The following is a 57,671-nucleotide window of genomic DNA, read 5'->3' on the forward strand; positions in this document are numbered from 1 at the left end:
TCGAACTCAAGAACACCATCAACACGATGGTCGACCAGCTCTCCGCCTTCGCCGACGAGGTCACCCGCGTCGCCCGCGAGGTCGGCACCGAGGGCCGCCTCGGCGGACAGGCGGACGTCAAGGGCGTCAAGGGCACCTGGCGCGACCTCACCGACTCCGTCAACTTCATGGCGGGCAACCTCACCGCACAGGTCCGCAACGTCGCCCAGGTGGCCACCGCGGTCGCCCAGGGAGACCTCTCCCAGAAGATCACCGTCGACGCCCGCGGCGAGATCCTCGAACTCAAGAACACCATCAACACGATGGTCGACCAGCTCTCCGCCTTCGCCGACGAGGTCACCCGCGTCGCCCGCGAGGTCGGCACCGAGGGCAACCTGGGCGGACAGGCCATCGTCCGGGGAGTGTCGGGGACCTGGAAGGACCTGACGGACAACGTCAACGTGATGGCGTCCAACCTGACCGGGCAGGTCCGCTCGATCGCCCAGGTCGCCACGGCCGTCGCCCGCGGCGACCTGTCGCAGAAGATCACGGTCGAGGCCAAGGGCGAGGTCGCGGCCCTGGCGGACGTCATCAACACGATGGTCGACACGCTGTCCGCGTTCGCCGACGAGGTCACCCGCGTCGCCCGCGAAGTCGGCACCGAGGGCCGCCTCGGCGGCCAGGCGCACGTGCCGAACGTGGCGGGAACGTGGAAGGACCTCACGGACAACGTCAACTCGATGGCCAACAACCTCACCGGCCAGGTGCGCAACATCGCGCTGGTGACGACCGCGGTGGCGGGCGGCGACCTGTCGAAGAAGATCGACGTCGACGCCCGCGGCGAGATCCTCGAACTGAAGACCACCATCAACACGATGGTCGACCAGCTCTCGTCGTTCGCCGCCGAGGTCACCCGCGTGGCCCGCGAGGTCGGCAGCGAGGGCCGGCTCGGCGGGCAGGCCGAGGTCGAGGGTGTCGAGGGCACCTGGAAGCGGCTGACGGAGAACGTCAACGAACTGGCCGGGAACCTGACCCGGCAGGTCCGCGCGATCGCCGAGGTGGCGAGCGCCGTGGCCGAGGGCGACCTGACCCGCTCGATCACCGTGGAGGCGTCGGGCGAGGTCGCCGAGCTCAAGGACAACATCAACTCCATGGTCGAGTCCCTGCGGGAGACCACGCGGGCCAACCAGGAGCAGGACTGGCTGAAGACCAACCTGGCCCGGATCTCCGGCCTGATGCAGGGCCATCGCGAACTGCCCGTCGTCGCCGAACTGATCATGGACGAGCTGACACCGCTGGTGTCGGCCCAGTACGGCGCCTTCTACCTCGCGGAGGACACCGAGCGCGGTCCCGAGCTGCGGCTGGTGGGCTCGTACGGCTATCCCGACGACGCGGAGCGGCCCTCCCGGATCCCCTTCGGCCGTTCGCTGGTCGGTCAGGCCGCCCGCAACCGACGCCCGATCACCGTGGAGGAGCTGCCGCCGGGCTATGTGACGATCTCCTCCGGGCTGGGGCAGACGGTGCCCGGCGCCCTGGTGGTGCTGCCCATCGTGGTCGAGGACCAGGTCCTCGGGGTCATGGAGCTGGCCTCCGTCAGCCGGTTCACCCAGATCCACCAGGACTTCCTGGCCCAGCTCATGCCGACCATCGGCGTCAACCTCAACACCATCGTGGCCAACGCCCGCACCGACGAACTCCTGGAGGAGTCCCAGCGGCTGACCGCCGAACTCCAGGCGCGCTCGGAGGAGTTGCAGGTCCAGCAGGAGGAACTGCAGCGCTCCAACGCGGAACTGGAGGAGAAGGCGTCCCTGCTCGCCTCGCAGAACCGCGACATCGAGGCGAAGAACCTCCAGATCGAGCAGGCGCGGCAGGAGCTGGAGACCCGCGCCCAGGAGCTGGCGCTGGCCTCCAAGTACAAGTCGGAGTTCCTGGCGAACATGAGCCACGAGCTGCGCACCCCGCTGAACAGCCTGCTGATCCTCGCCCAGTTGCTGGCGCAGAACCCCTCCCGCAACCTCACCCCGAAGCAGGTCGAGTACGCGGGCATCATCCACTCGGCGGGCTCGGACCTGCTCCAGCTCATCAACGACATCCTCGATCTGTCGAAGGTCGAGGCCGGCAAGATGGACGTCACCCCCGAGCGCGTCCCGCTGCGCAAGCTCCTGGAGTACGTCGAGGCGACGTTCCGGCCGATGACAACGCAGAAGAGCCTGGACTTCACGGTGACCACCGCGCCGGGCACCCCCGCCGACCTGCTCACCGACGACTCCCGGCTGCGTCAGATCCTGCGCAACCTGCTGTCGAACGCGGTCAAGTTCACCGAGCAGGGCAGCGTCGAGCTCCGCATCGAGCCCGCGACCGACCGGGAGGTCCCCGCGGGCGTCCACCGCGGCGGCCCCGTCGTGGCCTTCCGGGTGAAGGACACCGGCATCGGCATCCCCCAGCAGCAACTGGAGTCGATCTTCGGGGCGTTCCAGCAGGCGGACGGGACGACGAGCCGCAAGTACGGCGGCACCGGCCTCGGCCTGTCGATCACACGGGAGATCGCCCATCTGCTCGGCGGCGCCGTCACGGTCGACAGCACGCCCGGCCAGGGCAGCACCTTCACGCTCTACCTGCCCGTCGCACGTGCCGACTTCGAGGAACTGGCGGACGGCGGCGGCCGGCCGGCCGGACAGCCGCAGGACACGGTCGGAGAGGTGGTGCCGGCGCCGCGTGCGGAGGCCGGGCCGGCGGAGACGCCCGGGCGGCGCAGGCGCCGCCTGCTGGTGGTCGAGGAGCGCCCGCGCGGTCTGCTCACCCTGGTCGCGGAGAGCGCGGTCGCGGACATCGCGCAGGACGGCGGCGATCCGCGTGGGGCGGTCGACATCATCACCGCCGTCGGAGCACAGGAGGCGGCGGGCGCGCTGGCGACCGAACCCTGCCACTGCGTCGTCCTCGAACTCGGCATGCCGGACGACGAGGGCGCACGGTTCCTCCGGGCCATGCAGGGCGACTCCGCGCTGGCCAGTGTGCCGGTGCTCGTCCACACCGGTCACCGCGTGGACCTGGCCCAGGAGCAGGCGCTGCGGGCCCGTGCGGGGGGCCGGCCGCTGGACTTCCTGTCCAGCCTGGACGAACTGCGCGAACGCATCACGCTGCACCTGTCCGCCGAGGAGCCCGGGGACGTGCTGTCGCTGGTGCGCGCCGAGGAGCCCCAGTACCCGGCCGCGCAGCCGGTGGACGACACCTTCGTCGGCCGCAAGGTGCTGGTGGTCGACGACGACGCGCGCAACCTCTTCGCGCTCAGCGGCATCCTCGAACTCCACGGCTTCCAGGTCCTGCACGCGGACAACGGCCGCAAGGGCATCGAGATGCTGATGGCCCACCCGGACGTCGCGCTGGTCCTGATGGACGTGATGATGCCGGAGATGGACGGGTACGCCGCCACCGCCGAGATCCGCACCATGCCGCAGTACGCGGACCTGCCCATCATCGCCGTCACCGCGAAGGCGATGCCGGGCGACCAGGAGAAGAGCCTCGCGTCCGGCGCGAACGACTACGTCACCAAACCGGTCGACACCAACGATCTCATCGCCCGCGTCCGACGCTGGCTGCCCGCCTGAGGAGGGGACACACCCGCCGTGCGCACCAGCCGACCGGGCGCCGACCGGCGCCGTCCCAGCCGAGGAACAGGCCCATCGTGAGCAATTCCCAGCAACCGCCCGAGCCGGAGGGCGTACCGGCTCCGGCCGGTGGACACGCCGCCGCCCAGGTCCCGGGCCGGAGCCCGGCAGCCACCGAGCCGCCCGGCCCGACGCCGGCGGGTACCGGCCCCGTGGCCGGCGCCTCGGCCGCCCCGGATCCGGTCGCCCACGGCCCGTCCGTCCCCGGGGCCGCCGCCATGGACTTCACCGGCACCGGGGGCGGCACCGTCCGCGAGGCCGGTCCGGAGCCGGCCGACCAGGACATCGCCGGCATCGACCCCGTCGACCACGACCCCTCGGGCACCGCCTCGCTCGCCGGCGACCCCACCGGTCCCGGACCCGTCGGCGACGGCCTCTCCCCCGCCCGCATCGTGGACGCCGAGCGCACGGCGGACGACGGCGAGCAGGGGAAGGCATCCCGCGTCGGCCGGCTCGCGGCGACCGTGGAGCGGCTGCGTCGCGAGGTGCGGGCGGCGCAGGCGGAGGCGGACGGGCGGGCCCTGATCGAACTGGCCAAGGGCATCCTGGTCGAGCGGCTGGGGTGCGGGCCGGCGCAGGCAGCCAGGCAACTGGCCGAGCTGGCCAGGCAGGCGGGCGCGACCCCGCTCGAGTTCGCCGTCGAGGTCATCAACCAGGCGTCGCGCGACCGGCTCTCCGAGGTGGCCGCCGCGTTCCTCGCGGTCGCGGCGGAGTCCGCCGACGCCGCCGCCTCCGCCGGTTCGCGGGGGCACCGGTCCTCCCTCGTACGGCTGCGGGCCGCCGAGAGCGGTGTGCTGGCCGCCGACGACACACAGGCCGTCGCCGACTCCCTGCTGGAGCACGCCCTGACCCCGCTCGGCGCGGTGGCCGTGGCCATCTGGGCCGTGGGCTCCGACGGCTCCCTCACCCTCGCGGGCAGTGCCGGGTTCTCGTCCGCGGAGGCGGGCCGCTGGCGGTACGTGCCCCCGGGCGTGGCGACGGTGGCGCGTCGCGGTCTCGCCGAGCGCGCGGGGCAGTGGATCGGCTCCCTGTCGGAGACCGGACTGCCCTCCATCGGCCAGCACCTTTATCCGGACGGCGGCCGGGCCGCCGTCCCCGCCGGCACCGGCGGGCGGATCCACGGAGTGCTGGAGATCGCCTGGCCCGCGCCGCTCGGACCGCAGCCGCCGCAGATCATCCGTCAGGTCGAGGCCCTGGCCGAGCTGTGCGCCCACACCCTGGAGACCTACGCCCTGCACTACCCCGACGGCGTCCCGAGGCCCCGGGTCCTGCCGCACGTCGCCGAGCTGATGGACCTGGCCGACGGACTGCACGACCCCGCCCTGGTGCTCGTGCCGCACCTGGACGACAACGGGGAGCTGGTCGACTTCCGCATCCAGCATGTGAACAGCCGCTTCCTCGACCCGGCCGGCCGGCCGCGCGGCGTCGTCAACGGCGCCCTGCTGCTGGAGGCGTACCCGATGGCCGCCGGGGAGAGCGAGCTGTTCGACCGGATCGAGCGCGTCTACGCCACCGGGGAGCCGTTCCGCGCGCACCGGATGAGGCTCACCGCCCTGGTGGACGACGTCCCCCTGGCGGCGGTGGCCGACATCAACATCACCCGGCACGCCGGCAGCGTCCTGCTCATCTGGCGCATCGAGGACGAGACGGCACGCCTGGCGAGCCTGCTCCAGCACGCCCAGCGCCTCGGCCGGATCGGCGGCTTCGAGGAGAACCTGCTCACCGGCGAGATCACCTGGAACGGCCAGCTCTACAGCCTCTACGGCAAGCCCACCTCGAGCGCCCCGGTGCCGCTGGAGGACCTGCCCGCCCACGCCCACCCCGACGACGGGGTCGCCATCCGCAGGTTCCTGCGCACCCTGCTCCACCACCGGCGTCCGGCGTCCACGGCCTTCCGGTTGCAGCGCCCCGACGGGGTGACGCGCCACATCCGCGTGGTGGCCGAGCCGGTGCTCGACTCCGACGGCCGGCTGTTCGTCGTGCGCGGCGCCTACCAGGACATCTCCGCCCACCACTGGACGGAGGTCGCGCTCGCCGCCACCCGTGACCAGCTCGCCCACACCGAGCAGCAGGCGAGCGAACGCAACCGGCTCACCCTCCAGCTCCAGCACGCGATCATGCCCCCGGCGCAGGCCCCGCTGGAGGCCCCCGGCCTGCAGGTGGCCGTACGCTACCGGCCCGCGGAGACGGAGCAGTTGGTCGGCGGCGACTGGTACGACGCGGTCGTGCTGCCGTCCGAACTGGTCCTGCTGTGCGTGGGCGACGTCGCCGGACACGGCATAGAGGCGGCCACCAGCATGGTCGTACTGCGCAACGCGCTGCGCGGGCTCGCCGTGACGGGCGCGGGGCCCGGCCAGTTGCTGTCCTGGCTCAACATGGTGGCCCACCACCTGACCGGCGCCGTCACCGCCACGGCGGTCTGCGGCCTGTACGACCCCGCCCGCCACACCCTGCGGTGGGCCAGGGCGGGCCATCTGCCGCCGGTCCTGGTGCGGGGCGCCGAGGCCGCACCGCTGCCCCTGGTCAAGGGGTTGCTGCTGGGTGCCGTGCCCGAGGCGACGTACGAGGAGCACGAGGTGCAGTTGGCCGTCGACGACACCCTGCTGATGTACACGGACGGGCTGATCGAACGCCGGGACCGCTCCGTGGAGGAGTCGCTGGCGCAACTGCTGACGGCCGCGCGCACGGTGCCTCCCACCCTGGACCAGCAGCTCGACCGCCTGCTCACCTACAGCAGGTCGGACACGGACGACGACACCTGCATCGTCGGAATCCGCGTGGCCTGAGAGGCCCGAACAAGATGGGCGCCCGGGATGCCCACGTACTGGACGACCCCGGGCGCCGGCCCGCCCGTCGACTAGCGTCGTGGCATGACCAGCGACACCACTCCCACCCTCGCCGAGGCGCTCGCCGCCGGAACACTCGTCCTGGACGGCGGCATGTCGAACCAGCTCGAGTCGGCCGGGCACGACCTGAGCGACGAGCTGTGGTCGGCGCGGCTGCTCGCGGAGCGGCCGCAGGCCATCACCGAGGCGCATCTCGCGTACTACGAGGCGGGCGCGGACGTGGCGATCACGTCCAGCTACCAGGCGACGTTCGAGGGCTTCGCCAAGCGCGGCATCAACCGCGACCGCGCGGCCGGGCTCGTCGGCCTGAGCGTCGAACTGGCCCGCGAGGCGGCGGCACAGGCACGGGAGAAGGGCGTCACGCGTCCGCTGTGGGTGGCGGCGTCCGTCGGCCCGTACGGGGCGATGCTCGCGGACGGCTCCGAGTACCGGGGCCGCTACGGCCTCACGGTCGCCGAACTGGAGGCCTTCCACCGCCCGCGGCTGGAGGTGCTGGCGGCGGCCGGCCCGGACGTCCTGGCGCTGGAGACGGTCCCGGACACGGACGAGGCCACCGCGCTGCTGCGGGCGGTGCGCGGCCTGGGCGTCCCCGCCTGGCTGTCGTACACCGTCTCCGGCGACCGCACGCGCGCGGGCCAGCCCCTCGAGGAGGCGTTCGCCCTGGCCGCCGAGGCGGAGGAGGTGATCGCGGTGGGCGTGAACTGCTGCGCCCCCGGGGACGTGGACGCCGCGGTCGAAACGGCCGCACGGGTCACCGGAAAGCCGGTGGTGGTCTACCCCAACAGCGGCGAGTCCTGGGACGCCGAGTCCCGTGCCTGGGACGGCCGCTCGACGTTCACGACGTCGGAGGTGACCGGCTGGCGCGCCGCGGGTGCACGGCTGATCGGGGGGTGCTGCCGGGTGGGGCCGCAGGCGATCGGGGACATCGCGGGAGCGCTCGGCCGTCGAGGCGCGCGGTGAGGAGGCCGGGTCCTCGCCGGTGAGGCGGGCGGCACGGGGAACGCACGGCATCGACTGCCGCGTCGCCCCACGTCACTGCCGCCCCGGCCCACCCGAGCGCCGCAGCCGCCGTACCAGCGGCAGCGGCACCGTGCCCCGCCGCACCGCTCCGTTCCCGTGCACGGGGGCCGGCTCGGGGCGGGTGCGGGCCGCCTCCCACAACGCCATCTCCGTGTCGCGGGGGCCGTACGCCAGCGGCTCCCCGGTCCCGCCGAAGACCCGTACCGGGTGCCCGGCGTCCCACGCGGGCCAGCCCGGGTCGCCGTCCGTCGCGAACCGCACCCACGCCCCGTGCATCTCGCGGGCCAGTGCGCGCGGGGCGTTCGGGCCCGCCAGTTTCGCCGACTCGGGGACCTCCGCGCTGTCGAAGACGAAACCCAGCTCCAGGGCGTGGCAGGCGCCCAGCTCGGGGAGGTTGGAGCGCCAGGCGAACTCGTAGACGTACGCGGGCGCGTGGCCGGCCCGTGCGTCGGCCAGGCGGTGCAGGGGGTGGCGGAGCAGGTGGTCCGTGACCATCTGGCCCACCAGCTCCGAGACGGTGGCCTGCGGGTGGGCGGTCCGGTAGCCGCGCGGGACCTCGGGGCCGCAGCGGCAGCGGGCCATCGCGCCGGCCACGGCCACCGGGCCGAGCTTGTCGATGCGCTCGGCCAGGCCGGTGGGGGCCAGCCAGAGGCGGTACTCCTCGCTGGTCCAGCCCATCAGCAGGGGTACGTCACCGGCCGCGCCGTCGAGCAGGGCTTCCAGCGGGTCGCGCGGCACCAGGTCGCCGTCCACCACGATCCCGAACGCGGGGCCGCCGAGGATCGGGCTCGCCCGGCGGCCCACCTCCGCCTGCGCCTCGGCCAGCGCCGTGCGGTCCACCGCGGCGAACGCGGCCGCGGTGGCCGGTACCTTCAGCCTCGCCGCCATGCGCCGCACCAGGCGCCGTACCTTCTCCCGTTCGGTGGCCTCCGGCGGTCCGCTCTGCAGCACCGCCCGCCCGAACAGTCCCCGGGCGCGCGGGCTCGCGAGCAGCGCGCCGATGCTGATCGCGCCCGCCGACTCGCCGAAGACGGTCACCCGGTCCGGATCGCCGCCGAACTCCGCGACGGCCTGCTGCACCCACTCCAGGGCGGCGAGCTGGTCGCGCAGCCCGGGGTTGGGCGGGGCGTCCGGGAAGAGGCCGTAACCCTCCACGCCGAGGCGGTAGTTGAAGGAGACGAGGACCACGCCGTCGCGGGCGAAGGCGCCGCCGTCGTACACGGGCACGGCCGACGAGCCCCGGGTCAGGGCGCCGCCGTGGATCCACACCATCACCGGGAGCCGGGCGCCGGCGACGGGGGCCGGTGTCCACACGTTGAGGTTGAGGCAGTCGTCCCCGGCGACCACCGGGTCGGACAGATAGCGGGCGAAGGCCTCCGAGTAGGGCGGCTTGGGCGGCGTCGGCCCGAACGCGCCCGCGTCCCGCACCCCGTCCCAGGGGTCGGGCGGCACCGGCGGACGGAAGCGGCGGGGGCCGAAGGGCGGGGCGGCGTACGGGATGCCGCGGAAGACGGCGACCCCGTTCTCGTACCGGCCGCGTACGGCACCGTAGGGGGTGCGGACCACGGGGTCCGGGTGCTGCGCCGGTTTCACGGTCACATCGTCCGTAGGGTCCATCCGGCCTCTCCTCACCGCGGGGGCTGCCCGCATCGGATGACTTCCCGGTTCGGCAGCCCGCGCATCCCGTGTCTTCCACGGCAACTCACGAGGGCCTTAATGTAGAAAGCGCTTGCCATAAGGTGCTTGTCACCCGTGCTTGCCGTCAACGGTGTTCTAGGGCCCTCGGGACGGGGCCGGAGAGGTGGGCCCATGGTGCGTACCGCAGGCGCGGCCGGACCGACCCTCGCGGTCGTCGCACGCGAGGCCGGTGTCTCCGTGCCGACGGCGTCCAAGGTGGTCAACGGCCGCGAGGACGTGGCACCCGAGACCCGCCGCCGGGTCACCGAGGCCCTGGACCGGCTCGGTTACGTCAGAAGACCCCGCTTCGAGCCGAACAAGCCGCCCGCCCTCATCGACCTGGTCGTGCACTCGCTGGCGAGCTCGTGGTCGGGCGCCGTCCTGCACGGCGTGGAGGAGGCCGCGCACGACGCGGGCCTGGAGGTCGTGGTCTCGGCGGGCCTGAGCCGCGCCAGGGACGGGCGCCCCGAACGCGGCTGGCTGGACAAGCTGTCCGCGCGCGGCTCCGCGGGCGTCCTGTTCAACCTGCCGGAGCTGACGCCGTCCCAGTACGCGTGGCTGGACCAGCACCGCATCCCGTACGTCCTCATCGACCCCCTGGTGGAGCCGCCACCGGGCGTGGTGTCGGTGGGCGCCGCGAACTGGCAGGGCGGGGTCGCCGCCACCGAGCACCTGCTGGACCTCGGCCACGAGCGGATCGCGGTCATCGGCGGCTACCGGCGCAAACTGTGCAGCGGCGCGCGGATCGCCGGGTACCGCTCGGCGCTGTCCGCCGCGGGCATCGCCCACCGGCCCGAGTACGTGCGCCACGGCGACTTCGACGAGACCACCGCCCACCGGCGCACCCTGCAACTGCTCGACCTGCCCGAGCCGCCGACGGCCGTCTTCGCCTGCTCGGACCGGATGGCGCTCGGGGTGTGCGCGGCGCTCGCGGAGCGGGGGCTGCGGGTGCCGGACGACGTCAGCGTCGTCGGCTTCGACGACCTGCCGGAGGCCCGCTGGGCGACACCGCCGCTGACGACCGTACGGCAGCCGCTCGGGGAGATGGCCGCGACGGCGCTCCGGCTGCTGGTGCGCATGATGGGCGGCGCACGGCCGGAGGGCACCCGCACCGAACTGTCGACGCGCCTGGTGGAACGGGCGAGCACGGCGCCGCCGCCGCGCTGAGCGCCGACGGCGCGTCACCTCTCACCGGCGCCGCGGTGCGAGTCCGCGCGGGCGAGCCCGGCGGCCTGCGCCTCCCACCCGGCCGCCCAGCGGACGCCGCCCAGGAGGTGGGCACGGAAATCGGGGTCCTGGTACGCCTCCGGTGCGTGTCCGAGCGCCGTGTAGAAGACCCGGCCCGCGCCCTGCCGACGGCACCAGGCGAGCGGATGGTCCGCGCCCATCCCGCCGCCCTCGTACGAGGACTCGTCCGCGCAGAGCAGCACGCGTACCGAACCGCGAGGGCTGGTGCGGAAGTCGTACCACTCGTCGGTGAACTCCCAGACGGCGGGCAGGTGCCGCGTCGCCGGATGCGTCCGGTCCTCGACGACGGCCCTGCCCGGCTGGTAGGCGGGGTGCCGGTCGAACCGGGCGCCCAGCAGCTCGCCGTAGTACGGCCAGTCGTACTCGGTGCAGGCGGCCGCGTGCACCCCGGCGAAACCGCCGCCGTCCCGCAGGTGGGCGGCCAGTTGTTCGCGTCCCTTCGGTGTCAGCACCTCGCCGCTCGTGGAGAGGAAGACGACCGCCCCGTACGCGCCGAGGGACGACTCCAGGGCGCCGGGGTCCTCCGTGGCGTCGACCTCGAAGCCGTGCGCGGCGCCGAGGTCGCGCAGGGCGGCGACGGCGTCCGGGATCGAGTCGTGGCGGTAGCCGGTGGTGCGGGAGTAGACGAGCACACGGAAGGGCATGGCAGGAGCGTAGGGCGGGGGCGGGGCCGGGCCCAACGGGGCGGAGGGGCCGGGACGTTCGCCCTCCGAGGACCGTGTCCGATTCCTTCAAGACGGCGCCCCGGCCACCCGCCTAGCGTGGCCCCATGACTGCACCGACTCCTCAGACCCCACGCTTCGACCTGATCGGCCTCGTCGTCTCCGACCTGGCCGCCTCCCTCGCCTTCTACCGCCGCCTCGGGCTCGTCTTCCCCGAAGGGGCCGAGAAGCTGCCGCACGTGGAGGCCGAGTTGCCCGGCGGGCTGCGGTTCGCTCTGGACACCGAGGACACCGTGCGGTCCTTCCACCCCGGGTGGCGGCCGCCCGTCGGCGGCGGACGGGTCTCGCTCGCCTTCCGGTGCGGCTCCCCCGCCGAGGTGGACGGCCTGTACGCGGACCTGGTGGGCGCCGGGTACCACGGCGAGCTGAAGCCGTGGGACGCGGTGTGGGGGATGCGGTACGCGGTCGTGCACGACCCGGACGGCAACGGGGTGGACCTGTTCGCTGATCTCACCGCCCCGCCGCGGCCCGCGTGAGGCCGCCGGAGTCGCCGTCCTCGTCCGGGCCCTGCGCTGGAGAACGGGCACAGCCCCGGCACTGCCGGGGCTGTCGTCGGTCGGCACGGGGGCGGCGTGCTCACCCGGGAAGGCTCGGAGTGGGCACCGGGCGCGCCAGGAGGTCCGTCAGCGGCATCCCCGCCAGCTCCCTGACGTCCCGGGCCAGATGCGCCTGGTCGGCGAAGCCCGCGCGGGCCGCGGTCTCCGCGAACGGCGTCCCCGAGCGGGCCAGCGCGAGGGCGCGTTGCAGCCGCAGGACGCGGGCCAGCGTCTTCGGGCCGTAGCCGAACGCGGTGAGCGAACGGCGGTGCAACTGGCGGGCGCTCAGTCCCAGTGCGTCGGCGGTGGCGGCGACCGGCCGGCCCGCGCCGAGCGCCGCGACGACCGCGCCGAGGAGCGGGTCGGGGGCCGGGGAGCGGGCGGCCCGCTCCAGCGCGATCTCCTCCAGCGCGGTCACGGGGTCCGCGGCGCCGTCCACCCGGCCGGACAGCCGGCGTACCTCGGCGGCGGGCCACAGATCGGCCAGCGCGACCCGCCGGTCGCGCAGTTCGTGGGCGGGGACGCCCAGGTACACGGGTGCGGTGCCGGGGTGGAAGCGGACCCCCGCCCAGCGCGCGGGCGGCCCCTCGGGGCGGTACGCACGGGTGTCGGGACCGGCGACGAGCAGCCGCCCCTCGGTCCACAGCAGGTCCATGCAGCCGTCGGGCAGCACCGGGGGCGAGGCGCCGGAGGGCACGTTGGTCCACACGACGGCACCCGGGAGGCGGGAGGGCCGCTCGGCGTAGCCGGGGCCGGTGGGGCCTTGGTCGACAGCCACGGACGCCAGGCTATGCCACGCCCGGCCGGTGTTCCCTCGGCCCGATGCCGGGGAGCGGGTCGCTCAGGTCCCCGGGCCCTCCTCCTTCTGCCCCTGCTGCTGCCCGCTGCGCACCTGCGCGCGCAGCCGGGACGTCACGTCCTCCGGGGGCAGGAAGCGGGACCAGCGCTCGGGGAACTCCGACGGCATGTCCGGGTCGTCCGGGTCGGCCGCGCGGGCCGCGGCGACGCGGGCCATGTACTCCGCGGCCTGCTCCTCGCGCAGCCGCTCGTTCGCCTCGCGGGCCGCCGCCGTCGCCGCGGCGGGCCACACCCGGTCGATCGCGGCGTTGACGGCCGCGCCCACCAGCACCGCGAAGGCGGACACGCCGATCCACAGCAGCACGGCCACCGGGGCGGCCAGCGAGCCGTAGATCGTCGGGCCCTCGACCGTGTGCGTCAGGTAGATGCGCAGCAGGAAGCTGCCCAGCACCCACATCGCCAGGGCGACCAGAGCTCCCGGCACGTCCTCCACCCATGGTGAGCGCACGGGTACGGACACGTGGTACAGGGTGGTCAGGAACACGATCGACAGGACGATGACCACCGGCCAGTACAGGACCTGCACCACGGTCGTCGACCAGGGCACGACGTTCACCACCGCGTCCGGACCCGCCACCATCAGCGGCAGCGCGACCGAGCCGATCAGCAGCGCCACGATGAACAGCACGAACGCCAGCAGCCGGGTCTTCACGATGCCCCGGGTGCCGTCGAGCCCGTACATCACCGTGATCGTGTCGATGAAGACGTTCACCGCGCGGGAGCCGGACCACAGGGCGAAGAGGAAACCGATGGAGACCACGTCGGGCCGGCCGGCCTTGAGCACGTCGTGCAGGATCGGCTGGGCGATCTCCTTGACGCCCCGGTCGGACAGCACCGTGCGGGACGCCTCCAGGATGTTGTTCTGCAGGCTCTGGATGGTGTCGGTCCCGGTCCAGTTGTCCACGTAGCCGAGCAGTCCGACCAGGCACAGCAGCAGCGGCGGCACGGAGAGCAGGGTGAAGAACGCGGCCTCCGCGGCCAGGCCGAGGACCCGGTACTCCATGCACGAGTTGACGATGTCCTTCAGCAACAGCCAGGCGGTCCTGCGCTTGGAGACGTTCCGGTAGAGGGCACGCGCCCGGTGGAGACGGCCGGACGGCCGGACGGGGGTATCGCTTGCTGCTGGCTGCACGCCTTAACGGTATCCGCCGCCCGGGCCGCTACTCACACCGCGCAGTGGGGCGGCCCGCGGGTGTGGCGCGTACCCTCGGCGATACGGGTGACCGATTGCGTACCGAGGGGTAGGTTCGCCCCATGGCAGCCAGCACGCACACCGTGACCAATCAGGCTCCCCCGCTGGTCGGACATGACGTCTTCACCGCCGACCGTGCCCTGGTGGAGGCCGTCGAGCGGCATCTGGATCCCGCGCTCCTCGATGAGGTGCGCGCCGAGTTGTCGGGGCTCGGGCTCAGCGCGGGCTCCGCGCAGGTGCAGGAGTGGGGGGTGCAGGCCAACGAGAACCCACCGAAGCTGCGCACCCACGACCGCTACGGCAACCGCATCGACGAGGTGGAGTTCCACCCGGCCTGGCACCGGTTGCTCGGCAAGGGGGTCTCCGCGGGGCTGACCGCGGCCTGGTCGCGGCCGGGCGGGCATGTGCGCCGGGCGGCGGCGTTCGTGGTCTGGAGCCAGGTGGAGTCGGGCAACGGCTGCCCGCTGTCGATGACGCACGCCGCCGTGCCGGCGCTGCGCACGGACCCCGTCCTCGCCGCCGAGTGGGAGCCCCGGCTGACCTCGCTGGTCTACGACCGGGACCTGCGCCCGGCCGCCGAGAAGGCCGGCGTGCTCTTCGGGATGGGCATGACGGAGAAGCAGGGCGGCAGCGACGTACGCGCCAACACGACCGCCGCCCGGCCGCTCGCCGAGGACGGGACGTACGAGCTGACGGGCCACAAGTGGTTCTGCTCCGCTCCCATGTCGGACGGGTTCCTGGTGCTGGCGCAGGCCCCGGGAGGGCTGACCTGCTTCCTGGTGCCGCGGGTGCTTCAGGACGGCACGCGGAACGTCTTCATGATCCAGCGGCTGAAGGACAAGCTGGGCAACCGGTCCAACGCCTCCAGCGAGGTCGAGTTCGACGGCACCTGGGCGCGCCGGGTCGGCGAGGAGGGGCGCGGGGTGCGCACCATCATCGAGATGGTGGCGGCGACGCGGCTGGACTGTGTGCTGGGGTCGGCGGCGCTGATGCGGCAGGCGGTGGTGCAGGCGATCCACCACTGCACCTATCGGGAGGCGTTCGGCGGGCGGCTCCTCGACAAGCCGCTGATGCGCAACGTGCTCGCCGATCTGGCCCTGGAGTCGGAGGCGGCGACGGCGCTGGGGCTGCGGCTCGCGGCGGCGTACGACGACGGGAGCGAGCCGGAGCGGGCGTTGCTCAGGCTCGCGGTGCCGGCCGCCAAGTACTGGGTGACCAAGCGGTGCACGCCGGTGGTGACGGAGGCCTCCGAGTGCCTCGGGGGCAACGGCTACGTCGAGGAGTCGGGCATGCCCCGGCTGCTGCGCGAGTCGCCGCTGAACTCCATCTGGGAGGGCGCGGGCAACGTGCAGGCGCTCGATGTGCTGCGCGCGCTGCAGCGTGAGCCCCAGGCCCTCGACGCCTACCTGCGGGAGGTCGGCCGGGCGCGGGGCGCGGACCACCGTCTGGACGGTGCGATCAAGAACCTGCTCACCGAACTCGCCGATCTGGAGGGCATCGAGGCCCGGGCGCGCCGCCTGGTGGAGCGGATCGCGTTGGTGCTCCAGGGGGCGCTCCTCGTGCAGTACGCGCCTCCGGAGGTCGCGGACGCCTTCTGTGCCTCCCGCCTGGGCGGCGACTGGGGTGCGGCGTTCGGCACCCTTCCGCACACCCTGGACCTGGCCACGGTGGTGGAGCGGGCGCGGCCGGTCTCCTGAGGCCGTCCGGCCCTGCGGACGGGTGTGCGGCGGGGGTGGTGCTGCGCCGACTCGGCACCACCCCCGCCTGCTGGCCCCGTTCAAGGAGCGCGACGCCGACTGAGCGGCGTTGCACAAGTTTCAACCATCGCCTGACCCTTCGCCAGGGTTGCAAGGGGTTGCAACCCGCGCCCGACTCTGGCCGGACTCCGTCCCTCCGTCGGCCGCAGACGGCAGTATGGGGACCACCGTCGACACGGGCCGGACGCCTCCGGCAGGAATCCGTCGACGGCGCGAACCGCCTTGGGGGAGGTTTCCAGTGGCGTATTCGGCCAGAGAGGTCACGCGGCTCGCCACCCTGGACGCGGGGCAGGCGGCGCGCCTGCTCAGCGAGGTGCGCAGCGCCACGCTCGCGGGGCAGCGCGCTCCCGTCCGGCCGCGTCCGGTGATCGAGGCGTCCTGGGGACGGATGCTGCGCCGCGGGGTCGACCCCGACCACGACGTGCGCGCCGACCCGCTGGGCCGTGACGAGATCGAGCGCCGCCGCCAGGACTCCCCGCTGCGGCATGTGCTGCCGGTGCTGCGCGAGGGGCTGCTGTCGGTGGCGGACGTCGCGCACCACATCATGGTCGTCGCCGACGCGGACGGGCGGATCCTGTGGCGGGAGGGCAGTGCGCCCGTGCTGCGCAGGGCGGACGGACTGGGCTTCGAGCCGGGCGCGGACTGGGGCGAGGGCGTCGTCGGCACCAACGGCGTCGGCACTCCGGCGGTGACCCGCCGGCCTGTGCAGGTCTTCGCCTCCGAGCACTTCGTGCGCTCCCACACCTCCTGGACGTGCACCGGCGCCCCGATCACGGATCCGCGTGACGGCCGGCTGATCGGGGTGGTGGACGTCAGCGGTCCGCTGGAGACGATGCATCCGACGACGCTCGCGTGGGTGGAGTCGGTGGCCCGGCTCGCGGAGGCCCGGCTGCGCGAGATGCATCTGACCGCGCTGGAGCGGCTGCGCGCGGTCGCGGCGCCGCTGCTCGCGCGGCTCGGCGGCCGGGCGGTGGCCGTGGACCGGGACGGCTGGACGGCGGCGGTGACCGGGATGCCGTACACCGGCCGGGTGGCGCTGCCCACGTCGCTCGCGCCCGGCCGCTGTCTGCTGCCGGTGCTGGGCCCCTGCACGGTGGAGCCGCTGCCGGGCGGCTGGTTGATCCGCGCCGCGGACGCGCCCGCGCCCGCGCAGGTGGCCGGGGTCGTCCTGGACGTCTCCCAGCCGCGCCGCTGGGCGGTGACGGTCCGTGGCGACGCGGGCTCCTGGACCCATGACCTCAGCCCCCGGCACGCGGAACTGCTGTACCTGCTGGCCCTGCACCGCGAGGGCCGCACGGCCGCGGCCCTCGCGGCCGACCTGTTCGGCGACCCGGCCCGCACGGTCACGGTCCGCGCCGAGATGTCCCGGGTACGGCGGTACCTGGGGGCGTTCCTGGAACACCGGCCGTATCGTTTCCGCGAGTCGGCGGAGGTGGACCTGCTGCTCCCGGACGACCCGGCCGACCTGCTGCCGCACTCGACGGCGCCGGGAGTGGTCGCGGCGCGGCGCACCCGAACGTGGGGATAACCCTGCTTTTCCAGGGTCCTCGACCGGTTCCCCGTCCGACTGCCGTAGCATCCCTCCTTACAGGCCACCCCACCCGCTTCTGAAGTCAACGTACGGACCACGAGGAGCAGTTGGCCTACGCCGGGAGGTTGTATGAAGCACCGTGGCAGGCACCGCCGCAGGCGCCGGGGACGTGCGCTGCGGGCGACGCTGGCCGGGACCGCGCTGGCCCTGACCGCCGCCGCCACGCTCATCAGCACCTCGCAGGCCGCGGGCGGCGACAACCCCGGGGGCCTGACCCAGGTCACCGCGGCGGCCGAGACCGCGAAGCTCCGCCTCCACGAAGACCTCACCGATCGGCGCGCCCTGGACACGCTCACCCGTGCGATGGGCGGCGCCGTCGACGTCCACGGCGTCCTCTCCTCCGCCGACCGCACCATGCGCGACCGTTCCGCGTGCGACGCCGCCGAGACCGCCGCGCTGCCCGTCCGGCCGGCCGCCACGCGCGCGTACTGCTGGGACCACGCCGACGCGACGACCCCGCAGTGGGTGCCACGGTCCGTGACCACCTCCGGGGACGCCGAGGCCGACGGCCTGTGGGGGCCGGACCGGGTCGTCCTGTCCGGCTGGACGCATCCCGGCCGCCCCGGCGGCCGGGTCGCCGACCGGGGCCTCGCGCGGGTCGCCTTCGTCGACGCCGACGACCCCTACCGCCTCTCCTACCGCTGGGTCCTGCTGGTCGCTCCGCGCGCCGGGGGCCGGGACTTCGCCCCCGTCAGCACCGGCCTGTCCGGCATGGTCTGGTACCGGGACAAACTGTTCGTCACCGCACGCGACTCGCTACTGGTGTTCGACATGCACCGGATCCTGCGGGCGAACGTCGACAGCACCGCGATCGGCCGGGTCGACGGCGGCTACGCGGCGGACGGCTACCAGTACGTGCTGCCGACGGTCGGCTCCTACCGGCTGGCCGGCGGCCGCTGTTCGACGGCCGACGACCACGGCGTCCCCTGCCTCTCCACGCTCTCGCTGGACCGCACCACCATCCCGGCGAGCCTGGTGGCGAGCGAGTCGCCGCGCCCCGGGGGCAGCGGGCGGACGGCCCGGGTGTGGCGGTACTCCTTCAGCACCGCGCCCGGCCGCACCGGCCTGCTCACCACGGACGCGCACGGCGACGTCAGGGCGACGGAGGCCTACGAGACGGCGGCGGCCGGGGTGCGGGGCGTGCTGTCGCACCGGCCCGACGGGGCGGCGCGGACCGACTGGTACGTCGACCGCGCTCCGTCCGTCGACGGCCGGCACGGCACGCTGTGGCGGCAGACCACCTCCGGCGCGCGGGCGGCCACCTGTGCGGCCGACGGAACCCACGCCTGCTGGGGCCGGCACACGGCGTCCCTGTCGTACTGGCCGGAGACGGGCGAGTTGTGGACGCTCACCCAGGGCGCGGCGAGCGACGACGGATCGGGACCGGCCGGCGGGCGGGTGCTGTACGCGGTGCCGCTGGACGCGGTGGACGACGCCCTCGAGTAACGCGCTCCCCTGCCTGCCGGACACGGCGCCGGGGGCCTTTGTCGTACCGCTCGGCGCCGTGATTCCCTGACCGCATGAGCAGCGTCACCGTGACCACGTGGTCCCTTGAGCAGACGTCCCCGAGCGATCTGCTGCCCGCCCCGGCCCCCGAGGGCGATGTCCGGATCGTCCGCGCCGAGGTGCCGTCGCCGGAGTTCAGCCGGTTTCTGTACGCGTCGGTCGGCGGGGACATCCGCTGGATCGACCGGCTCGGCTGGACGTACGCGCGGTGGCAGGAGCACCTGCACCGGCCGGGGGTGGAGACCTGGGTCGCCTACGACCGGGGCACGCCCGCGGGGTACGTCGAGTTGGACCCGCAGGACGACGGGGTCGTGGAGATCGTCTACTTCGGGCTGCTGCCGGCCTTCCGGGGGCGGCGGATCGGCGGGCACCTGCTGTCGTACGGGGCGGCCCGCGCCTGGGACCTCGCGGACCGCTGGCCGCAGCGGACGCCGACGAAGCGGGTGTGGCTGCACACCTGCAGCCTGGACGGGGAGCACGCGATGGGGAACTACCAGCGGCGGGGCTTCCGGCTGTTCGACACCAAGGTCGAGGAGCAGGCGGAGGTTGCCGCACCTGGCCCCTGGCCAGGTGCGCATGCCTTCTGACCTGCGCGGACGCGTGCGGGTCCGAGCGATGTGACCGACACCACCCCTGTTTCGAATGATGGGACAAGGGTGTCCGGATGATGGACGAAGCTGGACTGTGTCCAGATCGCCGTGACACGCTTCCGTCATGTCTGGAACTGGAATCGCCTTGGTGAGTCGACGGCACGTCGATCTCGGCCGCATGTCCAGCGCCATCTGTCCGGCGAGCTGACAGCCTCCAGCCAGCCCGGTTTCTCCCTTTTCCACCCTCGCGCAAGGACGCGCACATCTCCTCGTGTGCCCGCGCGCAGGTCAGCCTGCCTGCCCCGAAGGACTATCGCCATGGCCGCCTCCCCGCAGAATCCCGCCACGCCCCGCCGCAAGGTGAGCCGTCACCGTGGCGAGGGTCAGTGGGCCGCGGGTCACTTCACCCCGCTGAACGGCAACGAGCAGGTCAAGAAGGACGACGACGGTCTCAATGTGCGGACACGCATTGAGACGATCTACTCCCAGCGGGGCTTCGACTCCATCGACCCCAGCGACCTGCGCGGCCGGATGCGCTGGTGGGGGCTGTACACCCAGCGCAGGCCCGGGATCGACGGCGGCAAGACCGCGATCCTGGAGCCGGAGGAGCTGGACGACAAGTACTTCATGATGCGGGTCCGCATCGACGGCGGCGCTCTCACCACCCAGCAGCTCCGGGTCATCGGCGAGATCTCGCAGGAGTTCGCGCGCGGCACCGCCGACATCACCGACCGGCAGAACGTCCAGTACCACTGGGTGCGGGTCGAGGACGTGCCCGAGATCTGGAACCGCCTGGAGGCGGTGGGCCTGTCCACGGTCACCGCCTGCGGCGACACTCCGCGCGTGATGATCGGCTCCCCCGTCGCGGGCATCGCCGAGGACGAGATCATCGACCCCACCCCGGCGCTGGAGGAGATGAAGCGCCGGGTCCTGAACAACAAGGCGTACTCGAACCTCCCCCGCAAGTTCAAGACGGCCATCTCCGGGTCGCCGCTCCTCGACGTGGTCCACGAGATCAACGACGTGGCGTTCGTCGGCGTCCGGCACCCCGAGCACGGGCCGGGCTTCGACCTGTGGGTCGGCGGCGGCCTGTCCACCAATCCCAAGCTGGGCGTGCGGCTGGGCGCGTGGGTGCCGCTGGAGGAGGTCCCGGACGTCTACGAGGGCGTCCTGTCGATCTTCCGTGACTACGGCTACCGGCGCCTGCGCAACCGGGCCCGGCTGAAGTTCCTCGTCGCCGACTGGGGTGCGGAGAAGTTCCGCCAGGTCCTCGAGGACGAGTACCTCAACCGGAAGCTCGTCGACGGTCCCGCTCCCGAGCAGCCCGTCCAGCAGTGGCGCGACCACGTCGGCGTCCACCGCCAGAAGGACGGCCGCTACTACGTCGGATTCGCCCCGCGCGTCGGCCGCGTCGACGGCACCACGCTGACGAAGATCGCCGACCTCGCGGAGGCGCACGGCTCGGGCCGGGTCCGCACCACCGTCGAGCAGAAGATGATCATCCTCGACGTCGAGGAGGGCCAGGTCGACTCCCTGGTCGACGGCCTGGAGTCGCTCGACCTCACCGCCAGGCCGTCCTCGTTCCGACGCGGCACCATGGCCTGCACCGGCATCGAGTACTGCAAGCTCGCCATCGTCGAGACCAAGCAGCGCGGCTCCTCGCTCATCGACGAACTGGAGCGCCGCCTGCCGGACTTCGACGAGCCGATCACCATCAACCTCAACGGCTGCCCGAACGCCTGCGCCCGCATCCAGGTCGCGGACATCGGTCTCAAGGGCCAGCTCGTCCTCAACGACCAGGGCGAGCAGGTCGAGGGCTACCAGGTCCACCTGGGCGGCGCGCTCGGCCTCGAGGCAGGGTTCGGCCGCAAGGTCCGCGGCCTGAAGGTGACCGCCGAGGAACTGCCGGACTACGTCGAGCGGGTCCTCAAGCGGTTCCAGGCGGAGCGCGAGGACGGCGAACGGTTCGCGACCTGGGTTTCCCGCGCTTCTGAGGAGGCGTTGTCGTGAGCGAGCGTGCGGCGCCCTTCTACTGCCCCTACTGCGGCGAGGAGGACCTGCGTCCGAGCGAGCAGGGCCACGGCGCCTGGGAATGCGCGGCGTGCAACCGAGCCTTCCAGTTGAAGTTCCTGGGCCTGCTGGCCCAGGGGCTTCGACGAGCCGACCACGGAGGGGACCAGATATGACGACCGCTCAAGGAGAGCGCACCGCCGAGGAGCTGAAGGCGCTCGCCGAGCAGGCCGGCCGTGACCTGGAGGACGCCTCCGCGCTGGAGATCCTGCAGTGGGCGACCGACACCTTCGGCAAGCGCTTCTGCGTGACCTCGTCCATGGAGGACGCGGTGGTCGCCCACCTCGCCTCCCGCGCGATGCCCGGCGTCGACGTGGTGTTCCTGGACACCGGCTACCACTTCCCGGAGACCATCGGCACCCGCGACGCGGTCGAGGCCGTGATGGACGTCAACGTCATCACGCTCACTCCGCGCCAGAGCGTCGCGGAGCAGGACGCCGAGTACGGCCCGAAGCTGCACGACCGCGACCCCGACCTGTGCTGCAAGCTGCGCAAGGTCCAGCCCCTGGAAGAGGGCCTGAAGCACTACGAGGCCTGGGCGACCGGCCTGCGCCGCGACGAGTCCCCGACCCGGGCGAACACCCCGGTCGTCGGCTGGGACGAGAAGCGGCAGAAGGTCAAGGTCTCGCCGATCGCCCGCTGGACGCAGGACGACGTGGACGCGTACGTCGCCGAGCACGGCGTGCTGACCAACCCGCTGCTGATGGACGGTTACGCCTCCATCGGCTGCGCGCCCTGCACCCGCCGCGTGCTGGAGGGCGAGGACGCACGCGCCGGCCGCTGGGCGGGCCGCGCCAAGACCGAGTGCGGGCTGCACGGCTGACCATGACAGAGATTCAGGAGACACACGTGACAAGCGGAGCCACCGTCTGGCTCACGGGTCTGCCGAGCGCGGGCAAGACCACCATCGCCCACGAGCTGGCGGGCCGGCTGCGCGAGGAGGGCCACCGGGTCGAGGTGCTCGACGGCGACGAGATCCGCGAGTTCCTCTCCGCGGGCCTCGGCTTCAGCCGGGAGGACCGGCACACCAACGTGCAGCGCATCGGCTTCGTCGCCGAACTGCTCGCCCGTAACGGCGTCACGGCCCTCGTCCCGGTCATCGCGCCGTACGCGGACAGCCGGGAGGCGGTGCGCAAGCGCCACCAGCAGCACGGTACGGCGTACCTCGAGGTGCATGTGGCCACCCCGGTCGAGGTGTGCTCGGTGCGTGATGTGAAGGGGCTGTACGCCAAGCAGGCCGCCGGCGAGCTGAAGGGCCTCACGGGCGTCGACGACCCGTACGAGGAGCCCGAGTCGCCGGATCTGCGGATCGAGTCGCAGCACCAGACCGTGCAGGAGTCCGCGGCGGCTGTGCACGCGCTGCTGAGCGAAAGGGGACTGGCATGACGACCGTCGCCAAGACCGAAGAGGGCACGGCCAGCCCCTACGCCCTCTCCCACCTGGACGCCCTCGAGTCCGAGGCGGTGCACATCTTCCGCGAGGTGGCCGGCGAGTTCGAGAACCCGGTGATCCTTTTCTCCGGCGGCAAGGACTCCATCGTCATGCTGCACCTGGCGCTGAAGGCGTTCGCCCCGGCGCCGGTGCCGTTCGCGCTGCTGCACGTGGACACCGGGCACAACTTCCCCGAGGTCATCGAGTACCGGGACCGTACGGTCGAGCGGCACAACCTGCGGCTGCACGTCGCCTCCGTGCAGGACTACATCGACCGCGGTGTACTCAAGGAGCGCCCGGACGGCACCCGCAACCCGCTGCAGACGCTGCCGCTGACCGAGAAGATCCAGAGCGAGCGGTTCGACGCCGTGTTCGGCGGCGGCCGACGTGACGAGGAGAAGGCGCGGGCCAAGGAGCGCGTCTTCTCGCTGCGCGACGAGTTCTCGCAGTGGGACCCGCGCCGCCAGCGCCCCGAGCTGTGGCAGCTCTACAACGGCCGGCACGCGCCCGGCGAGCACGTGCGCGTGTTCCCGCTGTCGAACTGGACCGAGCTGGACGTGTGGCAGTACATCGCCCGGGAGGGCATCGAGCTGCCGCAGATCTACTTCGCCCACGAGCGCGAGGTCTTCAAGCGCAACGGCATGTGGCTGACCGCCGGCGAGTGGGGCGGACCCAAGGACGACGAGACGGTGGAGAAGCGGCTGGTGCGCTACCGCACCGTCGGCGACATGTCCTGCACCGGTGCCGTCGACTCCGACGCGGTGACGCTGGAGCAGGTCATCACCGAGATCGCCGCCTCCCGGCTGACCGAGCGCGGCGCGACCCGGGCCGACGACAAGCTCTCCGAGGCCGCCATGGAGGACCGCAAGCGCGAGGGGTACTTCTAGCCATGACCACCACCACGGAACTCTCCGCCACCACGCTCCTGCGGTTCGCCACCGCCGGTTCGGTCGACGACGGCAAGTCCACCCTCGTCGGGCGGCTGCTGCACGACTCCAAGTCGGTCCTCGCCGACCAGCTCGAGGCCGTCGAGCGGGCTTCGGCCAGCCGCGGCCAGGAGGGACCGGACCTGGCGCTGCTGACGGACGGCCTGCGGGCCGAGCGGGAGCAGGGCATCACCATCGACGTGGCCTACCGCTACTTCGCCACGCCCCGCCGCCGGTTCATCCTCGCCGACACCCCGGGCCATGTGCAGTACACCCGCAACATGGTCACCGGCGCCTCCACCGCCGAGCTGACGGTCATCCTGGTCGACGCGCGCAACGGCGTCGTCGAGCAGACCCGCCGCCACGCCGCGATCGCCGCCCTGCTGCGCGTCCCGCACGTGGTCCTCGCCGTCAACAAGATGGACCTGGTCGGTTACCAGGAGAACGTCTTCGCGAAGATCGCCGAGGAGTTCACGGCGTACGCCACCGAACTGGGCGTCCCGGAGGTCACCGCGATCCCCATCTCGGCCCTCGAGGGCGACAACGTGGTGGAACCGTCCGCCCACATGGACTGGTACGGCGGCCCGACCGTCCTGGAGCACCTGGAGACCGTGCCGGTCAGCCACGACCTGGCGCACTGCCACGCGCGGCTGCCGGTGCAGTACGTGATCCGTCCGCAGACCGCCGAGCACCCCGACTACCGGGGCTACGCCGGTCAGATCGCGGCCGGTTCCTTCCGGGTCGGCGAGCAGGTCACGGTGCTGCCGTCCGGCCGTGCGACGAAGGTCGTGGGCATCGACCTGCTGGGCAAGCCGGTCGAGGTGGCCTGGACGCCGCAGTCGGTGACGCTGCTCCTCGAGGACGACATCGACATCTCACGCGGCGACCTCATCGTGCCGAGCAAGGACGCGCCGCCGACCACCCAGGACATCGAGGCGACCGTCTGCCATGTCGCGGACCAGCCGCTGACGGTGGGCCACCGGGTGCTGCTCAAGCACGGCACCCGCACGGTCAAGGCGATCGTCAAGGACATCCCCTCCCGGCTCACGCTCGCCGACCTGTCCCTGCACCCGCACCCGGGGCAGCTCGTCGCCAACGACATCGGCCGGGTGAAGATCCGTACCGCCGAGCCGCTGCCGGTGGACTCCTACGCGGACTCGCGCCGCACGGGCTCGTTCATCCTGATCGACCCGTCGGACGGCACCACGCTGACCGCGGGCATGGTCGGCGAGTCGTTCGCCGCGCCGGAGCCGGTCAAGGACGAGGCCGACGACGACGGGTGGGACTTCTGATCATGACCACCACCTGCTTCTACTCGACGTTCGCGAAGGAGGGCGGCCGTGTCGGCAGCGGCGCCCTCGGCAGCGGGCAGGGCGGAGTGGCGCGATGTGCGCGATGACGTACGCGCACTGCCTGCGCGCCCCGTCCCCCCACCCTCCCCCAAGCTCTCGGTTCCTCCCCCACTCTCGGCTTCGCTCGAGCGGGGGGACCCCCATGAGCAGGGAGGTACCCCCACCCCGGAAGCGACGAAGACCCTTGCCGACCTCCCGGCCACGACCCGAAAGAACGTGACCGCCGGGCCAACGAGAGGAACACCTCCCGTGCCTGCCAACCGCTCGACACTCCTCCGCCGCGGCATAGCCGTGGCCGCCGCTCTCCCGCTCCTCACGCTGGCCGCCTGCGGTTACGGCTCCAAGTCGACCAGCACCCCCTCGGACCAGAAGGTCGCCGCCGGCGCCCAGAAGATCGACGGCCTCGACTCCGTCAAGATCGGCTACTTCGGCAACCTGACCCACGGCACCGCCCTCGTCGGCGTCCAGAAGGGCTTCTTCCAGAAGGCCCTCGGCGGTACGCAGGCCAAGTACCAGATCTTCAACGCCGGTCCCTCCGAGATCGAGGCGCTGAACTCCGGTTCCATCGACATCGGCTGGATCGGCCCCTCCCCGGCGATCAACGGCTACACCAAGTCCGACGGCAAGAGCCTGCGCATCATCGGCGGTTCGGCGTCCGGCGGCGTGAAGCTGGTGGTCAACCCTGCGAAGATCAAGTCCCTGGCGGACGTCAAGGGCAAGAAGATCGCCACCCCGCAGCTCGGCAACACGCAGGACGTGGCGTTCCTCAACTGGATCGCGGAGCAGGGCTGGAAGGTCGACGCGCAGAGCGGCAAGGGCGATGTGTCGGTGGTCCGCACCGACAACAAGGTCACCCCGGACGCCTTCAAGTCCGGCTCCGTCGACGGCGCCTGGGTGCCGGAGCCGACCGCGTCCAAGCTGGTCGCCGAGGGCGGCAAGGTGCTGCTTGACGAGTCCTCGCTGTGGCCGGACAAGAAGTTCGTGATCACGAACATCATCGTGTCGCAGAAGTTCCTCAAGGAGCACCCGAAGGCCGTCGAGGCCGTGCTGAAGGCGTCCGTCGAGACCAACAAGTGGATCAAGGCCAACCCGGACGCGGCGAAGGCGGCGGCGAACCAGCAGCTGGCGGTCGACTCGGGCAAGGCGCTCCCGGCGAAGGTCCTCGACCCGGCGTGGAAGTCCATCCAGTTCACCGACGACCCGCTGGCCGCCACCCTGAACACCGAGGCGCAGCACGCGGTCAAGGCGGGTCTGCTGAAGAACCCGAAGCTGGACGGCATCTACGACCTCACCCTGCTGAACAAGGTCCTCAAGGCCGAGGGTGAGCCGACCGTCAGCGACGCCGGTCTCGGCGTCAAGTAAAGCCCGCAGCCGATGAGTTCCCAGGAGGTGACGACCATGGCCACGACCCTCGCCGCGGCCGCCGAGTCCGTCGACCAGGCGGCACGCCTTGAGCACGTCTCGAAGTCCTTCCCGGTGCCGGGCGGGCAGCAGCTCGTGCTGGACGACATCAGCCTCGATGTCGCGCCGGGCGAGTTCGTCACCCTCCTGGGGGCCTCGGGCTGCGGCAAGTCGACGCTGCTGAACCTGGTGGCGGGCCTGGACAAGCCGACCGGCGGTTCCATCACGACGGACGGCCGCCCGGCCCTGATGTTCCAGGAGCACGCCCTGTTCCCGTGGCTGACCGCGGGCAAGAACATCGAACTCGCCCTCAAGCTCGGGGGCGTGGCGAAGAGCGACCGGCGCGATCGCGCCGAGGAGCTGCTCGAACTCGTGCGCCTGAAGGGCTCGTACGGCAAGCGGGTGCACGAGCTGTCCGGCGGTATGCGCCAGCGGGTCGCCATGGCCCGCGCGCTGGCGCAGGACAGCCGGCTGCTGCTGATGGACGAGCCCTTCGCCGCACTGGACGCCATCACCCGGGACCTGCTGCACGACGAGCTGACCCGTATCTGGCAGGAGACCGGTCTGTCGGTCCTGTTCGTCACGCACAACGTGCGGGAGGCGGTGCGGCTCGCGCAGCGCGTGGTGCTGCTGTCCTCCCGCCCGGGGCGCGTGGCCCGCGAGTGGACGGTCGACATTCCGCAGCCTCGCCGTATCGAGGACGCGCCCGTGGCGGAGCTGTCCCTCGAGATCACCGAAGTACTGCGTGGGGAGATCCGCCGCCATGGCCAGCACTGAGACGAAGACGACCGAGGGCGCGGAACTGGCCGGTGTGGAGGCCGGTCTCGACGCGCTGGAGACCGCGGTCACCGGGCGTACGCCGTTCCGGCAGACCTTCGTCCACAAGATCCTGCCGCCGCTCGTGGCGATCGCGCTGGTCCTGGTGGTGTGGCAGGCGCTGATCTCCTTCAAGGTCGTCGACGACCCGACCAAGCTGCCCTCCCCCGGCGCCGTGGCGGGCGAGTTCAAGGACGCCTGGCTGCAGGGCACGCTGCTCGGCTACATCTGGACCAGCGTCTCGCGCGGTCTGCTGGGCTTCCTGTTCGCGCTGGCGATCGGCACCCCGCTGGGCCTGCTGGTGGCGCGGGTGAAGTTCGTGCGCGCGGCCATCGGCCCGGTCCTGTCCGGTCTGCAGTCGCTGCCGTCGGTGGCGTGGGTGCCGCCGGCGGTGATCTGGCTGGGCCTGAACAACTCGATGATGTACGCGGTGATCCTGCTCGGCGCCGTCCCCTCCATCGCCAACGGGCTGGTCTCCGGGATCGACCAGGTGCCGCCGCTGTTCCTGCGCGCGGGCCGCACCATGGGCGCGACCGGTCTGAGGGGTGCCTGGCACATCGTCCTGCCCGCCGCGCTGCCGGGCTACCTGGCGGGGCTGAAGCAGGGCTGGGCGTTCTCCTGGCGCTCGCTGATGGCGGCGGAGATCATCGCCTCCTCGCCCGACCTCGGCATCGGCCTGGGTGCGCTGCTGGAGAACGGCCGCAACGCCAGCTCGATGTCCATGGTGTTCGAGGCCATCTTCCTGATCCTGTTCGTCGGCATCGCCATCGACCTGCTGATCTTCAGCCCGCTGGAGCGGTGGGTGCTGCGCAGCCGCGGCCTGCTGGTGAAGGGCTGAGCCGCCGCATGCACAACCCGGTCCTCCTCGTGATCGCCCACGGCAGCCGCGATGCGCGGCACGCCGCGACCGTGCACGCCCTGGTACGGCGGGTGCGGTCGCTGCGGCCGGGGCTGCGCGTGGAGACCGGCTTCCTGGACTTCAACGTCCCGTCCGTGCACGGGGTGCTGGAGTCCCTGGCGGCGGAGGGGGTCCGTGACGTCGTGGCGCTGCCGCTGCTGCTGACCCGGGCGTTCCACGCGAAGGCGGACATCCCCGCGGTCCTGAGGGAGGCGCCGCCGCGGCTGCGGATCCGGCAGGCGGACGTGCTGGGCCCCTCACCCCTGCTGACGCGGGCCCTCGAACGCCGTTTGTACGAGGCGGGCCTGACCCCCGCCGACAAGTCCTCGACCGGGGTCGTGCTGGCCTCGGCGGGGTCCACCGACCCGGAGGCGATCGCAGTGATCGCAGACATCGCGCGGGAGTGGCGGCACACCGGTTGGTGCGCCGTGCGACCTGCGTTCGCCTCCGCATCCCTTCCGCGCACCGAGGACGCGGTGCGCGAACTGCGCGAGCTGGGCTGCGCCCGGGTGGCCGTGGCACCGTACGTGCTGGCGCCCGGCTTCCTGCCGGACCGCATCGCGCGGGGCGCGGCCGGGGCGGACGTCCTGGCCGAGGTGCTGGGACCCGCGCCGGAGGTGGCGCGGGTCGTGGTGGAGCGCTACGACCGGGCCCGGGTGCCGACGCCCGCGGCACTCGGGGCCTGACCGTCCGCGGTCCGGTGTGCTACGAGGTCGTGGTCGCCGTGACCGTGGCCGACGGGCCGGTGCCCGCCGCCGTCACCGCGGCGACCGTGACCGTGTAGGAGGTGCCCGGCTCCAGCCCGCCGATCACGCGGAACATGCCCTTGGCGGACGGCTGGGTGACCAGCACGTCCCGTCCGGTGACGTCGATCGGGTCGCGGCCGTCGGAGACCGTCACCCGGTAGCCGATCACCTTGGCGTCGCCCGTCGTGGCCGGCGGGGTCCAGGCGAGGGTGGCCGCCGTGGACCCGGTGCGGAGCTTGGGGCTCGTCGGGGCGCCGGGCAGGGTGGTCGCGGCCGTGGGCGTCAGCGGGAGCGAGGCGAGGGACGGCGCGCTGGTGCCGTACGCGTTGGCCGCGGTGACCGTGACGGTGAACGGACCGCCCGAGGACGGCAATCCGCCGAGCCGCACGAGCGCGGTGCGCCGGAAGTCCGCCGCCGCCACCGACTGTTCGCCGACCTGCCTGCCCGTGGTGTCGTAGGCGCGGGCCGTGTAACCCGTCACCGGGGCGCTCCCCTCGACGAAGCTCGGGTTGAAGGTGACGTACAGGGCGTCGGCGCCCGCGGTGCTCGTGCCGACGCGTGAGGGGGCCTCGGGGGCCGAGGGGCCGCCGATCCTGCGCTGGAGCAGTGCGCGGTGGGCGGGTTCCAGGCCCGCGTTCGCCACGATGTCCGCCGGCACGTCCGACAGCGCCGTCATGATCTTGTTGCCGGTGGTCACCAGGCCCTTGTTGTCGCCGTCGGCGGTGCCTTCCTCCCACCAGTTGTCCTTGACGAGGGTCGGGTCGTTGTTGCCGAGGCCGTCGCGGTAGTCGGTGTGACGGGAGGCGACGTTGGCGTAGGAGGCGTGGTAGAGGACGTTGCCCTGGACGGTCTCGTAGGTGCAGCCGTTGTCGGTGTAGACGCTCTTGCCGAGGCCCCACTGGTCGTGGATGACGTTGCCGGTGACCTTCTCGCCGTCGGCCATGGAGGTGCCGGTCAGGCCCTGGGTGTAGACGCCGCCGCCGTCGTCGAGCATCTGCATGTAGTCGAAGATCAGGTTGTCGCGGACCTCGTTGTCATGGCTGGGGTTGGGGGTCGCCGGGTCGCCGATCTTGTCGGGCCAGCCGCCCCAGCCCATGGAGACGGCGCTGTAGCCGACGTGGTCGATCTGGTTGTGGGCGATGATGTCGTGCCGGGTGTAGCCGTTGAGGACGGCCACGCCGCCGTGGTACTCGCGGGGCAGGCCGTAGAGGTGGTTGTCCGTCACCCGCACGCCGGACGCCGGGGTCTGCCCGTCCACTCCCCCGATCTCGAGGCCGTTGCCGGAGATGTCGGTGAAGATGCTGCCGCTGACGGTGGAGTCCTCGGAGCCCGTGCCGAGGTCGAGGCCGGCGGCGCCGAGGTGGGCGAACACGTCGTCGGCGAAGTCGATCCGCTGTCCGTGGGCGAACGAGACGTTGCCCGGCATCTTCGTCCAGGAGGCGAAGGGGCAGGTGCCGCCCTCGACGTACCGGCACAGGCCCTGGGTGGCCCAGCCCTTGTCGCCGGTGATGGTGTAGCCCGCCTGGATCTCGGAGAAGCCCTCCGGTCCGGAGGGCGTCAGCCAGGTCGCGTAGCTGAACCGGAGCCCGCGGAAGGCGATGTCGTGGACCGGGGCGTCGGCCGTGCCCCGGCCGTCGACCAGCTTCTCGGCCGCCGCCGCCTCGACATCGGCCCGGGCGAGGTTCTCGCCCTTGCGCGGCATGTAGTACACGCGGTGCGCGCCGCGGTCGAGGTACCACTCGCCGGGCTGGTCGAGCAGTTCGAAGGCGTTCTCGATGTACGTCGCCTTGCCGCCGTTGGTGAGGTGGCCGGGGCCCACCATGCTGACCGTGCGGCCCGGGATGTCCGGGAACTCGACCCGTTTGTTGGAGTTGTCCCAGCAGGGCTGGGCCATGGTGATGGTGGTGCCCTCGGCGGAGGCGATGCGGCAGCGGGGCTCGGTCCACTGCCCGAGACCGTTGCGCTCGATGTTCCACAGCGACTCGCCGCTGGTGTAGACGAACTCGGCGTCGGACGGGCGCTTGAAGTGGGCGATGGTGTCCAAGGACGCGGTGTAGCCGGTCGCGGTCTGGGTCAGGGTCACCGGGACGGCGCCGCGGGCCCGCTGGGCGCGCACCCCGTCCACGTAGAGCTGCCGGGTGTCGGTGAGCCCGTGCGGCGTGGGCGCGGACCACAGCCCCGGCCGGCCCGCGACCGGACTCCAGCCGGTGACCTGGCGGCCGCCGCTGATGACGGAGGCGCCCGTGCCCTGCCAGACGACCTTGTGGCCGCCGGTGCCCGAGTCGCGGGCGTCGAGGACCAGGGGCCCGGTCAGGCGGTAGGTGCCGGACGCGAGGTGGATCGTCAGGTCGGCCTTCAGACGGGCGGCCCGGGCCCGCGCCAGATCGCGGGCGCGTTCCAGTGTGCGGACCGGGTGCCGTGCGGTGCCGTCGGCGTGGTCGTTCCCGGCCGGCGACACATAGAGGTCGGCCGGGGACGCGAAGTGGTCCGAGGACGCGGCTCCGGCCTGGGCGACGGCGCCCGGAACGCCGAGCGCCAGCAGCGCGGAGACGAGGGTGACGAGGGCGGCTCTTCGGTGCGTGGGCATGTACCCCTCCCGTGGGCTTTGCCTGTACCCAACGCCGGGAAAGGTAGGAGCACTTGTCCATCACCGTCAATCAATGTGACAAAAACAGCCCCGAGTTCCGCTCGCTGCGGCTCAATTCATCGGATCGATGGTCACGTTTCTGACCTGTGTTCAGCACTGATCAGTCGAAGCGCAGCCCTCCCGTCCTGGTCCTCTTCAGTTCGAAGAAGTCCGGGTGTGCGGCCAGGACCCGGAAACCGTCGAAGAGTTCGGCCGCCGCCGTGCCCCGGGGGACGGCCCGCAGCACCGGGCCGAACCACACCGTTCCCTCCACGTGGAGGGTGGGCGTCCCCACATAGCCGCCGGACCCGGGCTCGGCACCGGCGTCGTGGCTGCGGCGTACGGCCTCGTCGTACCCGGGGTCGTGCGCGGCGGCGGCGAGGCCGGCCGGCAGTCCGAGTTCGGCGAGGGACTCGGTGATCACCGCGTCGAAGTCCTCCGCCTTGCGCTCGTGGATACGGGTCCCGAAGGCCGTGTACAGATCCCGCAGCACCTTCTCGCCGTGCTGTTCGGCGGCGGCGACGGCGACCCGGACCGGGCCGATCGACTTGTCGACCAGCGTCCGGTACCAGTCGGGCAGCTCGTTGCCCAGGTTGTGCAGGTACAGGCTCATCACATGGAAGCGGAGGTCGAGCGGGCGTTCGCGTTCGACCTCCAGCAGCCAGCGGGAGGTGATCCAGGCGAAGGGGCAGGCGGGGTCGAAGTAGGCGTCGACGCGGACGGGCGTGGTGTTCGGCATACCGCCGACGCTAACCGCGGAGCGGCCCAGCCTCTTGGTCCAATCACCACCCTTTTGAGTGGTCCACTTCGCCCAGGAGCGTCTGCCGCGGGGTCCGCCCGCTCGCCCCCGGAGCGCGCCAGGCCGATCCCGCCCGAACGCCCGCCGCGCTCCTTTCGAACAAAAGCGCGACACGCACCCCCGGCCGGATCACCGACGCTCGTCCTGGCGTGCGCGGCCGTGAGCGCCGCGCTGCCCGCCCCGGGCGAAGAAGTCGGCGAGGGGCAGGATCGCGGCGCCGACCGTGACCGCGTCCGGGCCCAGCTTTCCGAGGTCGATGCAGACGCGTTCGGCCGGATGGCGCAGGGCGTACGCGGCGGCGTACCGGCGCACGGCGGGCAGGAAGCGGGGGCCGAGCTGGAGCCCCGCCCAGCCCCCGATGAGGATGCGCTCGGGCTGGAAGAGGTTGATCAGGTCGGACAGGCCGGCGCCCACGTACTCCGCGGCCTCCTCCAGGACGGCGAGGGCGGCCGGGTCGGTGGCGGCGCCCTCGGCCGAGTAGGCCGCGGCGATCATCGCGGTCAGCGCGGTCTCCTCGTCGGTGCCCTCCGGGGGGCGTCCGCCTTCCTCGCGCCAGCGGTCCAGGAGCGCCTCGGCGCCCGCGTAGGCGTCCAGGCAGCCCAGCGCGCCGCAGCGGCAGCGGCGCCCCCTGACCTGGACGGTGAGGTGTCCCCACTCCACGGACCGGCCCTGCTCGACCTCCTGTGTGACCAGGCTGGCGCCGACGCCGGAGCCGAACAGGACGACGACCGCGTTGCGGGCTCCGCGGCCGGCGCCGAACCACATCTCGGCCTGGCCGAGCGTCCGGGCGCCGTTGTCGATGAAGTACGGGACGGAGTCGGGCAGCCCACACGTCGAGCGCAGCAGGGATTCCAACGGGACGGCGTCCCAGCCGATCGTCTGCCCGTGGACCACAGCCCCCTGTCCGGGGGCGCGGGCCACGATGCCGGGCACGCCGATACCGACGCCCAGAAGCTGCTCGGGAGCGATGTCCGTCTCGGCGAGGACCTCGGCGACGCCGTCGCGGATGTGGCCCACGACGACCTCGACCTCGTAGCCCTGATGCTCCAAGGGCCGTTCGGTGCGGGCGAGTTCGGTGAGGGTGAGATCGAACAGCTCGACGCGTACGCGGGTCTCGCCGACGTCGACGCCGATCATGTGACCGCTGGCGGGCACGACGCGCAGCAGGGTGCGCGGACGGCCGCCGTCGGACTCCACGGTGCCGGCCTCCTCGACGAGGCCGTCGGCGACCAGTTCGGCGACCACGTTGCTGATCGAACCGGAACTCAGTCCGGTCGCCGGGGCCAGCTCGAAGCGGCTCATCGGCCCGTCGAAATACAACCGTTGTAGTACGGCGGTGCGATTGCCCCGCCGCAGGTCACGCACCGTCCGCCCGTTCCGCGCCGCCATGTGGGTCCCTTCGACTCTGCCCGACCTGCAAGATACCCCTGCGCGATCCCTTGACGCGCACTTCCCTCGCGTCTTAACTCACGTCCTAAATTAAGCCCGGGTGTCGTTCTGGACGGCACGCTCTCGGGTCTCCCTCCGGAAAGGGACGTCTGAGCCATGCGCAGAACCCGAACCGCGGCCGCCGGTGCGGTCACCGTTTCCCTGCTCACCGCCTTGACCGCCTGCGGCGGCGGCTCGTCGACGGGCGGCGGGTCCGACGACTCGCCGAAGACCCTGACCTACTGGGCGTCCAACCAGGGCGCGAGCATCGAGGTCGACAAGAAGGTCCTCCAGCCGGAACTCGACAAGTTCCAGAAGCAGACGGGCATCAAGGTCAATCTCGAGGTCGTGCCCTGGTCCGACCTGCTGAACCGGATCCTCACCGCGACCACCTCCGGCCAGGGCCCCGACGTCCTCAACATCGGCAACACCTGGAGCGCCTCCCTGCAGGCCACCGGCGCACTGCTGCCCTGGGACGCCGGGAACTTCGCGAAAATCGGCGGCAAGGACCGCTTCGTCGACTCCGCGCTCGGCTCGACCGGAGCGCCCGGCCGGGACCCGGCCGCCGTACCGCTGTACTCGATGGCCTACGCCCTCTACTACAACAAGCAGATCTTCGCCGACGCCGGCATCACCAAGCCCCCGGCCACCTGGGACGAGCTGATCGCCGACGGCAAGAAGATCCAGGCGAAGGGCAGGTCCGCACTCGGCGCCGAGGGCTCGAACCTGTCGGAGAACATCCACCACGTCTTCGTCTTCGCCAAGCAGCACGGCGCGGACTTCTTCACCTCCGACGGCAAGCCGGACTTCACGGGCGACGGCGTGGTCGCGGCCGTCAAGCAGTACGTCGACCTCATGGCCAAGGACAAGGTCATTCCGACCGGGGACGCCGAGTACGCGCAGAACCAGTCGGTCAGTGACTTCGCCAAGGGCAAGCAGGCCATGCTGCTGTGGCAGTCCGCGGCGGCCAACCTGGCGTCGCAGGGCATGAGCGCGGACGCGTACGGCGTCGCGCCCGTCCCGGTCCAGTCCGGCACCCCCGGCACCGGCACCCAGGTCGACTCGATGGTCGCCGGCATCAACCTGGCCGTCTTCAAGAACACCCACAACCTCGGCGGCGCCGTGAAGTTCGTGAAGTTCATGACCAGCGACGCCGAACAGAAGATCCTCAACACCGCCTACAGCTCCATCCCGCCGGTCAAGTCCGCCCAGGCGGACGCCGCCTTCGACGCGGGGGCCGGCAAGGTCCTCAGGGACACCCTCGCCACCAGCGCGGCCGCGCTGCCGCAGGTCGCCGACGAGTCGCAGTTCGAGACGGCCGTCGGTACAGCGGTGAAGGACCTGTTCGCCGACGCCGCCGCCGGACGAGCCGTCACCACCGACTCGGTGAAGGCCGAGCTCGAGAAGGCCCAGCAGCAGATGCCGGCGAAGTGACCATGATGACGACCACTGCTCCCGCAGAGGCCGCCGTGCCCGAGAGCCCGCCCGGGGCGGTGGGGCGGACACCCCGCCGCCCCGGGCGGATCCGCCGCATCGGACTGCCGTATCTGCTGCTCCTGCCCGCCCTGCTCCTCGAACTCCTGGTCCACCTGGTGCCGATGGTCATCGGCATCGTGATGAGCTTCAAGGAACTCACGCAGTTCTACATCCGCAACTGGGGCACCGCCCCCTGGTCCGGACTCGACAACTACCGGGTGTCGGTGGACTTCCACGCACCCATCGGGAACGCGCTGCTCCACTCCTTCTTCGTCACCGTCGCCTTCACCCTGCTCTCGGTCGGCCTGTGCTGGCTGATCGGCACGGCGGCGGCCGTCTGCATGCAGGACACCTTCGCCGGCCGCGGCCTGCTGCGGGCGCTGTTCCTGGTGCCGTACGCGCTGCCGGTCTACGCGGCCGTCATCACCTGGGTGTTCATGCTCCAGCACGACAACGGCCTGGTGAACCACGTCCTGCACGACCAACTGCACCTCACCGGCAAGCCGTCCTTCTGGCTCATCGGCGACAACAGCTTCTGGGCCCTGCTCACCGTGTCGGTGTGGAAGGGCTGGCCGTTCGCCTTCCTCACCGTCATGGCCGGCCTGCAGAACATCCCCGGCGAACTGTACGAGGCGGCCGCGCTGGACGGTGCCGGGGTGTGGCAGCAGATCCGCCGCATCACCCTCCCGTCCCTGCGCCCGGTCAACCAGGTGCTGGTCCTGGTCCTGTTCCTGTGGACGTTCAACGACTTCAACACCCCGTACGTCCTCTTCGGCAAGTCCGCCCCTCAGGCCGCGGACCTCATCTCGGTCCACATCTACCAGGCGTCCTTCGTCACCTGGAACTTCGGCACCGGCTCGGCCATGTCCGTCCTGCTGCTGCTCTTCCTGCTCGTGGTGACGGGCGTCCACCTCCTGCTGACCTCCCGAGGAAGGAGGACGGCCGATGCCTAGCACCGCGCGGGCGCCACGCTCCCCAATGGCGCCGCCCCGGTCCTTCTTCTGGACCCGGCGCATCTTCCTCACCCTGCTCACCGGGTTCGTGCTGCTGCCGGTCTACGTCATGGTCTCCAGCTCGCTGAAGCCCCTGGCCGACGTGACCGGCGCGTTCCACTGGCTGCCGAGCCACCTGACCTTCCGCCCGTACATCGACATCTGGTCGACGATCCCGCTCGCCCGGTACTTCATGAACTCGCTGATCGTGGCGGGCGCGGCGACCGTCTGCTCGGTGGTGATCGCGGTCTTCGCCGCGTACGCCGTCAGCCGCTACGACTTCCGGGGCAGGCGCGTCTTCACGGTCACCGTCCTGTCCACGCAGATGTTCCCCGGCATCCTCTTCCTGCTGCCGCTGTTCCTGATCTACGTCAACATCGGCAACGCCACCGGCATCGCCCTGTTCGGCTCGCGCGGCGGGCTGATCCTCACGTATCTCACCTTCTCGCTGCCGTTCTCGATCTGGATGCTCATCGGGTACCTCGACTCGGTGCCGCGCGACCTGGACGAGGCTGCGATGGTGGACGGATGCGGGCCGCTCGGCGCGCTGCTGCGGATCGTGGTGCCGGCGGCGATCCCCGGCATCGTGGCCGTCGCCGTCTACGCCTTCATGACCGCCTGGGGCGAGGTGCTGTTCGCGTCGGTGATGACCGACGACACCACCCGCACGCTCGCCGTCGGCCTCCAGGGCTACTCCACGCTCTACAACGTCTACTGGAACCAGGTCATGGCCGCCTCGCTGGTCGTCAGCGTGCCCGTGGTCGCAGGGTTCCTGCTCCTGCAGCGCTACCTCGTCGCCGGGCTCACCGCGGGAGCCGTCAAGTGACCGACTCTTTCGCGCCCGAAGGGAACTCCGTGACCATCGACCTCGCCGCACTGCCCGAGGACTTCCTGTGGGGCACGGCCACCTCGGCCTACCAGATCGAGGGGGCCGTCACCGAGGACGGCCGCTCCCCCTCCATCTGGGACACCTTCTCCCACACCCCCGGCAGGATCGACAACGGTGACCACGGGGACATCGCCTGCGACCACTACCACCGCTGGCGCGAGGACATCGCCCTGATGCGGCACCTGGGCACCAACGCCTACCGGCTGTCCATCGCCTGGCCGCGCGTGCTGCCCGGCGGCGACGGCCCGGTCAACGCCCGGGGGCTCGACTTCTACGACGCGTTGACCGACGCCCTGCTGGAGGCGGGCATCACCCCGTCGGTCACCCTGTACCACTGGGACCTGCCGCAGGTGCTCCAGGACCGGGGCGGCTGGCCCGTCCGCGACACCGCCCACCACCTCGCCGCGTACGCGGCGGTCGTCGCCGAACGCCTCGGCGACCGCGTCCGCCACTGGACGACGCTCAACGAGCCCCTCTGCTCGGCCTGGATCGGCCACCTGGAGGGCAGGATGGCTCCGGGACTGACCGACCTCACGGCCGCCGTCCGCGCCTCCTACCATCTCCTCCTCGGTCACGGCCTGGCCGCGCAGGCGATCCGCGCGGCGGCACCGGGCGCCCGGGTCGGCATCGTCAACAACCTCTCCACCGTCCACGCCGCCACCGGCAGGCCGGAGGACCTCGACGCGGCCCGCCGCATGGACGGCCACACCAACCGCTGGTGGCTCGACCCGGTGCACGGCCGCGGCTTCCCGGCCGACATGCGGGAGGTGTACGGCGTCGAACTGCCGGAGCGGCCGGGCGACTCGGAGACCATCGCGCAGCCCCTGGACTGGCTGGGCCTCAACTACTACATGCCGGTCACCGTCGCCGACGACCCCGCCGGACCGGCCCCGAGGGTCCGGGAGGTCCCCCGTCCCGGCGTGCCCCGCACCGGCATGGGCTGGGAGGTCGACGCGAGTGGTATCGAGACCCTGCTGCTCCGCCTGACCCACGACTACGGCCCCCGCGAGCTGTACGTCACGGAGAACGGCTCCGCCTACCCCGACGTCGTACGCCCCGACGGAAGCGTCGACGACCCCGAGCGCACGGACTACCTGGAGCGGCACCTCGCGGCCTGCGCGTCGGCAGCCCGTCAGGGTGCCCCGCTGGCCGGTTACTTCGCCTGGTCGCTGCTGGACAACTTCGAGTGGGCCTACGGCTACGACAAGCGCTTCGGGCTGGTGCACGTCGACTACAGGACACAGAAGCGCACCGTGAAGGGCAGCGGCCGCCGGTACGCGGCCATCATCCGGACGCACGCGGAAAGGCGCCGCAGCGCCGCCTGAGGGCCGGTGCCCCGACAGCCGGCGCTCGCCCGTCGGGGCACTGGTGCCGCAACAGGCCCTAGGAAAGGCCGCCGTGCTCCCCGGGCACCGGCGCGGCGGCCTCCCCGGCGGCGGCCGCCACGGCCTCGTCGGCGAGCCCGGCCAGCTCCGTCACCGGCAGCGATCCGGGCGCCCGGCGTTCCCGCGCGAACGTGGTGGCGAGCCGCTGCAGCAGTTCGTTGAGCGGGGTCGCCACCCCGTGCAGCCGGCCCAGCAGCACGATCTCGCCGTTGAGGTAGTCGGCCTCGATGGTGCCGGTGCCGCGGGTGAGGGACTGCCAGGAGGAACCACCGCCGCGCTCGGTCCCGTCGAGCGGCACCAGGCGCACCTTGTCGCCGCGCACCTGCTGCTGCTCCGCCTCGTCCGCGTACGGTATCCCGGCGGCCCTGAGCACCGACTCGCCCTCGGCGCGCACCCTCGCGTACAGCGCCCGCGCCTCCTCGCCGGCGAGCGGCCCGCTGACCGCCTCGACGGCGTTGGCGAGGTTGCTCAGCAGCTTGGCGTACTGCCAGCGCGTCACGTCCGGGACGACCGGGGCCTCGAACCGGGCCTTCTGCAGGTCGCCGGCGATCCGGTGGGCGGTGTCGTCGGTGCCGTGCGGATACCGGCCGAGGTGCAGGATGCCGGTGAGCGGGGTGCCGGCGGCGGAGACGACACCGGGTTCGACGAAGGTGGACGGCAGCCACACGCAGACGCCGTACACATGACGGAAGCGGCGCAGGGCGAGCCGCTGGCTCTCCACGCCGTTCTGCGCACACACCAGCGGGAGCCGCTGCGCGGCCGTGCCGCCGCCGCGCACGGGGGCCGGGCCCCAGGTGTCCAGGGCGGCCTCGCTGTCCTGGGTCTTGACGGCCAGCACGAGGACGTCGTCCGCTTCCAACTCGCCCAGCGCCGACGGCCCGTCGACGACCGGCAGCCGATGGGTGTGCTCGCCGTCCGGAGCGAGAAAGCGCAGTCCGCGCTCGCTCAGTGCGGTGTACTGCGCACCCCGCGCGACCAGGACCACCTCATGACCGGCCTCGGCGAGCCGAGCCCCGACCGCGCCGCCGACGGCGCCTGCTCCGATGATGATGTAGCGCATGCCGAGGAGCCTCGCACACCTGCCCGTCGACCGGTGCCCCGGGGCACGGCGGACCGTTCGGGGCGGCAAGGACCCCTACCTCACTCCGTCCCCGGACCGAACGGCGTCCCCTGGTGGAAGTAGAGCTGCCAGCCCTCCTCGGTCAGCCGCCACAGCGAACTGCGGTGTGCGTGGCGGCCGTTGTTCTCCGTGTCGAAGGTGAGGTGCACCAGGTCCGGGGCGAGCTGGACGCCCGCGATGGGGGAGGTGACGGACGGCCCCGTCCCCGCGTCGGCCGGCGAGGTGAGCGCCTCCATGACGGAAGACCGGTCCCAGTGCCGGCCGGAGACGCCGAACTCGTGGAACTCGGGGTGCAGCAGCGCCCCGGCCTGTTCGGGAGAGCGCCTGATCTCCGGGTCGAGGAGACGCAGTTCGCGCTGGATCGCCGCCTCGACGGCCGGGCCGTGCTCAGGCACGGGTCAGCTCCTCCAGTTTCACGACCGTGTTCCAGTTGCGGGTCGTGGCGATCAGCTCCTTGTTCAGCCGGGGCCGCGAGAGCTGTTCGGCGAGCTTGGAGCGGCCGAGGCCGTCGGGGGCGTAGAGGTAGAGCGCGCGGTCGCCGAGCCGGAACTCCTCGGGCAGGTACGCGGCCGGGTCGATCTCCGCGAACCGTTCGGCGTCCACGGGCGCCGAGAAGTACGTGACGTGCAGTTGCCTGCCCTCCAGTTCGCCGGCCGGGAACGGGCAGGCCTCGCGCACGGCCTTCAGGTACGCGTGGTCGCGCACCAGCACCTCCACCCGGAACCCGAAGTCCTTCTCGATCGCCTCGACCAGCTCCGCCGCCAGGGACTCCTCGTCCCCGTGGGCGGCGGTGAAGACCGCGTTGCCGCTCTGCAGATACGTGGCCACCCCGGTGTGCCCGAGCCCGGTCAGCAGCTCCCGCAGCCGCGCCATCGGCAGCTTCCGGTTGCCGCCCACATTGATCCCCCGCAGCAGCGCCGCGTACGTCGTCGTCATGCTCCCCACCCTAGAGCCGATCTCCGCTCGGGCGCCCGGACCCTGATCCCGGCCTCCGAGCGGCCCGGACAGTTGTAAGGGGCCGCTGTCATCCCGGATGGTGAGGCGGCCCGGTCCGAGGGGATGAGCCGGGCCGCCCAGGGTTCACCGGGCAGCACGACGAGTCGCGCTTATGCCGCACCTACCTTCGAAGCGAACGGTGGCGGCAGGGGGCCGTCGCCCGCACGGAGGGGGCAAGCCCGTCATGGGGAACGGAGACACACGGGTGCGGGGCATCGCCGCCCGGGCCGGCGGCTGGAGCGCTCGGCACCGATGGGCTGCCGTCGGCATCTGGGTGCTGTTCGTCGTCCTGGCCATGGCCGTCGGCTCGGCGGCCGGGCGCGTCGACATCAAGGACAGCGACGAGCTCAAGGGCGAGACACACACCGCCGCGAAGATCATCGAGGACGCGGGGATCAAGCAGCCGGCCGGCGAGAGCGTGCTGATCCAGGCGAAGGACGGCACCGTCACGGCCACCGACCCGCGGTTCCGTGCCGCCGTCACCGCGGTCGTGCGGGCCGTCGACGGCACCGGCCGGGTGACGGACGTGACCTCCCCGTACGACACGAAGACCATCTCCAAGGACGGGCGCAGCGCCCTGGTGCAGTTCGACATGCGCGGCGACGCGGACACCGCGGGCGACCGGGTCGAGCCCGTGCTGAAGGCCGTCGCCGGGGTCCAGAAGGACCACCCGCAGCTGCGGATCGAGGAGATCGGCGCCGCCAGTATGCGCAAGACGTTCTCCGACGCGTTCGGCGACGACTTCAAGCAGGCCGAGTACTCCGCGGTGCCGGTGGCACTCGGCATCCTGCTGATCGCGTTCGGGGCGCTGGTCGCGGCGCTGCTGCCGGTCGCGCTCGCCATCACCGCGATCATGGCGACGATGGGCCTGATGGGGATCGTCAGCCATCTGCAGCCGATGAACGACACCGCCAACTCCGTGATGCTGCTGGTCGGCATGGCCGTCGGCGTCGACTACTGCCTGTTCTACCTTCGCCGTGAGCGCGAGGAGCGCGCGGCCGGGCGCGATCCGGGCACCGCGCTGCGCATCGCCGCCGCGACCAGCGGGCGCGCCGTGATCGTCTCCGGTGTCACCGTGTGCGTGGCGATGGCGGGCATGCTGTTCACCGGGCTCGCCACGTTCGAGGCGATGGGCCTGGCCTCGCTGATGGTGGTCGCGGTCGCCATGGTCGGCTCGGTGACCGTGCTGCCCGCGCTGCTGTCGCTGCTGGGCAAGCGGGTCGAGAAGGGCCGTATCCCGTTCCTGCACCCGGACAAGCGGCGGGCTCGGGCCGGGCGCGGCGCCGGCGAGGGCAGCCGGCTGTGGAGTGCCGTGCTGAAGGTGGTCCTCGCCCGGCCCGCCGTCTCCCTGGTGGTCGCGGCCGGTGCGCTGCTGGCGATCGCCGCGCCCGCGCTCGGCATGAAGACCCAGAACCTCACCCTGGACCAGGAGTTCGGGAACAAGCTGCCCATCGTCGCCACCTACAACCGGGTCAACGAGGCCTTCCCCGGCGGCTCCGAGCCCGCGCAGGTCGTCGTCAAGGCGAAGGACATCAACGCGCCCGAGGTGAAGTCCGCGCTCGCCGGCTTCCGCGCGGAGGCGATCGCATCGGGTGCCTCGCGCGGCCCGGTCGACGTCAGGCTGCACGACGCGCAGAACGTGGCCGTGATCTCCGTCCCGCTCGTCGGCGGCTCCGACCTGGACAAGGCGGGCAAGAGCCTGGAGCTGCTGCGCGACAAGGTGCGGCCCGACACGCTCGGCAGGGTGGAGGGCGTGCAGGCGCCGATCACCGGCCAGGTCGCGGGCTCCCACGACTTCAACGACCAGCTCGTCGGCTCGGTGGTCCCGGTCTTCGCGTTCGTCGTGGTCTTCGCCTTCCTGCTGATGCTCCTGTCGTTCCGCTCCCTGACGATCGCGATCACCTCGATCGTCCTGAACCTGCTCTCGGTCGGCGCGGCCTACGGCATCCTGGTCGCCGTCTTCCAGCACGGCTGGGGCGCCTCGCTGGTGGGGGCGCACGGCGTGGGGGCCATCATCACCTGGCTGCCGCTGTTCCTGTTCGTCATCCTGTTCGGCCTGTCGATGGACTACCACGTGTTCGTGGTCTCCCGTATCCGCGAGGCCCGTCTGCGGGGCCGGACCACGAAGGACGCGATCACGCACGGGGTGGTGACCACGGCCGGTGTCGTCACCAGTGCCGCGGTCATCATGGTCGCCGTCTTCGCGATCTTCGGCACGCTGTCCATGCAGTCCATGAAGCAGATGGGCGTGGGCCTGGCCGCCGCGGTCCTCATCGACGCGACCGTCATCCGGGGCGTGCTGCTCCCGGCGGTGATGGCGCTGCTGGGCGAGCGCAACTGGTACCTGCCGAAGTGGCTGCACCGGCTGCCGGACCTCACCCACGACGAGACGCCGCGGGCGGCGACCCCGGCGGCGCGGGACGAGAACGAGCCGCTGGGGGTCTGAACCCCGCCTGAGCGAGGGCCCGTCGGCGACCGGGGAGCCGACGGGCCCTCCCCTTGTGCGGGGATCACGCGCACCGGGCGCGGACAGCCGGCGGGTTTTTCGCGGGCCCCAGCCGGTCGCCGTGCCGACCTGCGGGAATGCGACACTGGCAGACCACAGGAGCCGGTTCGGGAGGCGGAGGCGGGCGATGGACGAGACGCGGGCGCGGGATGTGCTGGACGCGGCGGGCGTACTGCCGGGTGCGGCGCGGGACGCGCGGCTGCTCGCCCTCGGTGAGAACGCGGTGTTCGCCGTCGGCGACCTGGTCGTGAAGGTGGGCCGCGACGCCGAGCTGCTGGACCGGGCGCGGCGGGAGCTGGACATCGCCGTGTGGCTGGCCGAGGCGGGTGTCCCGGCGGTGCGGGCCGCCGAGCCCGAACCGCTGTTCGTCGACGGGCATCCCGTGACCGTGTGGCACCGGCTGCCCGACCCCGTACGCCCCGCCGAACCGCGCGACCTGGCCGAACTGCTGCGGATCGTGCACGCCCTGCCCTCCCCCGCGTTCACCCTGCCGCCCCGCGATCTGCTGGGCGGGGTGGAACGCTGGCTGCGGCTGGCGGGCGACGCGATCGACCCGGCGGACGCGGCCTATCTGCGCGAGCGGCGTGACGGGTTCGCCGCCGCTGCGGCACAGCTCCCCCCGCATCTGGCGCCCGGACCGATCCACGGCGACGCGCTGCCCCGCAATGTGCACATCGGCCCGGACGGCCCGGTCCTGGTCGACCTGGAGACCTTCTCCTCCGATCTGCGCGAACACGACCTGGTGGTCATGGCGCTCTCCCGCGACCGCTACGGCCTGCCGGCCGAGGCGTACGACTCCTTCACCGCCGCCTACGGCTGGGACGTACGCGCGTGGGAGGGCTGCTCGGTGCTGCGCGGTGCCCGTGAGACGGCCAGTTGCGCCTGGGTCGCCCAGCACGCGCCCGGCAACCCCAAGGCGCTCGCCGAGTTCGAGCGCCGGGTGGCGTCGCTGCGGGACGGGGACGAGACGGTGCGCTGGTATCCGTTCTGAGCCTGTGCTAGGCCCTGTCCGGCGCAGGCTCGGTGGCGTGGTCCTCCGCGTCCCGGTCCTTGATCGTCCGTGCGGCGCGGCGCAGTTCGGCCAGCACCGTGCGGACCGCGGTGCGGGCGGTGCGTTCGGGGCGGCACAGGGCATCGATGTGCCGCCTGGCCTGGACGCCGTCGATCGGCCTGAGGACCAGCGCCGGGTGCGGACGCATCGTCCAGCGCGGCATCAGGGCGATACCGCCCCCGGCGGCCACGGCCTCCGCGACCACCGCGAACTCGTTGATGCGGTGGACCAGCCGGAGCCGGCGTCCGGCCGCGGCGGCGATCGCGTCGATGGTGGCCATGACGGGGAACCCGTCGTGCACGGTGATCCACGGCTCGTCGGCCACGTCCCGCGGGGTGAGCCGCCGCCTGCCGGCCAGCGGATGACCGGCGGGCAGCGCCACGTCGAGCGGTTCGCGCAGCAGGGTGGTCGCCGTGACCGTGGACGGCCAGGGCGGGGCGTGATCGAGGCGGTGGGCGAGCACGAGGTCGTACTTCCGCGTGAGCCGTGGGAAGTCCTGCTGCGGCACGTCCTCGTCGGCGAGCGCCAGCCGGGGTGAACCGGGCGCGGTGAAGGCCCGCAGCAACGGCGGGAAGAACGCCGAGCCGGCGCTGTGGAACGCCGCCACCGACACCTCGCCGTCCGCTTGGCCCACGAACTCCTCGACGGCGCCACGGGCCCGCGCCAGCGCCGTCTCGACCTCCGCGGCCGCACCCGCGAGGGCCTGTCCGGCGTCGGTGAGCACCAGCCGCCGCCCGTGCCGTTCGGTCAGCGGCACCGGGATCGAACGCTGCAACAGCCGCAGTTGCTGGGAGATGGCCGACGGCGTCACCAGGAGCGCCTCGGCGACCGCCGTGACACTGCCGAGTTCGCCGAGCTCCCGCAGGATCCGCAACTGCCGTTCGTCCATTCCCGCAGTGTAGGGGCACTGTGTAGGCCTACTAAAAGATCGTTTCAGGAACTGGTGCTGGGCTTCAGGGTCGGGCGTAGGGCACCGTGGGCGGGTGTTCGACGCCCGCCGTACCGATGCGGTACTCCTCCTGGTCGCGCTCGTCTGGGGTTCCAGCTACCTGTCCGCCCAGACGGCCGTCACCGCGCTGCCCGTCCCGGCGGTCCTGTTCGCCCGGTACGCGCTCTCCGCACCGGCCTGCCTGCTCCTGGTCCTGGTCACCGCCCGCCGCGGGCGGCGCCGGTGGACGCGGGACGAGGTGCGGGCCGGAGTGCCGCTGGGGCTGACCCAGGCCGCCGTGCTGGTCGTGGAGACGTACGGGGTCGCCCACACCAGCGCCGCCAACGCGGGGCTGATCATCAGCCTGACCATCGTGCTCACCCCGCTGCTCGACCGCTCGGGTCACCCCGGCGGGCTGCCGCCCTCGTTCCACGCCGCCGCGGGGGTGTGCGTCCTGGCCGTGGGGCTGCTGATGTCCGGCAACGGCTTCCACGCTCCCGGATCCGGCGACCTGCTGATGCTGGCCGCCGCCGTCGTCCGGGCGGTCCACGTGGCCCTGGTCGGCCGGCTCACCGCGGGTCGCGCGGTCCGCCCCCTGCACCTGACGGCGCTGCAGACCCTGGTCGGCACGGCGCTGTTCCTGCCGCCCGCCGGCACCGCCCTGCCCGGCCTCGCCCACGCCGGCGCCGCGACCTGGGGCCAGTTGCTGTATCTGGCCCTGTTCTGCAGCGTGTTCGCCTTCCTCGCGCAGACCTGGGCCGTCCAGCGCACCTCCGCCAGCCGTGCCGGCCTGCTGCTCGGCACGGAGCCCGTGTGGGCCGTGGCCGTGGGCGTCGTCCTCGGCGGCGACCGCATGACCCCGCTCACCGGTCTGGGCGCGGCCCTGATGGTCGCGGGTACCTACTGGGGCCAGTCCGTGGAACGCGCCCGCCGCGCGGCCGCCGCCGGCCCGGCGCACGGTCCCGCCTGCGTGCAGCGCGCCGGAACCGGGAAGGACGTCACGCGGGGCACCACGGAACCCACCAACGCCTGACCGCCCCCCGCCCCGTCTCAGACCCTCCCCTCCACCGCCTGCCGCAGCGGCCATGTGCCGTCGACCACCGCTTCCGCGTCGCCCTTGGCGCGCAGGAACTGCTGGAAGTCCGCCGCCCAGTCCGCGTACCACTCGATCTGGCGGCGGTGCAGCTCCGCCGGGCCGAGGGCCGCGACCTTCGGGTGGCGGCCGGCTATCGCGGCGGCCAGCCGGGCCGCGGCCAGCGCGTCCGCGCCCGCGTTGTGCGCGGACTCCAGCGCCACCCCGTACTCCGCGCAGACCGCTTCCAGGTTGCGCTTGCCGCGGCGGTAGCGGTCGGCCCAGCGGTCGATCGTGTACGGGTCGATGACCGGGGCCGGGTCCAGACCGCCCAGGCGGTCGCGCAGGGACGGCAGTCCGTGCCGCCGCAACTCGGCGGAGAGCAGGGTCAGGTCGAAGGCCGCGTTGTAGGCGACGACCGGGACGCCCGTCCTCCAGTACGCCACCAGGACCTCCGCGATCGCTTCCGCGACCTGGTCGGCCGGCCGGCCCTCGGCCACCGCTCGCTCGTTGCTGATCCCGTGCACCGCGACCGCGTCGGCCGGGATCTCCACCCCCGGGTCCGCCAGCCAGTCGCGCCGGCCGAGCGGCTCCCCGTCCTTGACCTCGATCACCGCCCCCGTGACGATGCGTGCCTCATACGGATCCGTCCCGGTCGTCTCCAGGTCGAAGCCGATCAGCAGCTCCCGGTGCCAGGCCATGGCGGCCCCCCTTCGTGTGGTGCTCTCCCCCGGTGGCCTCCACCCTCGCATGCGCCACTGACAATCCGAGGACGGGATTCCGTTCGCGGGCGCCACCATCCGACAGTTCAGGACACCGGACGCGAATCCGCCCAGGCCAGCTCGAACTCCTCCCGGTAGGTGGGGAAGAGTCCGTTCTCCTCGGCGTCGTCCGACTTGACGACCCGGCTGCCGCCGCGCAGTACGAGCACCGGAGCCTCCATGCCGCGGGTGCGCCGCAGATAGGACTGCACCACCGCGATCCCGTCGGAACCGTCCCCGTTCACCAGGTACGCGGTGAAACGGGGCGTCTCGTCGAAGACCTGGATCTCGAAGGCGCCCGGATCGCGCAGCCTGGAGCGCACCCGGCGCATGTGCAGGATGTTCATCTCGACGGCGCGGCTCAGCTCGCCCTTCCTGATGCCCAGTTCCCGTTCGCGCCGTTTGACCGCGCTGGAGGCCGGGTTGAGGAACAGCAGCCGCACCCGGCAGCCGGACTCGGCGAGCCGCACCAGCCGCCGCCCGGAGAAGTTCTGCACCAGCAGGTTGAGGCCGATGCCGATGGCGTCCAGGCGGCGGGCCCCGCCGAAGATGTCCTCGGCGGGGAACTGCCGCAGCAGCCGTACCCGGTCCGGATGGACGGCGACCACGTCCGCGTACCGGTCGCCCACCAGGTCCTCGACCGCGTCGACGGGCAGCCGGCGCGCGGAGGGCACGTCACCGCCCGCGCCGAGGATCTCCAGCAGCCGCGCGGACGCCCGCTCGGCCTGGGCGAGGACCGCCTCCGACAGGGCCCGGTTGCGGGAGACCACGTTCCGGGTCACTTCCAGCTCGTCCAGGGCGAGCTCCACGTCGCGGCGCTCGTCTATGTAGGGCTCGAAGCACGGCCAGTGCTGCACCATCAGCTCGCGAAGCTGCGGCAGGGTCAGGAAGCTGAGCACGTTGTCGTCGGCGGGGTCGAGCAGATACCCCTTGCGGCGGCTGACCTCGCGCACCGCGACCGCCCGCTGCACCCACTCCTGGCCGGCGGGTCCGGCGGCGGCGACCACCCAGTCGTCGCCGTGCACGGGTTCGTAGACGGGGCGGAGAACGGCGGCCACCACCGCCCGCAGCCGCTGTTCCACGAGGTTCAGCCAGATGTAGGCCCGCCCCGCCCGCTGGGCGCGCGTCCGCACCTCACGCCAGGCGTCGGCGTCCCACTCCAGTTCCGGCCCGATGGATCCCATCTCCATCGGCCGTGCCAGGGACACCGCCCCGGGCGGGACATCCGTGGAGTTCCCCTCGTGACCCTCGTCACCAGGGGGCAGCTCCAGCCCTCCCGAGCCCACCCGCGCACCGCCTTCCGCTCCCCCGAGCCTCCCCAGGGGCAAGGCCCCGGCCAACGATCAAGGAAGACTACTCCGGGAGTGCGGCACGGTGCAGCCGGATGCACAGGGTCGTTTCCCAACTACCGCATCGGGGCCGCCGGTTCCGGTCGGTGAGGGCGGGCCGAGTGAGCGGGTTCATAGCGGTGACGTGGCACGGAGCGGTGCGCAGGCCCTGTCGGCGGACCGGCGGGGGCCGCCGGTCCGCGTCGCGCGCGACAGGGGGGAAGCCGATGTTCACCCACCCCACAGGGTGACGGCGTGCCCGGCCGTTGACCCGTGTGCCGACCACGGCGCGCGGTGGCCGGCGGGCGCACCGGGCGTTTCACCGGCCGGCCCGCCGGCGGGGTGCAGGTCACGGAAGGTTCCGTCTACGCAAAAAACCAGGGGCTTCTGCGACGATCGGCACCCGCGCCAGGATTCCCCCACGGCCGGGAGGGGGAGCAGTCAATTTCGTAGGACTCGGCCGCAAGGCGCCCCCGGAGGGCCGGCAAAGCTGGGAGAGTCGTATTCATGCAGGTCTGGCCTGGAGAGGCGTATCCGCTCGGCGCCACCTATGACGGTGCCGGGACCAATTTCGCGGTCTTTTCGGAGGCCGCCGACCGGATCGAGCTGTGTCTGCTGCACGACGACGGCTCGGAGACGGCGGTCGAGTTGCGGGAGACGGACGCGTTCGTCCGCCACGCGTACCTGCCGGGGGTGATGCCCGGGCAGCGGTACGGGTTCCGGGTGCACGGTCCGTACGCCCCCGAGCGCGGGCTGCGCTGCAACTCGGCGAAGCTGCTGCTCGACCCGTACGCGCGTGCGATCAGCGGCACGGTGAGGTGGGGCGAGGAGGTGTACGGCTACCCGTTCGGGTCCCCCGACAAGCGCAACGACCTGGACTCGGCGCCGTACACCATGGCGTCCGTGGTGATCAACCCGTACTTCGACTGGGGCGACGACCGCAGGCCGCGCACCGAGTACCACCAGACGGTGATCTACGAGGCCCATGTGAAGGGCCTGACCATGCGGCACCCCGAGCTTCCGGATGAGCTGCGCGGCACCTACGCGGCGCTCGCCCACCCGGCTGTCATCGAGCACCTGACCGAGCTGGGCGTCACCGCACTGGAGCTGATGCCCGTACACCAGTTCGTCAACGACCACCGTCTGGCGGACATGGGGCTGAGCAACTACTGGGGCTACAACACCATCGGCTTCTTCGCCCCGCACAACGCGTACGCCTCCTGGGGCGACCGCGGCCAGCAGGTCCTGGAGTTCAAGTCGGCGGTGAAGGCGCTGCACGAGGCCGGTATCGAGGTCATCCTGGACGTCGTCTACAACCACACCGCCGAGGGCAACCACCTGGGCCCGACGCTGTCCTTCCGGGGCATCGACAACCCCTCGTACTACCGGCTGGCGGACGACCCGCGGTACTACATGGACACCACGGGCACCGGCAACTCCCTGCTGATGCGCTCGCCGCACGTCCTGCAGCTCGTCATGGACTCGCTGCGCTACTGGGTCACCGAGATGCACGTGGACGGCTTCCGCTTCGACCTGGCGGCGACCCTGGCGCGGCAGTTCCACGAGGTGGACCGGCTGTCGTCGTTCTTCGACCTGGTGCAGCAGGACCCGGTGGTCTCCCAGGTGAAGCTGATCGCCGAGCCCTGGGACGTGGGCGAGGGCGGCTACCAGGTGGGCAACTTCCCGCCCATGTGGACGGAGTGGAACGGCAAGTACCGCGACACCGTGCGCGACCTGTGGCGCGGCGAGCCGCGCACGCTGGCGGAGTTCGCCTCCCGGCTGACCGGATCCTCGGACCTCTACCAGGACGACGGCCGCCGCCCGCTGGCCTCCATCAACTTCGTGACCTGCCACGACGGCTTCACGCTGCACGATCTCGTGTCGTACAACGAGAAGCACAACGAGGCCAACGGCGAGGACAACCGGGACGGCGAGAGCTTCAACCGGTCCTGGAACTGCGGGGCCGAGGGCGAGACCGACGATCCGGCGGTGCTCGAGCTGCGGGGCCGGCAGATGCGGAACTTCATCGCCACGCTGATGCTCTCCCAGGGCGTGCCGATGCTCAGCCACGGCGACGAGTTCGCGCGCACCCAGAACGGCAACAACAACGCGTACTGCCAGGACAGCGAGCTGTCGTGGGTCCAGTGGCCGGAGGACGGCAGCGATCTGCTGGAGTTCACGCGCGCGATGGTGTGGCTGCGCCGCGACCACCCGGTCTTCCGCCGGCGCCGCTTCTTCCACGGCCGGCCGGTGCAGGGCACGCACGACGAGCTGTCCGACATCGCATGGTTCACCCCCGAGGGTCCGGAGATGACCCAGCGGGACTGGACCTCGGGGCAGGCGAGCGCGCTGACGGTGTTCCTCAACGGCAACGCGATCTCGGAGCCGGGCCCGCGCGGGGAGCGGATCACGGACGACTCGTTCCTGCTGATGTTCAACCCCTCGCCGAAGACGCTGGAGTTCGTGGTGCCGGTCGACCACGGGCGCCAGTGGCAGGTGGTCGTCGACACGGCCGTCCCGGAGGGGGTGCCGCCGGGCACCGGGACGAAGATCGAGGCCGGGGGCCGGCTGACGCTCGTGGACCGGAGCCTGGTGGTGCTGCAGCGGCCGGACTAGACAGCGCGGGGCACGCACGCGGGGAGGGATGTTTTCCGTGTGCGACCGGGTCGGCGGCGCGTCGGTGACACGAAAGGCCGCGGGGCGGGTACGTAGCTTTCCATGACACCTGAGCGTCCCGGCCCGACGGTGCCCACGGCCACGTACCGGCTGCAGCTGCAGCCGGGGTTCCCGTTCGGTGCGGCGGAGGCGGCCGTGCCGTACCTGGCCGCCCTCGGCGTCTCGCACCTGCATCTGTCGCCGGTCCTCCAGGCCGTCCCGGGGTCGGCGCACGGCTACGACGTCGTGGACCATGCGCGCGTGCGGGACGAGCTCGGCGGCGAGGCGGGGCTGCGCTCCCTGGCGCGCACCGCGCGGGAGCACGGGCTGGGCCTGGTGGTGGACATCGTGCCCAACCACATGGCGGCCTCCCCGCGCCACAACCGGGCCCTGTGGGAGGTGCTGCGCGAGGGCCCGGCGTCGCCGTACGCCCGCTGGTTCGACATCGACTGGGAGGCGCAGGGCGGGCAGCTCCTGGTGCCGGTGCTCGGCGGCCGGCTCGGCGAGGTCGTCGAGGACCTCGAGGTCGACGGGGACGTGCTGCGCTACCACGAGCACGTCTTCCCGCTGCGCGAGGGCACCGGGAAACTGCCGCTGCCGCAGCTCATCGACGCCCAGTGGTACCGCCCGGTGTGGTGGCGGCTGGCCCGCACCGAGCTGAACTACCGCCGGTTCTTCAGCATCTCCGAGCTGATCGGGGTGCGCGTGGAGGACCCGGAGGTCTTCGCGGCGACGCACGGCACGCTGCTGCGGCTGCTCGCGGAGGGTGTCGTGGACGGCCTGCGCATCGACCATCCGGACGGTCTGGCGGACCCGGAGGCGTATCTGCGCCGGCTCGACGCGGCCACCGGCGGGCGCTGGACGGTCGTCGAGAAGATCCTCGCGGACGGTGAGCACCTGCCCGCCGCCTGGCCGGTCGCGGGCACCACCGGGTACGACGCGCTGCGGCACGTGGACGGGCTCTTCACGGACCCCGAGGGCGCCGAGGAACTGCTCGGCCACTACCGGCTCTTCGCGATCCCGCGCGGCGACCGCGGCGGCCAGTGGGCCGCGACGGTGCGGCGCGCCGCCTACGAGGTGGTCACGCACGAGCTGGCGACGGAGGTGGAGCGCCTCACGCGGGTGGCGAGCCGGCTGTGCGCGACGTCCCCGGACCCGGCGCTGCGCGACCACGCGCCCTGGGCGCTGCGCACCGCGCTGCGGGAACTCCTCGTCCGCATGGAGGTGTACCGGCCGTACGCCTCCCAGGACGCCGCCGCGGTGGTCACCGAGACGGCCGCCGCCGAGGCCAGGGCCGCGTTCACGGTGCCCGAGGAGGCGCACGCGGTGACCGTCGTACGGGATCTGGTGCTGGGGCGGGCCGGGGAGGGACCGGACCTCGAGGAGTTCCGGTCCCGGTTCGCGCAGACGGCGGCGGCGCTGCGCGCCAAGTCCGTGGAGGACACGGCGTTCTACCGGTACGTGCCGCTGCTGTCGGCGAACGAGGTGGGCGGCGAGCCCGGCGCCCCGGCCGTCGCCCCGGAGGACTTCCACGCGTACTGCGCGCGCGTGCAGCGTGACTGGCCCGTCACGGGGACCGTGCTGTCGACGCACGACACCAAGCGCAGCGCGGATGTGCGGGCGGCGGTCTCGGTGCTCACGCAGTGCCCGCAGCGCTGGGACGACGTGCTGGCCGAGGCGACCCGCGCGGACGGTGACGCGCCCGACCCGCAACTGGCCTGGGCGGCCTGGCAGACGCTGTTCGGGCTCGGGCAGGCGGACGAGGAGCGGCTGAAGGGGGCGCTGCTCAAGCATGTGCGGGAGGCGGGGCTGCACACCTCGTGGACCGAGCAGGATCCGGCCTACGAGGAGGCGGTGGCGGCGTTCGTCTCCGCGGGTCCGTGCGGGGCGCCGGGGCAGCTCGTGACGGCGCTGAGGGAGGAGCTGGCGCCGCACATCCGGGCGAACGTCCTGGGGGCCGCGCTGGTCCAGCTCACGATGCCCGGCGTGCCCGACGTCTACCAGGGCACCGAGGGCGAGTACCGGGCGCTGGTCGACCCGGACAACCGGGCGCCGTTCGCGCCGCGGCAGACCGAGTCGGACAAGGCGGACCTGACCAGGGCCGCGCTGCTGCTGCGCCGGCGGCGCCCGGAGGTCTTCGGCGCGTCGGCGACGTACGCGCCGCTGCCGGCCGAGGGCCCGGGCGCCGCGCACTGTGTGGCGTTCGTCCGCTCCGGTGAGGTGCTGACGGCGGTCACGCGGCTGTCGCTGCGGCTGGCCGAGGCGGGCGGCTGGGGCGACACGTCCCTTGCGCTCCCGCCCGGCCGCTGGGCCGACGTGCTGGCGCCGGAGCGGCGGTTCGAGGGGCACGCGCGCGTGGCGGACCTGTTCGCGCGGCTGCCGGTGGCGCTGCTGGAGCGGGTCGGCGACCGGTGACGCCGTACGCCTGCGCGGCCGCCCGGACGACCACCGGGAGCCGGCCGGTCGTCGGCCGGGACGCGCAGAGCGCTCGATGCGACCGGCACCTCCGCGCGGGTCGCACCGGCGGTGGGGCCGCGCGTCCGCGGCCGGCCGCGCGCGTGGGGAGGTGGCTCCCCTCGCGCGCGGGCGTCAGAACCTTCCCCGCGCCCGTGGGGTGCCGGCGTCGGCCCTGCCTGCGTGGTGCCCGCCCGGCACCGACCGGGCCGGTGCCTGGTCCGACAGGGCGAACACCGCGCCGGTCTTCGCCGCCAGGTCGCAGGTGTTCGAGAAGGTGTGGCTGTACTCGACCTGGTGGCCGTTCCACTGCCCGCGCGCGGAGACGGTCACGGGGGCGTACAGCATCGTGCAGTAGGTGTGCTCGTGCGGGATGCGGCGGATGTCCCCCTGCACGGCGCCGAGTTGGGCGCAGGCCTGGGCGGCCCGGGCGTGCCCCTGGGGCGGGTCGCAGATCAGGAGCGTGCCGCGGACGTCCCGGGAGCGGGCGTCGCCCTTGGTGACCGTCAGATAGAGCCAGTTGCCGCCGGTGGCCGGCCGGGGCGCGGCCTGGGCCGGTGTCGCGATGAGCAAGGCGGTCGCGGCGAGCAGGGCGCCGCGCAGGGCCAGGATCGTCTTGTTCATTCCCTGTGCATCGGCACGGCGGGCTGCGAACCCCAGCCCGTCTCACCCGAATGGGAGCGCACGGCCGTGGACCGCCCGGCGAGCTCGAAGGCGGCGAGCACCACGCGCGCCTGGTACTCGGCCTGCCGGGCGACCGGGATCCAGCGCGCCCGGTAGCCGTCGTGGTAGTCGGCGCACCATGCGTCGATGAGCCCGTCCAGCTCGGGCAGCGCGTCGGCCGCCGCGCGCCCGGCGGCCCTGGCGAGCTGGTGCAGCAGTCCCGCGGTGCGCAGCGCGACCCGACGTCCTGAGATGCCGAGGGCGGTCAGCCGTGCGGTGTCCAGCGGCGGCAGCGGCCGCTGACCGGCGCCGTACAGGTCGGGGTCCCAGGAGTCGGCGAGTCCGGGTCCGACCAGTAAATAGTCGTCCACCGGGGCGAGCAGCCGGGCCGCGTCCGGCACGGCGTCCAGGTGGGGGCGGATCCGGGCCAGCAGGCCCTCCAGAACACGCGTGTCGCGGCGCAGCGTGCCGCTGACGGCGCGCAGGACCGCGTCGGGGTCGGGAAGCGGTGACGGGTCCTCCACGGCCGTCACGCCCCACATGGGGGCCTCCACGACCGCGGTGACGGTGCCGTAGCGGTGCGGGTGGAACCAGGTCGACTCGACCGCGGCCTCCGTGATCGCGGCGGCGAGGTCGCCGCGGCGCGGGGGCGGGATGCGGTACACGGCGGGCCCGAGGAGCGGCCAGTACAGGGTGTCGTACGGGCCGAGTTCGCGCGGGATGCCGAGCCGGGCGGCGGCGTGGGCGAGCCGCTGGGCCATGCCCGGCAGGTCGTGGGTCAGTTCGACGAAGCCGCCGCCGACGTCGACGCCGTGCAGGGAGCACTGGAAGAAGGGCCGCAGCTCGTCCTGGAGGTCGAGCAGGGCGCGGGTCTCGGGGAGGGCGGCGCGGTCGGCGCCGTCGGGAAGCCACTCGGGCTGTTCGAGGAAACCGGGGCGGAAGAAGTTTCGGAAGTACCGGCCGAGGGTGTACGGGCCGTACAGCCAGCCCTCGTTGCGCCGGGCGCCGTCGGGGTCGAGGCACAGCAGCAGGTTCCACGTGGTGTCGGCGTCCCTGCCGAGCCGGGGGTCGGCCAGCGCCCGTTCGGCCAGGCGCAGGGCGGTGGCGCCGCCGACGGGCTCGTTGGCGTGCGGTCCGGCGACGACGAGGGCGTGGCGGCTGCCGTGGCCGACGGAGAGCAGCCACAGGGGCGTGCCGCCGCGGGAGGTGCCCACGCGGCGCAGCCGGGCGTCGCGCGGGTGACGGGCGACCAGCGCGGCGGCACGGGCGCCGAGTTCGTCCACGGTCGGGTAGCGGAGGAGGGGCGGCAGGGCACACCTCCCCTGTGTGGTGCCGTCGGTTCACCTGGTGTACATGGTGTACGCACAGTGAGTCACGACTGGGCAGGTACGTCAACACCGTGAGCGGTTCCGGAGGTCGGGTGGCGGCGGGAGGGCACTCCGACGGCGTAACGGGCCCCGGCGCGGCGGGCCGCACGCCGTGGCCCGCTCCGGCGCGGCACGGCGGTCCCCGGCCCGCGGGCCGGCTACTCCGACGCCAGGCGGAACGTCATCCTCCCGAAGCCGACCTGGTCGCCCTCGCGGACGACGGCGGCGCCGATCACCCGGCGGCCGTTGACGGTCGTACCGTTCGTCGAGCCGAGGTCCCGCAGTATCCACAGGCCGCCCTGGCGGCTCAGTTCGGCGTGCACACGGGAGACCGTCTCGTGGCTGAGCCTGAGGCCGCTCGCCGGGTCGCGGCCGATCCGCAGCGGGTACGGGCTGCCCGGGTGCGGCAGCAGCAGTTTGGGCAGCCGCTCGGCCTGCCAGGCCCGCCGCAGCCGTACCGTGAACCCGGAGACCGCCTCCACGGTGCCGAACACGATCCGGGACCAGCGTTTCTCGCCGGGCAGGTCGGCGGTGAGCGCCGCCAGCTCGTGCGGCCGGCGGGCGACCAGGGCGAGCTCCATGCGCCGGATGAACGTGTCGTGCGACAGGCGTCCCAGGGCTACGCCGTCGCGGAGCACCTTCAGCGCCCTGTCGCGTTCGGCGTCCGAGAGCCGCGCGGGGTAGGTGTGGAACTCGAAGGACGACGTCACGGACGTGATTGTCGGTCAGTCGGCCCGGACGTGTCCAGAAAACGCAAAGACGGCGCGCGAGGACGGCCCAGGCCGCCGTCAGGGTCGTTCCGTGTGACGAAAGGGTGGATCGGGCGACGAATTGATCTCGTTTGACGCACCATGGACGGGCTACATCACGATGGGCAGACGAGGGGGAACGTCAGTGCGGTTCGAGGTGTGGGCACCACAGGCCACCCGGGTCACGCTCCACTGCGACGGCGCCACGCGCGCGTTGGAGCCCGATACCGAGCGCGCCGGATGGTGGGCGGGCGAGGCGGAGGCCGAGGACGGCACGCGCTACGGGTTCGCGCTGGACGACGGGCCCGTGCTGCCCGATCCGCGCTCCCGGCGCCAGCCGGACGGGCCCGACGGGCCGAGCGCGGTGGTCGACCACGAGCGGTACGCGTGGCGCGCCGCATGGCCGGGGCGCGGGCTGCCGGGCGCGGTGCTGTACGAGTTGCACGTGGGCACGTACACCCGCGAGGGCACGCTGGACGCGGCGGCCGAACGGCTCGGGCACCTGGTCGAACTGGGCGTCACCCACGTCGAGTTGATGCCGCTGTGTCCCTTCCCGGGGCGGCACGGCTGGGGCTACGAGGGCGTCTCGCTGTGGGCGGTGCACGAGCCGTACGGCGGGCCCATGGCGCTGAAACGGTTCGTCGACCGGGCGCACGAACTCGGCCTCGGCGTCGTGCTGGACGTGGTGCACAACCACCTGGGCCCCTCCGGCAATCACCTCCCCGCGTTCGGCCCGTACTTCACGGACACCCATCACACGCCCTGGGGCGCCGCCGTGAACCTGGACGCCCCCGGCTCGGACGAGGTCCGCGCGTATCTGACCGGCAGCGCGCTGGCCTGGCTGCGCGACTACCGGATCGACGGGCTGCGCCTGGACGCGGTGCACGCGCTGCACGACACGCGCGCGGTCCACTTCCTGGAGGAGCTGTCGCAGGCGGTGGACGCACTGGCCGCCGAGGTGGGCCGGCCGCTGTTCCTGATCGCCGAGTCGGACCTGGCCGACCCACGGCTCATCACCCCCCGCGCGGAGAACGGCCTCGGCGTGCACGCGCAGTGGAACGACGACTTCCACCACGCGCTGCACACCGCGCTGACCGGCGAGTCGCAGGGCTACTACGAGGACTTCGCCCGCGCGCCCTTGGCGGCCCTCGCCAAGACCCTGACGGGTGGCTTCTTCCACGACGGCACCTACTCGACGTTCCGCGGCCGGCGGCACGGCCGTCCGCTGGACCGCAGCCGGGTCTCCGCGCACCGCCTGCTCGGCTACTCCCAGACCCACGACCAGGTCGGCAACCGCGCCCTGGGCGACCGGCTCTCCGCCTCGCTCTCGCCGGGGCTCCTGGCGTGCGCGGCCGCACTGGTGCTGACCGCACCGTTCACGCCGATGCTGTTCATGGGCGAGGAGTGGGCCGCGGGCACACCCTGGCAGTTCTTCACCGACCACACCGACCCGGAGCTCGCCGACGCCGTGCGGCGGGGCAGGCGCCGTGAGTTCGCGGCGCACGGCTGGGCCGAGGAGGACGTGCCCGACCCCCAGGACCCGGCGACCCGGGACCGCTCGTGCCTGGACTGGTCCGAGCCGGAACGCGAGCCCCACGC

General features: G+C 72.6%; 46 protein-coding genes (1 of these 46 only partly in view). 30 read left to right on the top strand and 16 right to left on the bottom strand.

Going from position 1 to position 57,671, the window contains the following annotated elements; genetic code table 11:
- The 3 genes from ACZ4SW_RS17150 to mmuM form a co-directional block, all read left to right on the top strand.
- Positions 1-3,584 (top strand): HAMP domain-containing protein (locus tag ACZ4SW_RS17150; RefSeq protein ID WP_468243481.1); only part of this gene is annotated, 3,584 nt, incomplete at its 5' end.
- 278 nt (positions 3,585-3,862) lie between these two features.
- Positions 3,863-6,430, top strand: coding sequence for a SpoIIE family protein phosphatase (locus ACZ4SW_RS17155; protein WP_468243791.1), 2,568 nt, complete (start codon positions 3,863-3,865; stop codon positions 6,428-6,430).
- 84 nt (positions 6,431-6,514) lie between these two features.
- Positions 6,515-7,450: a homocysteine S-methyltransferase gene (mmuM, locus tag ACZ4SW_RS17160; RefSeq protein WP_468243483.1), complete on the top strand. Its 936-nt coding sequence runs from the start codon at positions 6,515-6,517 to the stop codon at positions 7,448-7,450.
- A 72-nt stretch (positions 7,451-7,522) separates the two neighbouring features.
- Here the strand turns inward: mmuM and ACZ4SW_RS17165 are convergent, their stop codons facing one another.
- A complete protein-coding gene (locus ACZ4SW_RS17165) occupies positions 7,523-9,127 on the bottom strand; it encodes a carboxylesterase/lipase family protein (protein WP_468243485.1) in 1,605 nt (534 codons plus the stop codon).
- Between the two features lie 192 nt (positions 9,128-9,319).
- Here ACZ4SW_RS17165 and ACZ4SW_RS17170 point away from each other — a divergent pair, with 192 nt between their 5' ends.
- Positions 9,320-10,354: a LacI family DNA-binding transcriptional regulator gene (locus tag ACZ4SW_RS17170; RefSeq protein WP_468243487.1), complete on the top strand. Its 1,035-nt coding sequence runs from the start codon at positions 9,320-9,322 to the stop codon at positions 10,352-10,354.
- Positions 10,355-10,368: 14 nt separating this feature from the next.
- On the opposite strand, the gene ACZ4SW_RS17175 is transcribed toward ACZ4SW_RS17170, so the two are convergent.
- Positions 10,369-11,079 (bottom strand): ThuA domain-containing protein, encoded by a 711-nt coding sequence (locus ACZ4SW_RS17175; protein ID WP_468243490.1) that lies wholly within the window; start codon positions 11,077-11,079, stop codon positions 10,369-10,371.
- Between the two features lie 125 nt (positions 11,080-11,204).
- Between ACZ4SW_RS17175 and ACZ4SW_RS17180 the strand changes: the two genes are divergently transcribed.
- Positions 11,205-11,633, top strand: coding sequence for a VOC family protein (locus tag ACZ4SW_RS17180; protein WP_468243492.1), 429 nt, complete (start codon positions 11,205-11,207; stop codon positions 11,631-11,633).
- A gap of 100 nt (positions 11,634-11,733) precedes the next feature.
- Here the strand turns inward: ACZ4SW_RS17180 and ACZ4SW_RS17185 are convergent, their stop codons facing one another.
- Together ACZ4SW_RS17185 and ACZ4SW_RS17190 are read right to left on the bottom strand one after the other, a co-directional pair.
- Entirely contained in the window at positions 11,734-12,471 is a 738-nt protein-coding gene (locus ACZ4SW_RS17185) for a helix-turn-helix domain-containing protein (protein WP_468243494.1), read from the bottom strand.
- Between the two features lie 63 nt (positions 12,472-12,534).
- Positions 12,535-13,683: a YihY/virulence factor BrkB family protein gene (locus tag ACZ4SW_RS17190; RefSeq protein WP_468243496.1), complete on the bottom strand. Its 1,149-nt coding sequence runs from the start codon at positions 13,681-13,683 to the stop codon at positions 12,535-12,537.
- Between the two features lie 122 nt (positions 13,684-13,805).
- On the opposite strand from ACZ4SW_RS17190, the gene ACZ4SW_RS17195 reads away from it, so the two are divergent.
- From ACZ4SW_RS17195 to ACZ4SW_RS17265, 15 genes are all read left to right on the top strand, one after another.
- A complete protein-coding gene (locus tag ACZ4SW_RS17195; RefSeq protein WP_468243498.1) occupies positions 13,806-15,440 on the top strand; it encodes an acyl-CoA dehydrogenase family protein in 1,635 nt (544 codons plus the stop codon).
- 298 nt (positions 15,441-15,738) lie between these two features.
- Positions 15,739-17,028: a GAF domain-containing protein gene (locus tag ACZ4SW_RS17200; RefSeq protein ID WP_468243500.1), complete on the top strand. Its 1,290-nt coding sequence runs from the start codon at positions 15,739-15,741 to the stop codon at positions 17,026-17,028.
- A 132-nt stretch (positions 17,029-17,160) separates the two neighbouring features.
- Positions 17,161-18,537 (top strand): hypothetical protein, encoded by a 1,377-nt coding sequence (locus ACZ4SW_RS17205; protein ID WP_468243502.1) that lies wholly within the window; start codon positions 17,161-17,163, stop codon positions 18,535-18,537.
- Positions 18,538-18,611: 74 nt separating this feature from the next.
- Positions 18,612-19,184, top strand: a complete 573-nt coding sequence (locus ACZ4SW_RS17210) for a GNAT family N-acetyltransferase (protein ID WP_468243505.1) — start codon at positions 18,612-18,614, stop codon at positions 19,182-19,184.
- 127 nt (positions 19,185-19,311) lie between these two features.
- Positions 19,312-19,395, top strand: a complete 84-nt coding sequence (locus ACZ4SW_RS17215) for a putative leader peptide (protein WP_309486338.1) — start codon at positions 19,312-19,314, stop codon at positions 19,393-19,395.
- Between the two features lie 110 nt (positions 19,396-19,505).
- Positions 19,506-21,197: a nitrite/sulfite reductase gene (locus tag ACZ4SW_RS17220; RefSeq protein WP_468243507.1), complete on the top strand. Its 1,692-nt coding sequence runs from the start codon at positions 19,506-19,508 to the stop codon at positions 21,195-21,197.
- Positions 21,194-21,373 (top strand): hypothetical protein, encoded by a 180-nt coding sequence (locus ACZ4SW_RS17225; RefSeq protein ID WP_468243510.1) that lies wholly within the window; start codon positions 21,194-21,196, stop codon positions 21,371-21,373. Before ACZ4SW_RS17220 ends, ACZ4SW_RS17225 begins: the two co-directional genes overlap by 4 nt.
- Entirely contained in the window at positions 21,370-22,080 is a 711-nt protein-coding gene (locus tag ACZ4SW_RS17230; RefSeq protein WP_468243512.1) for a phosphoadenylyl-sulfate reductase, read from the top strand. Before ACZ4SW_RS17225 ends, ACZ4SW_RS17230 begins: the two co-directional genes overlap by 4 nt.
- 26 nt (positions 22,081-22,106) lie before the next feature.
- Positions 22,107-22,643 carry an adenylyl-sulfate kinase gene (gene cysC / locus ACZ4SW_RS17235; protein WP_468243514.1) on the top strand — a complete coding sequence of 179 codons (537 nt, stop codon included), beginning with the start codon at positions 22,107-22,109 and terminating at the stop codon, positions 22,641-22,643.
- A complete protein-coding gene (gene cysD, locus ACZ4SW_RS17240; protein WP_468243516.1) occupies positions 22,640-23,575 on the top strand; it encodes a sulfate adenylyltransferase subunit CysD in 936 nt (311 codons plus the stop codon). Before cysC ends, cysD begins: the two co-directional genes overlap by 4 nt.
- 2 nt (positions 23,576-23,577) lie before the next feature.
- Complete coding sequence (locus ACZ4SW_RS17245; RefSeq protein WP_468243518.1) at positions 23,578-24,906, top strand: sulfate adenylyltransferase subunit 1; 1,329 nt, start codon at positions 23,578-23,580, stop codon at positions 24,904-24,906.
- A gap of 309 nt (positions 24,907-25,215) precedes the next feature.
- Positions 25,216-26,328: an ABC transporter substrate-binding protein gene (locus ACZ4SW_RS17250; RefSeq protein WP_468243520.1), complete on the top strand. Its 1,113-nt coding sequence runs from the start codon at positions 25,216-25,218 to the stop codon at positions 26,326-26,328.
- 12 nt (positions 26,329-26,340) lie between these two features.
- On the top strand, positions 26,341-27,144 hold the full coding sequence (locus ACZ4SW_RS17255) for an ABC transporter ATP-binding protein (RefSeq protein WP_468243522.1): 804 nt from the start codon (positions 26,341-26,343) through the stop codon (positions 27,142-27,144).
- Complete coding sequence (locus ACZ4SW_RS17260) at positions 27,131-28,021, top strand: ABC transporter permease (protein ID WP_468243524.1); 891 nt, start codon at positions 27,131-27,133, stop codon at positions 28,019-28,021. The genes ACZ4SW_RS17255 and ACZ4SW_RS17260 overlap by 14 nt, the downstream gene beginning before the upstream one ends.
- A gap of 8 nt (positions 28,022-28,029) precedes the next feature.
- Complete coding sequence (locus tag ACZ4SW_RS17265; protein ID WP_468243526.1) at positions 28,030-28,767, top strand: sirohydrochlorin chelatase; 738 nt, start codon at positions 28,030-28,032, stop codon at positions 28,765-28,767.
- A 19-nt stretch (positions 28,768-28,786) separates the two neighbouring features.
- On the opposite strand, the gene ACZ4SW_RS17270 is transcribed toward ACZ4SW_RS17265, so the two are convergent.
- The 3 genes from ACZ4SW_RS17270 to ACZ4SW_RS17280 all read right to left on the bottom strand — a co-directional run bounded on the left by ACZ4SW_RS17270 (position 28,787) and on the right by ACZ4SW_RS17280 (position 33,641).
- Entirely contained in the window at positions 28,787-31,414 is a 2,628-nt protein-coding gene (locus tag ACZ4SW_RS17270) for a fibronectin type III domain-containing protein (protein WP_468243528.1), read from the bottom strand.
- A 160-nt stretch (positions 31,415-31,574) separates the two neighbouring features.
- Positions 31,575-32,192 (bottom strand): mycothiol-dependent nitroreductase Rv2466c family protein, encoded by a 618-nt coding sequence (locus tag ACZ4SW_RS17275; RefSeq protein WP_468243530.1) that lies wholly within the window; start codon positions 32,190-32,192, stop codon positions 31,575-31,577.
- A 189-nt stretch (positions 32,193-32,381) separates the two neighbouring features.
- Positions 32,382-33,641 (bottom strand): ROK family protein, encoded by a 1,260-nt coding sequence (locus tag ACZ4SW_RS17280; protein WP_468243532.1) that lies wholly within the window; start codon positions 33,639-33,641, stop codon positions 32,382-32,384.
- Positions 33,642-33,797: 156 nt separating this feature from the next.
- Between ACZ4SW_RS17280 and ACZ4SW_RS17285 the strand changes: the two genes are divergently transcribed.
- The 4 genes from ACZ4SW_RS17285 to ACZ4SW_RS17300 are packed head-to-tail and all read left to right on the top strand — an operon-like array spanning position 33,798 to position 38,362.
- Positions 33,798-35,114, top strand: coding sequence for an ABC transporter substrate-binding protein (locus ACZ4SW_RS17285; RefSeq protein ID WP_468243534.1), 1,317 nt, complete (start codon positions 33,798-33,800; stop codon positions 35,112-35,114).
- Between the two features lie 5 nt (positions 35,115-35,119).
- The gene (locus ACZ4SW_RS17290; RefSeq protein WP_468243793.1) at positions 35,120-36,109 is read left to right on the top strand and encodes a carbohydrate ABC transporter permease; all 990 of its coding nucleotides are present in this window, start codon (positions 35,120-35,122) and stop codon (positions 36,107-36,109) included.
- A gap of 25 nt (positions 36,110-36,134) precedes the next feature.
- Positions 36,135-36,974: a carbohydrate ABC transporter permease gene (locus ACZ4SW_RS17295; RefSeq protein WP_468243536.1), complete on the top strand. Its 840-nt coding sequence runs from the start codon at positions 36,135-36,137 to the stop codon at positions 36,972-36,974.
- Positions 36,975-37,003: 29 nt separating this feature from the next.
- Complete coding sequence (locus ACZ4SW_RS17300; RefSeq protein ID WP_468243795.1) at positions 37,004-38,362, top strand: GH1 family beta-glucosidase; 1,359 nt, start codon at positions 37,004-37,006, stop codon at positions 38,360-38,362.
- 58 nt (positions 38,363-38,420) lie between these two features.
- On the opposite strand, the gene ACZ4SW_RS17305 is transcribed toward ACZ4SW_RS17300, so the two are convergent.
- The 3 genes from ACZ4SW_RS17305 to ACZ4SW_RS17315 form a co-directional block, all read right to left on the bottom strand.
- Positions 38,421-39,482, bottom strand: a complete 1,062-nt coding sequence (locus ACZ4SW_RS17305; RefSeq protein WP_468243538.1) for a ketopantoate reductase family protein — start codon at positions 39,480-39,482, stop codon at positions 38,421-38,423.
- An 80-nt stretch (positions 39,483-39,562) separates the two neighbouring features.
- Positions 39,563-39,937, bottom strand: coding sequence for a nuclear transport factor 2 family protein (locus ACZ4SW_RS17310; protein WP_468243541.1), 375 nt, complete (start codon positions 39,935-39,937; stop codon positions 39,563-39,565).
- A complete protein-coding gene (locus ACZ4SW_RS17315; protein WP_468243543.1) occupies positions 39,930-40,478 on the bottom strand; it encodes a DUF1697 domain-containing protein in 549 nt (182 codons plus the stop codon). Before ACZ4SW_RS17315 ends, ACZ4SW_RS17310 begins: the two co-directional genes overlap by 8 nt.
- A gap of 244 nt (positions 40,479-40,722) precedes the next feature.
- Here ACZ4SW_RS17315 and ACZ4SW_RS17320 point away from each other — a divergent pair, with 244 nt between their 5' ends.
- Both ACZ4SW_RS17320 and ACZ4SW_RS17325 read left to right on the top strand, forming a co-directional pair.
- The gene (locus ACZ4SW_RS17320; protein WP_468243545.1) at positions 40,723-42,984 is read left to right on the top strand and encodes an MMPL family transporter; all 2,262 of its coding nucleotides are present in this window, start codon (positions 40,723-40,725) and stop codon (positions 42,982-42,984) included.
- A gap of 187 nt (positions 42,985-43,171) precedes the next feature.
- Entirely contained in the window at positions 43,172-44,035 is an 864-nt protein-coding gene (locus tag ACZ4SW_RS17325) for a phosphotransferase enzyme family protein (RefSeq protein ID WP_468243548.1), read from the top strand.
- A gap of 7 nt (positions 44,036-44,042) precedes the next feature.
- On the opposite strand, the gene ACZ4SW_RS17330 is transcribed toward ACZ4SW_RS17325, so the two are convergent.
- Positions 44,043-44,984, bottom strand: coding sequence for a LysR family transcriptional regulator (locus tag ACZ4SW_RS17330; protein WP_468243550.1), 942 nt, complete (start codon positions 44,982-44,984; stop codon positions 44,043-44,045).
- Between the two features lie 94 nt (positions 44,985-45,078).
- Between ACZ4SW_RS17330 and ACZ4SW_RS17335 the strand changes: the two genes are divergently transcribed.
- Positions 45,079-46,056 carry a DMT family transporter gene (locus tag ACZ4SW_RS17335; RefSeq protein ID WP_468243552.1) on the top strand — a complete coding sequence of 326 codons (978 nt, stop codon included), beginning with the start codon at positions 45,079-45,081 and terminating at the stop codon, positions 46,054-46,056.
- A 17-nt stretch (positions 46,057-46,073) separates the two neighbouring features.
- Here the strand turns inward: ACZ4SW_RS17335 and ACZ4SW_RS17340 are convergent, their stop codons facing one another.
- Both ACZ4SW_RS17340 and ACZ4SW_RS17345 read right to left on the bottom strand, forming a co-directional pair.
- Complete coding sequence (locus ACZ4SW_RS17340; RefSeq protein ID WP_468243555.1) at positions 46,074-46,796, bottom strand: exonuclease domain-containing protein; 723 nt, start codon at positions 46,794-46,796, stop codon at positions 46,074-46,076.
- A 107-nt stretch (positions 46,797-46,903) separates the two neighbouring features.
- Positions 46,904-48,142, bottom strand: coding sequence for an SAV2148 family HEPN domain-containing protein (locus tag ACZ4SW_RS17345; protein WP_468243557.1), 1,239 nt, complete (start codon positions 48,140-48,142; stop codon positions 46,904-46,906).
- A 549-nt stretch (positions 48,143-48,691) separates the two neighbouring features.
- Here ACZ4SW_RS17345 and glgX point away from each other — a divergent pair.
- Both glgX and treY read left to right on the top strand, forming a co-directional pair.
- Positions 48,692-50,800, top strand: coding sequence for a glycogen debranching protein GlgX (glgX, locus tag ACZ4SW_RS17350; protein WP_468243559.1), 2,109 nt, complete (start codon positions 48,692-48,694; stop codon positions 50,798-50,800).
- Between the two features lie 102 nt (positions 50,801-50,902).
- Entirely contained in the window at positions 50,903-53,254 is a 2,352-nt protein-coding gene (gene treY / locus ACZ4SW_RS17355; RefSeq protein ID WP_468243561.1) for a malto-oligosyltrehalose synthase, read from the top strand.
- Positions 53,255-53,428: 174 nt separating this feature from the next.
- On the opposite strand, the gene ACZ4SW_RS17360 is transcribed toward treY, so the two are convergent.
- From ACZ4SW_RS17360 to ACZ4SW_RS17370, 3 genes are all read right to left on the bottom strand, one after another.
- Positions 53,429-53,917 carry an SSI family serine proteinase inhibitor gene (locus tag ACZ4SW_RS17360; protein WP_468243563.1) on the bottom strand — a complete coding sequence of 163 codons (489 nt, stop codon included), beginning with the start codon at positions 53,915-53,917 and terminating at the stop codon, positions 53,429-53,431.
- Positions 53,914-55,239, bottom strand: coding sequence for a M14 family zinc carboxypeptidase (locus ACZ4SW_RS17365; RefSeq protein ID WP_468243564.1), 1,326 nt, complete (start codon positions 55,237-55,239; stop codon positions 53,914-53,916). Before ACZ4SW_RS17365 ends, ACZ4SW_RS17360 begins: the two co-directional genes overlap by 4 nt.
- A gap of 242 nt (positions 55,240-55,481) precedes the next feature.
- Positions 55,482-56,033 carry an FHA domain-containing protein gene (locus tag ACZ4SW_RS17370; protein ID WP_468243566.1) on the bottom strand — a complete coding sequence of 184 codons (552 nt, stop codon included), beginning with the start codon at positions 56,031-56,033 and terminating at the stop codon, positions 55,482-55,484.
- Between the two features lie 184 nt (positions 56,034-56,217).
- Between ACZ4SW_RS17370 and treZ the strand changes: the two genes are divergently transcribed.
- A protein-coding gene (gene treZ / locus ACZ4SW_RS17375) for a malto-oligosyltrehalose trehalohydrolase (protein ID WP_468243568.1) crosses the window boundary here: on the top strand, positions 56,218-57,671 show its 5' portion. It continues 292 nt past the right edge of the window; only the first 1,454 of its 1,746 coding nucleotides appear in the window; the start codon lies at positions 56,218-56,220; its stop codon lies beyond the right edge, outside the window.

The organism is Streptomyces sp. NPDC028331, assembly GCF_055565775.1.

Excerpts from the sequence above, each read along its gene's own strand:
- ACZ4SW_RS17285 (WP_468243534.1), top strand. The coding sequence starts at position 33,798 with ATGCGCAGAACCCGAACCGCGGCCGCCGGTGCGGTCACCGTTTCCCTG.
- ACZ4SW_RS17290 (WP_468243793.1), top strand. The coding sequence starts at position 35,120 with ATGACGACCACTGCTCCCGCAGAGGCCGCCGTGCCCGAGAGCCCGCCC.
- ACZ4SW_RS17165 (WP_468243485.1), bottom strand. The coding sequence starts at position 9,127 with ATGGACCCTACGGACGATGTGACCGTGAAACCGGCGCAGCACCCGGAC.
- ACZ4SW_RS17230 (WP_468243512.1), top strand. The coding sequence starts at position 21,370 with ATGACGACCGCTCAAGGAGAGCGCACCGCCGAGGAGCTGAAGGCGCTC.
- ACZ4SW_RS17270 (WP_468243528.1), bottom strand. The coding sequence starts at position 31,414 with ATGCCCACGCACCGAAGAGCCGCCCTCGTCACCCTCGTCTCCGCGCTG.
- ACZ4SW_RS17155 (WP_468243791.1), top strand. The coding sequence starts at position 3,863 with ATGGACTTCACCGGCACCGGGGGCGGCACCGTCCGCGAGGCCGGTCCG.
- ACZ4SW_RS17260 (WP_468243524.1), top strand. The coding sequence starts at position 27,131 with ATGGCCAGCACTGAGACGAAGACGACCGAGGGCGCGGAACTGGCCGGT.
- ACZ4SW_RS17315 (WP_468243543.1), bottom strand. The coding sequence starts at position 40,478 with ATGACGACGACGTACGCGGCGCTGCTGCGGGGGATCAATGTGGGCGGC.
- ACZ4SW_RS17215 (WP_309486338.1), top strand. The coding sequence starts at position 19,312 with ATGTCTGGAACTGGAATCGCCTTGGTGAGTCGACGGCACGTCGATCTC.
- cysD (WP_468243516.1), top strand. The coding sequence starts at position 22,640 with ATGACGACCGTCGCCAAGACCGAAGAGGGCACGGCCAGCCCCTACGCC.
- ACZ4SW_RS17265 (WP_468243526.1), top strand. The coding sequence starts at position 28,030 with ATGCACAACCCGGTCCTCCTCGTGATCGCCCACGGCAGCCGCGATGCG.
- ACZ4SW_RS17360 (WP_468243563.1), bottom strand. The coding sequence starts at position 53,917 with ATGAACAAGACGATCCTGGCCCTGCGCGGCGCCCTGCTCGCCGCGACC.
- ACZ4SW_RS17220 (WP_468243507.1), top strand. The coding sequence starts at position 19,506 with ATGGCCGCCTCCCCGCAGAATCCCGCCACGCCCCGCCGCAAGGTGAGC.
- ACZ4SW_RS17295 (WP_468243536.1), top strand. The coding sequence starts at position 36,135 with ATGGCGCCGCCCCGGTCCTTCTTCTGGACCCGGCGCATCTTCCTCACC.
- ACZ4SW_RS17340 (WP_468243555.1), bottom strand. The coding sequence starts at position 46,796 with ATGGCCTGGCACCGGGAGCTGCTGATCGGCTTCGACCTGGAGACGACC.
- ACZ4SW_RS17325 (WP_468243548.1), top strand. The coding sequence starts at position 43,172 with ATGGACGAGACGCGGGCGCGGGATGTGCTGGACGCGGCGGGCGTACTG.
- ACZ4SW_RS17255 (WP_468243522.1), top strand. The coding sequence starts at position 26,341 with ATGAGTTCCCAGGAGGTGACGACCATGGCCACGACCCTCGCCGCGGCC.
- ACZ4SW_RS17180 (WP_468243492.1), top strand. The coding sequence starts at position 11,205 with ATGACTGCACCGACTCCTCAGACCCCACGCTTCGACCTGATCGGCCTC.
- glgX (WP_468243559.1), top strand. The coding sequence starts at position 48,692 with ATGCAGGTCTGGCCTGGAGAGGCGTATCCGCTCGGCGCCACCTATGAC.
- ACZ4SW_RS17245 (WP_468243518.1), top strand. The coding sequence starts at position 23,578 with ATGACCACCACCACGGAACTCTCCGCCACCACGCTCCTGCGGTTCGCC.
- ACZ4SW_RS17170 (WP_468243487.1), top strand. The coding sequence starts at position 9,320 with ATGGTGCGTACCGCAGGCGCGGCCGGACCGACCCTCGCGGTCGTCGCA.
- ACZ4SW_RS17320 (WP_468243545.1), top strand. The coding sequence starts at position 40,723 with ATGGGGAACGGAGACACACGGGTGCGGGGCATCGCCGCCCGGGCCGGC.
- ACZ4SW_RS17275 (WP_468243530.1), bottom strand. The coding sequence starts at position 32,192 with ATGCCGAACACCACGCCCGTCCGCGTCGACGCCTACTTCGACCCCGCC.
- treY (WP_468243561.1), top strand. The coding sequence starts at position 50,903 with ATGACACCTGAGCGTCCCGGCCCGACGGTGCCCACGGCCACGTACCGG.
- mmuM (WP_468243483.1), top strand. The coding sequence starts at position 6,515 with ATGACCAGCGACACCACTCCCACCCTCGCCGAGGCGCTCGCCGCCGGA.
- ACZ4SW_RS17175 (WP_468243490.1), bottom strand. The coding sequence starts at position 11,079 with ATGCCCTTCCGTGTGCTCGTCTACTCCCGCACCACCGGCTACCGCCAC.
- ACZ4SW_RS17210 (WP_468243505.1), top strand. The coding sequence starts at position 18,612 with ATGAGCAGCGTCACCGTGACCACGTGGTCCCTTGAGCAGACGTCCCCG.
- ACZ4SW_RS17305 (WP_468243538.1), bottom strand. The coding sequence starts at position 39,482 with ATGCGCTACATCATCATCGGAGCAGGCGCCGTCGGCGGCGCGGTCGGG.
- ACZ4SW_RS17205 (WP_468243502.1), top strand. The coding sequence starts at position 17,161 with ATGAAGCACCGTGGCAGGCACCGCCGCAGGCGCCGGGGACGTGCGCTG.
- ACZ4SW_RS17195 (WP_468243498.1), top strand. The coding sequence starts at position 13,806 with ATGGCAGCCAGCACGCACACCGTGACCAATCAGGCTCCCCCGCTGGTC.
- ACZ4SW_RS17330 (WP_468243550.1), bottom strand. The coding sequence starts at position 44,984 with ATGGACGAACGGCAGTTGCGGATCCTGCGGGAGCTCGGCGAACTCGGC.
- ACZ4SW_RS17280 (WP_468243532.1), bottom strand. The coding sequence starts at position 33,641 with ATGGCGGCGCGGAACGGGCGGACGGTGCGTGACCTGCGGCGGGGCAAT.